Source organism: Mesorhizobium sp. BR1-1-4 (genome assembly GCF_020165375.1).
In the GTDB taxonomy this organism is placed as follows: domain Bacteria; phylum Pseudomonadota; class Alphaproteobacteria; order Rhizobiales; family Rhizobiaceae; genus Mesorhizobium; species Mesorhizobium australicum.
The window spans coordinates 566,211-621,671 of the sequence record NZ_JAIUIB010000002.1 but is presented as its reverse complement, the minus strand read 5'-3'; the positions used below and the strand labels follow the sequence as shown (position 1 = coordinate 621,671).

Below are 55,461 nucleotides of genomic sequence, written 5' to 3'. Positions count from 1 at the left end.
TCAGGCCGCGCGACTTCATCAAGATGCCCTTGGCGCGGTCGATCACCTTGCGGCTCTCGAGTTCGCTGCGCGCCTCTTCCAGTTCACGTGCCATGCGCGAGAAAGCGTTGAAGCGGCTCACCGCCATGTCGAGGATCGGCTTGACGCGCTCCTGCCTCAACCCGTCGACGACATAGGCCGAAACGCCGGCATCGACCGCGGCCTCGATCGAGGCCTGATCCGAGCGGTCGACGAACATGGCGATCGGGCGCTTTACGGCCCGCGACAGCTGGAACATGTTTTCCAGCATGTCGCGGTTGGGATTGCCAAGGTCGATGACGATGACGTCGGGTTCGATCTCGGCAATGCGGCGCGCAATGCCCGAGACGTCATGGATGACGGTGACCTGCTGATGACCCGCCTCGCGCAATCCGGCTTCGATTATCGAAGCGCGGATGCGGTTTTCGTCGATCACCAGGACGGCGAGGGAAGTTCGGACCATGCCCGCATTATGAGCAAGGCCGCAAATTTGTGCAATGCAGCATAGCCACCGACCCTGGAAGGTCGGTGGCTATGCCCAGAATGCCTGGTGGCGAAAAGTATCGGCTTGGCAGGAGACGTTGATCAGCCGCAGACGCGAACGTCTTCGACCACCCTGTGGTGGTGGCGCCAATGCACGACCGTCTCGATGTGGCAGCGGTGATGGCGGTGGTGACGCCAGCGGTAGCCGTCGTTGTCATACTGGACGCTCTGGTCGCCATCATACTCGTTGTCGTAGCGGCGCTCATGATGACGGCGCACGACGATTCCCGAATCTTCGTCCGAGGAATATTGGTTGCCGTCGTCGGACTGGATAGTCACGCTGGCAGCCTGCGTGGGCGCAATCGCCGCAGCTGTCGCGGCAAACGCCAGCACCGAAGCCAAAATCAACTTTTTCATTCCGTCCTCCTGCATGTTCAACACACATAAACTCGCGGAACAACCGGGTGTTCCGCTCAAATCCACACGCTTTGCGACGCTGGCGACACCAAGCCGTTATCGGCCGCATATTACAAGTGGACGAAGGCGGTCAGCGGCAGATGGTCGGAGGCCACGCGCGACAACGGTGTGTCATGCGCTTCGATGGTCCCGATCATGCCGTGCCGGTTGGCCATGATCCGGTCGAGCGCCAGCAGCGGCAGATTGGACGGGAAGGTGGGAACGGCAGGGGGCTGCGGGCCGAAGCTCGCGTGCAGCGTGTTCAGCGCGGAGCGGTTGCCGAGCCGCCATTCGTTCAGGTCGCCGAGCAGGAGCGTCGGCTTCTCGTCGGGACTGTTCATGATATCCAGCACGACCTGGGCCTGCTGCGAGCGGGAGCGGCGCAGCAGGCCCAGATGGGCCGCGATGATGCGCAAGGACTGATTTCCGTCGAGATCGATTTCCGCGACCACCGCGCCGCGCGGTTCGAGACCCGGGAGCCTGATCTGATGCACGTCGCGAACGACGCCCCTTTTGAACAGCAGGACATTGCCGTGCCAGCCATGGCCTTTGCCCGTTGCTGAAATGGGCACCGGCACGAGGCCGGTTTCGAGTTCTAGACGGTGCAGGTCGAGAAGCCCGTCACGGTCGCCGAAACGATTGTCGGCCTCCTGCAGGGCGATCACGTCGGGGGCGATCTCCCGGATGACGCGGCTGGTGCGGTCGGGATCGAACTTGCGGTCGACGCCGATGCATTTGTGGACGTTGTAGGAGGCGACCAGCGTCCCGGTGACGCCGTCCTTCTTCGCCGAGAAGGCGTTGGCCTTGCGCATCCGCCGGTCGCGAATGGACAGGAGCATATTGGCCGGCAGGCTGCGCCCGTTCATTCGCATCGCGCGCCGATCGTCCTTGCTGTTCTCACCATGCACCTAGAAATAGAGTCTTTCAGCCGATGTTCCATGGTTGGCGACACCCTATCCGGTAAACACGTCGTTTTCTTAACGACAGGTTTTTTCCCAGAGATAGTTTCCTAGAGATAGGGCGATCCCAGCCAGAGCATGCGATCGAACAGCCGGATGATGAACGGACGCGCCCGCAAGGACGCCAGCGTGACTGGGACGGCCGTTTCGATCGCCGATCCGATCCGGGTCTCGATCTCGGTGGCAAAACCCGCGTCGAGGACCTCAAGGTCGATCTCGAAGTTGAGCCGCAGCGAGCGGGCATCGAGGTTGGAGGACCCGACATAGGCCCACGCGCCGTCGATCGAAAGCAGCTTGGAATGGTCGAAGGGCCCTTCCGTGCGCCATATGCGGCAATAATTCTTCAGGATCTGGTCGAATTGCGCGGTCATGGCGCGATCGACAAGGAAGAGGTTGTTCACCGCCGGCACCACGACATCAATCTCGACGCCGCGCCTGGCCGCGGTGATCAAGGCACTGATCAATTCCCGGTCCGGCAGGAAATAGGGCGACATCAGCCGTATCGACTTGCGCGCGACCGAGAAGGCGCCGATCAGCAGTTTGTGGTTGGTTTCGTTGCTTGCATCCGGTCCGGATGCGACCGCACGCACCAGCATCGGCTGGCCGGCGGGTGGCGAAACCGGTGTGATCCGCCAGGCATCGCCCTTCAGCGCCTCCTTGGTGGCAAAGCGCCAGTCCTCGGCGGCGACGGAGAAGAGATCGGCGACAACGGGGCCGGTGACCTGGAAATGCGTATCCCTGGCGCTTTTCGACCCGGCGAACTCCGCCGAAAAACCCTTGCGGATGTTCATGCCGCCGGTAAAGGCAACCGTGCCGTCGACCACCAGGATCTTGCGGTGGGTCCGCAGGTTGGCATAGGGCAGGCGCAGGCCCATGACGATGTTGCCGTTGAAGACATCCGCCGTGATGTTGGCGCGGCGCAGATGCCCCAGGATGCTGGGCACGGAGTAGCGGGCGCCGACGGCATCGATCAGCACACGGACGGTGACGCCGCGCTGGACGGCGCCGGCCAGCGCTTCGACGAAAAGCAGGCCGACGGCGTCGTTGTCGAAAATATAGGTCTCGAGCAGGACGCTGCGCTCGGCCCCGTCGATCGCCGCGCACATGGCCGGGTAGGCCTCGTCGCCGCTTTCCAGCACCTCGATTGCATTTCCCGGGTTGAGCGTTCGCCGCGCCACCCTGTCGCCCAGCGTCCTGAGGCCAGTGAACCGCTGTCCATAGCGCTCGATGATCAACGCCTCTTCGAGGGCGACGTCGCGTTCATGCTTGGCCGACACCATGCCATCGGCGAGCGGGCGCTGGGCGCTGATCGTGGCGCGGCGGATGCGATTGATGCCGGCCACGGCATAGATCAGCACGCCGAGGATCGGCGACAGCACCATGATGCCGACCCAGCCGGTGGCGGCGCGGACGTCCTCCTTGGTCATGACAGCATGGGCAATGCCGATGGTCGCCATCACCACCGAGATGATCGCCAGTATTTGGGGCCAGTGAATCGCCAGGGTCTCGAACATTGCCGGGACTATCCAGCGAGTGCCCGCATAAGGCAATGCAGCCGGCCGTATCCACGTCTCTGCATGTGCGAGAACGGCGGCGCACGGTTATTTGAGCAGGCCAACCAGGACGCTGAAAGCGGCGTCGATATCGGCGCGGACCGCGGCCTTGACGGCCTCGCCGTCGCGAGCACGGCAGGCCGCCGCTGATCGCGAGAGCCTCGGCCGCCAAGCGTTGCTCTCCTGCTGGTGGGAACGTTCGTTTGAGGATTGAGCAGTTGGCTCGATCAACCTGCGATAAATTCCACCTGAGAGAGCCCAGCCTCACCGCGTGGGAAAGCATAGAGCCGGTGCGATCCGGCGTCGTCCCGCGCTGCTTTGGTCATCGAGGCTTCCTGTACTTTGGTACCGCATCCATTGTATATCAGAGGGAATGAAATTAGCGATGTAACACTTCGGTTGATGGCGAAGGGGGCGCCGAATGATGACGTTCAACTTCGAGGGGCCACCAGTGGGCGACGGCGATGCGCCGGCCGATTGCCAGGACCAGTTGCTGCCTCTCGTCAATGAGATCGTGCAGGCCGCGGTGGCGGCCGGCTGGAAGCGGGACGATGTTCTTCTGGCTTTCGTGGAACTCGCCTGGGATCTGTACGAGAACCGGCGCGGTGATCTGTAGCAGCGGACTGCCAATCACCGGCTCCGAACGGCGGCTCCCATGCTCGACCTCGCGGGCAAGCCATCAATCAGCGCAGGCTGCGCCAGGCACCTGCCGTCAGCGGTTGACGAGAACACAGAATCGCGCGACCGGGCGTGTCAGCACCGATTGGCGAACTCCTGGATGGCGAAGACCTCGCGCCGAGCGAAAATGAAACGCTCGGCAACTCCCATTCGCCGCCATTCTTTGTTTCTTTTCTCGAATAAAGATTTTTCTTTGCACGTGGGAGTTCTTCCCAAGCGAAGATGGCTGCGTTACGCTGTCTTCGGGGCCGGGAAGGGGATGTGAGGCGTCGTCGAAACGGCTGAGGCAGTGCCAATGAAAAATGCGGACGAGGCACGGGAAAGCGGCATTTCCCGAGGCATCGACCGGGAGCGAGCAGCTCGATACGTCCTGGACATCATTCCTGAAAGCGCAGGTCCCCACGGGGCCACAGCGCAAGGAAGCGTAATTTATTCCGTTCGCGGGCCCGGCTCGCAGACATTCCTGGCCAAGGAGTACTCCGCAGGGATCGTGCTTGCGCCCATGCAGCCTGCGCATCGTTCGCCGTCCGGACGGATCGCTCACATGAACGGGCCTCACGACGACGCCGGCCCGCGTCGAGCAATCACGAATTGTTTTTCGCGGGAACGGCCAGGGAGGCCTCGGGTTGAACTTTATCTGGAACTTATCAGGAGGCCGAAGAATGCCGGGCGATGATGGTTTCCCCGGGTCAGTTTCTCGAATCAATTCGGCGCGGCAGCCGGCGCTCACTGCAAAAGGCGGGCTTTCTCCCCGCGCCGCACGCAAGGTGCAAGACTTCCTGCACGAGAACTTCACCCGCAAGCTGGCGCTTGCCGAGATGGCTGCGGTGTGCGGGTTGTCGCCTTCTCATTTCGTGCGGGCGTTTGCCAGGACGTTCGGCGTGCCGCCGCATCAATATGTTCTCGACCTGCGGCTGGACCTCGCCGAAAGGCTGCTTGCCGACAGCCGCATGACGATCGCCGACATCGCTCATTCCAGTGGATTTTCAAGCCAGAGCCATTTTACCACCGTGATGAAGAAATACCGGCAGGTGACCCCATTGCAGGCGCGGGTAGGGAAGCTTAACGCCAAGATTAGATGAAGCGTCGCCCACACCGTTTCTTGGTTACTTGGTTTTAAAGCAGTTGCTAAGGTAACGAGCTGTTAACCTCCGCCTATATGCTCGGGTCTTTTCTCACAAGACAGCAATTTCGTGAAATACGGCAAGCAGGAATCATGTCTTCCTGCCGTGGACTGGAATTGTCAGACGATTCCATGCCGGCCAGCGGAGAGGGCACCATGACCGACAATCAGATTTCGAGCGGCTCGCCTGTTGTGCAGCGTCGCGCGGCGCATCTCGCCGGCAACTGGATCGCGAATGCCGATCCTCGCTCTCGCTCGGTTCGCCGTCGTTTGATGGCGGTCTTGCGCATGGCTCATCGCGCGCTGGGTATGGGGCGCAAGCGCCTGGGGCTGGGAACGCTGGGCGTCGGCGGGGCGCCGGCCGCGATGCTGGGCGCCTTCGCGATCGGCATGGCTGCAACGCCGGCCCTGGCGCAATATCAGGCGGGCGGCGGGTCCGCGACAGGCGGCAACGCCGTCGCCATCGGTAACGGCGCCACGGCGAATGGCAATAACAGCACGGCGTTGGGCACCTCAAACAGTGCAACGGGCGACGCTACCATCGCCATCGGCTATGCGATGAGTGTCAATGGCCTCAATTCCATAGGCATAGGCGTGTTCGCGGGCGCGACCGGCGTCAACGCCCTCGCTTTGGGCGGGAACGCCCATGCCAACGGGGACGGAGCAAGCTCGATTGGCGTCAACTCGGTTGCAGCCGCAGGCGCGGCCGCCTTTGGCCTGAACGCGCGTGCCGACGGATTGAACTCGACGGCGATCGGCTACGTTACCCGGGCGACCGGGCTGCGCGCCACCGCGCTCGGGTTTGGGGCAACAGCGTCCGGGCTGGATTCGCTTGCCCAAGGTAATAGCGCCGTCGCAAGCAATCAGAACGCCATCGCCATCGGCTTCCAGGCGACCGCGACCGCGATCAATGCCGTCAATCTTGGCAACCGAACTGTTGCGGGAGGGGGCGCCCTTCAGGAAAGCGCCATCGCCATTGGCACGGACGTACTGGCGTCTCAGGTTGACTCCACTGCGATCGGGCGCCAAAGCAAGGCAACGGGCACGTCCGCCATAGCGATGGGCGTCACAGCCGCGGCATCGGCAACTAACTCGGTCGCCGTCGGCGCCAGCACGGTTGCATCGGGAGCCTTCGGGGTCGCCATGGGTAACCAAGCGCAGGCGCTTGCAGCCGGTGGTGCTGTTGCGATAGGCTCGGGCGCAATCGTTGCCAGCACCGCGACCTCGGGCCTTGCGCTCGGCAACAATGCAAATTCCGGTGGTATTTTATCGGTTGCCGTAGGCGCCGGTACCAACGCCAGCGGCGACAATTCCACAGCCACCGGACGCCAGGCTGTTGCGAGTGGCACAAACGCCTCCTCGTACGGGACAGGATCCAAGGCTACGGGAGACAATTCCCTCGCTGCCGGCGTCAGCTCCAACGCCAGCGGGGTCGCCAGCACCGCGCTCGGCATCGGCGCCGCGGCGTCGGCCACAAGCGCCATCGCCATCGGCAACAATGCCGCGGCCAGTTCCACCAACGCGGTTGCCATGGGCACCAACGCCGTGGCGACCGGCGGCCAAGCCGTCTCGATCGGTGCGAACAACACCGCCTTTGGCGACGGCGCGGTCGCCATCGGCGATCCGAGCTTCGCCAGCGGCACCGGCGCCTTCACCGGCGGCGCCAACAACATCGCCAACAGCGACGGCACGGCGACCGCGACCGGAGCCAATATGGCCAATGGTGCCGTCGCCATCGGCAACAACAACAAGGCGATCGGGCAAGGCTCCGTCGCGCTGGGCAACGGCTCCACCGCGGGCGCCGCCGGTTTCGTCGGCAATGTCGCGCTGGGCAACGGCGCCTCGGCGGCGGCAAGCTCGGGCGACGTGGCGCTGGGCTCGGGCTCGGTGACCGCCGTGGCGGTCGGCACCGCCAGTGGGGTGGTCAACGGCACGACCTATGCCTTCCAGGGCACCAACCCGACCTCGACGGTCAGCATCGGCGCGCCGGGCGCGGAACGCACCATCACCAACCTGGCTGCGGGGCGGATCAGCGCGCTCTCGACTGACGCGATCAACGGCTCGCAGCTCGCCGCCACCAACCAGGCGGTCGACGCCATCGGCGCCGTCGTCAACAACATCAATGTCGGCGGCGGCATCAAGTATTTCCACGCCAACTCGACGCTGGCGGATTCGCAGGCGCTGGGAGCCGATTCCGTCGCTGTCGGCCCGAACGCGGTGGCCAACAATGCCGGCGACGTCGCGATCGGCCTGAATTCGACGTCGGGCGCCACGACCAATGTCGGCGGCACGACGATCGGCGGCGTCAACTACACCTTCGCCGGCGGCACGCCGGCGGGCGCCTTCTCGGTCGGCTCGGCCGGCGCAGAGCGCCAGATCCAGAACGTCGCCGCCGGACAGTTGAACGGCGGTTCGACCGATGCCGTCAACGGCTCGCAGCTCTTCGCCACCAACCAGCAGGTGACGCAGAACACGACCGACATCGCCAATATCGGCGGCAACATCACCAATCTCGGCAACACGATCAACAACATCGCCGGCGACACCTCGGCGATCTACACCAACGCCAATGGCGAGGGCATCCGCTATGCCCGCACCAACGAGACCGGCCTGGCGCAGACCGATTCCTTCGCGCAAGGCGTCGGTTCCACCGCAGTCGGCTACCAGGCGACCGCGACCGGCGTCAGCGCGCTTGCGCTCGGCCGCGACAGCGCGGCCAGCATCGACGGCAGCGTGGCGCTCGGTCAAGGTTCGGTCTCTGACCGCGCGATCGCTCCGGCTTCCGGGCAGATCGCGGCCGGCCCGTCCAACTTCATCCAGTACAACACGACCGACAAGACGCTGCTCGGCGCCGTGTCGGTCGGTACCGCCACGGCCTACCGGCAGATCACCAACGTGGCCGACGGCACGCAGGACCAGGACGCCGTGACTGTGCGCCAGCTGGCGGGAGCGATCGCTGCGGTCTCCGCCACCTCGACGAAATATTTCCATGCCAATTCGACAGCCGGCGACTCGCTGGCGGTCGGAGCGGAATCGGTCGCGGTTGGCCCGACCACGGTCGTCAATGGCGACAATGGCGTCGGCATCGGCAATGGAGCCGTCGTCGACCAGACGGCACCCGGCGGCACCGCCATCGGGCAGAACGCCCATGTCATGCTGGCCGACGGCATCGCGCTCGGCACCGACTCCACCGCCGCCGGCGTGCAATCCATCGCACTGGGCGCCGGCGCCCAAAGCACCTTCGCCAACAGCGTGGCGCTGGGCGCGTCATCCATCACCACGGTCGGCGCGCAGGCCGGCTACACAGCCTTTGCCCTCGGCGCCGCGCAGACATCGGTCGGCGAAGTGTCCTTCGGTGCCGCCGGGGCGGAGCGCAAGCTCACCAATGTCGCGGCGGGTTCGGCCGATACGGACGGCGTCAACGTCTCGCAGTTGCGCGGTGTCTCACAAAACGTTTCCAACCTGTTCGGCGGCGGCACCACGGTCAATCCCGACGGCTCGATCACGGGGCCGACCTACAACATCCAGGGCAACAACTACTCGACGGTCTATGACGGCTTCACCGCCGTGAACAATGCGCTCACCACCATCAACAATGGCGGCGGCATCAAATATTTCCATGCCAATTCGACGCTGGCCGACAGCCTTGCCGGCGGCACCGACGCGGTGGCGATCGGGCCGGAGAGCGTGGCGAGCGGCACCGACAGCCTGGCCGCGGGCCATGGTTCGACGGCCACCGGGCAGGGCGCCGTGGCGCTCGGCCAGGGCGCGCAGGCCAACAATGCCAGCGATGTGGCGCTCGGCTCCGGCTCGGTGTCGCAGACCGCCGTCGGCACGTCCAACACGGTCATCAACGGCAAGACCTACGCCTTTGCCGGCACGACCCCGGACGGCACCGTCAGCGTCGGCGATGCCGGCTCCGAGCGGACGATCACCAATGTCGCCGCCGGACGCGTTTCTTCCGACAGCACCGATGCGATCAACGGCTCGCAGCTCTACGCCACCAACACAGCGATCGAAGACCTGACCAAAACGATCGGCGGCATCGGCGGCACCGTCCAAAACACCGTGCAGTACGACACCGTAACCAATCCGGACGGATCGACGACCAAAATCAACAAGATCACGCTGCAGGGCGGCGATCCGAATGCGCCTGTCGTCATCTCCAATGTCGGCCCCGGCGTTGCCGGCACCGACGCGGTCAACGTCAACCAGCTGAACCTGAACCTGGCCCAGAGCAAGACCTATACCGACCAGGTGGCTGTCACGACGTTGCAACAGGCCAACACTTATACCGACCAGAAGTTCAGCCAGCTCAATTCCGACATCAGCGGCATCAGGGACGAAGCACGGCAGGCGGCGGCAATCGGTCTGGCGGCAGCCTCGCTCCGCTACGACGACCGTCCCGGCAAGCTGAGCGTGGCGGCGGGCGGTGGCTTCTGGCGGGACTCGAGCGCCTTTGCCTTCGGCGCGGGCTACACCAGCGAGGACGGCCGCATCCGTGGCAATGTGTCCGGCACGGCGGCGGGTGGAAATGTCGGTGTCGGCGCCGGGCTGAGCTTCACCTTGAACTGAGGCGGGGACCTGGGGCGGGAATGAACAGGCGAACCGGCCATGTCAGGCCAGGCTCGAATCCGGGAAACCCGTTTGGTTTTCCCGGACTAGCCATGGCATTCCTGACCTGCCTGGCGCTTGCCGGCGGGCTAGCGCCGGCTGCCGCGCAGACGGCTTCGCCATATAGGGTCAAGCCCTCCGACGTGGTCGTGCCGCCGGACGTGAAGCTCGGACAATACCAGCGCACCATCCGTCCCTTCGAGAACTGGACGCTGATCTGCGACGAGAACCTCAAGGCGCGCAAGAAGGTCTGCAACGTCTCGCAGGTGATCGAGGACGGGGCGGGCAAGATGGCGTTCAGCTGGTCGCTCGCCGCCACCCAGGACGGCAAACCCTACATGATCCTGCGCACCGCGCCGAACGCCAGGAGCGATGGGCTGGTATCGCTGAAGTTCGAGGGGCGCGCCGAATCCATCGACGTGCATTTGAACGGCTGCAACGAAATGGTCTGTGTCGGCATGCTGCCGGTGGGACCTCTGATGCGCCAGGAGATAGCGCAGAAGGCGACGCCGGCGATTTCCTACCCGACCGTCGATGGCCAGATCGTTACCGTCACCGCAACGCTCAAGGGGCTGTCCGAGGCCCTTGCGCCAGTCAAATAACCGAGGCAGCACCGTGAGCCAGCAAGACCCGTTCATCTCCGCGACGCGCAGCAACCCGACCGTCGAGCCGGACCGCAAGAGGACCGTCGAGCCGCCGCGGCGTTGGCCGCGCGTCATCGGCTTGTGTGCGCTGGGGCTGGTCATGATGGGCATCGGCTTCGCCGCAGCGAACTATGCCGCGATCGCCGGTCTCGTCGGCACGCCGACGGCCGCTCAGGCCGGCACGGCGACGGCCGCTCAGGCCGGCACGGCGCCGCCCGCGCTGCCGGACTCGCCCTTCCTCCAACACGTCAAGCAATCCGGCGTGCAGGCCTGTTCAACCGTCTATCCGGTGCTCGGACAGCTCTTGACGACCGGCTCGAAATATAGCGTCAAGTCGCTGTGGAGCGACCAGGCCGCCGACAAGCACGCCGTGCAGGCGCTTGTCGGCCTGGACTATGCGACCGAGCACTACAGCGGGCCGGCCGCCGGCATCGTTTTTGCTTCGCCCACCGCCACGGGTTGCGAAGGCACCATGGTGCGGGTGGCGCCGTTCGCCAGCCCCTGCGCCGATGTCACGTCCGCGCTTCCGCAAGGCAGCAAGATCACGGATCATCTCGGACAGGTCGAAGTGTACGAGCTTGGCGGCAACACGGGCGAAGCCCTTCTGCTGCCGACGGGCAACACATGCGTGGTGATTTCCATCGCATCGGCGGCCAAGTGAGAATGTCAGGCGAATGGGCGAGGCGCCCTGGAAAGGATTGCGGACCATGAAATCGCGACGTTTGACAGTCTTGTGCATGGCCTTGCTGTGGAGCGGGCAGGTCGTCTCGGCCGATCTGGTGGAGCCGTCCGAGCCACCGCAGGAGGAGAAAGGCATCTGGGCGGCAATCGCCTACTCCCAGACTGATACCAAATACGGCTTCTTCTGGGGCGCCGACAAGCGGCAGGAAGCGAAGGACATAGCGCAGAAATATTGCGAGAATGCCGGTGGAAAGGCCTGCAACGTCGTTACCGTGTTCCGCAATCACCGTCATTGGACGGACGACGATAAGACCGGATTTCCCTACAAGCATTGCGGCGCGCTCGCCGTGGCAGACAAAGTGGAGCACCGGTTCACCCCGTGGGGCGTGAACTCCGCCGAGACCCGCCGGGAAGCGGAGGATCTCGCCCTGCAAGCCTGCGAGGCAGGGGGGACCCAATGCAAGATCCGTGAATGGGTCTGTACGTGACGATAAACACGGGTCCTCGAGCCGCTACTTCGGGCATTTGCCCGGCACCCAAGAGAAGGCAGCATTCATTGGTTCGTAGACAGCTTTTCCCGAAGGCAGCCGTCATCTGCGCGGCTGCCTTCGCCGCTTCGGTGCCGGCCGTTTTCGCGCAACAGCAGCAGGCTTCGCTTCCCAATGGCGCATCGTCGCTCCAGGAAACCTATCAGGACTGGCAGCTGGCCTGCGGCATGCAGGACAATGCCCGGGTCTGCACGGTCACGCAGGACCAGACGCAGAAAAACGGCCAGAGGCTTCTGGCCGTGGAACTGCGCGTGGGGCAGAAGGGCGGGCTGATCGGAACCTTGCTGCTGCCCTTCGGCATCCTGTTCGAGCCCGGCGTGACGCCCCAGATCGACGACCAGCCGCCCGTCGGGGCGTTGAAGTTCAGGACCTGCCTGCCGAACGGCTGCGTGGCGCTGTTTCCGATCGACCGGGCGCTGATGCAGAAGCTCAAGGCGGGCACCGAGCTGAAACTCGACGTCACCACCGCGGCCGACACCAAGCTGAGTTTTCCGGTGTCGCTGAAAGGCCTTGGCGCCGCCCTCGATCGCATGGTCGCGCTGAGCGCACGTTGACGAGGGTGCCCTACGCGACTGCCGGCGGATGCCAAGGTCCTCGTCCCCTGCGGGCGCTCAGCGTCATACCGGAGCCTGACCCGGTCGGTCATTTCAAAAGGCCCATTGCAGCGCGAGGCCGATAACCGACAATCCCATCGCAGTCGTCGCGAGCCAGCCGAGAAAGCGCAGCCAGCCCTCGACGGGGAATTCGCCCATGATTTCGGAACGCCCGGTCATCAGCATCATGACGACCATTACGGGGACCGCGCATATGCCGTTGATGACGGCGCTCCAGTAAAGCGCCTTGATGGGATCGATCGGCGTCAGCATGATCCCCATTCCCAGCACCACGGCGGCGGCCAAGGTCGCATAGAACGCCATCGCTTGCTTCGGCTTGCGCTCCAGCCCCACTGGCCAGCGGCGCGCCTCGCCCACGGCGAAAGCGGCCGAGCCGGCGAGAACCGGCACGGCGAGAAGGCCAGTGCCGATAATCCCCATCGCAAAAATCACAAAGGCGAATTTGCCCGCGACCGGCTCCAGGGCCTTGGCTGCGTCGGTGGAGGTATTGATGTCGGTCACCCCGGCCTTGTGCAGGGTGGCGGCCGTCGTGACGATGATTGCAATGGCGATCAGGTTCGAAAAAGCCATACCCACCAGGGTGTCGGCGCGAATGCGCTGGAACGCTCGCGGCGCCTGCCAGGGTGCCCATTTCAAAGGCTTGGCCTTCGGGTCGATCTTCTCCTCTTCGACCTCTTGCGATGCTTGCCAGAAGAACAGGTAGGGAGAAATCGTGGTGCCGAGTATGGCCAGAAGCGTCGTGAAGAACGCCCGGCTCCATTCGACATGCGGAACGACGATTCCCTTGAGCGCCTCGCCCCATGGGATATCAGCCAGAAACGCGGCCACCACGTAGGCAAAGAGGCTCAGCGTTGTCCATTTCAGGACCGTGACGTAGCGGCTGTAGTCGAGGAAGACGATCGCCAAAACGCATGCCACGCCGAACGCAACGACGTAAAGCGAGCTTGGGCCGCCCACCAGCAACCACAATGCATCAGCCATCGCGCTCAGGTCCGCCCCGATGTTGATCACGTTGGCGGCGAACAAAAGCAAGGCTACAAAATACATCAGCGGAGACGGGTAGTGCCGTGCGAGGTTGCCGGAAATACCTCGACCTGTCGTCCGGCCTATTCGCGCTGCTATCTCCTGGATCGCGACCATGAGCGGAAAGGTGAAGACCATCGTCCAGCCGACATTGAACCCCAACTGGGCGCCCGCCTGGCTGTAGGTGCCGATGCCCGAAGGATCGTCGTCCGAAGCGCCTGTGATGAAACCAGGCCCGATTGTGCGCAGCAGCTGCTGGAATGGCCCTTTTGCCCGAAGATTGCTCTGTTTCTCAGTGACTTCGGCGCTTATGTTGCTCATGCAGGTGCTCCAAATAGCGGGTCCCTTCCGTAATCCGCCTGAAGCAAAATTCGGCGATCGCCATTCGGTTCCGTTAGCTATCGCTGAAACGCCGTTGGTGCCGTGTCGCCCGGTCGTGCTTGCTTTGCCGGCGATATGCTATTTCTCAGGCGCGAGATCGAGCGAAGGTCTCGGCGATCGCGAGAACCGCGGCGTGTATAGGTCCCGCGGTGAGACTGGGCATGATCGACGCGTCGACGACAAAAAGATTGTCGAGCGCCTTGAGCCGCAGATCCGCATCGACGACGGCGTCCGGGTCCTTGCCCATCCTGCAAGTGCCACAGGGATGATGGTGCGTGATGACCGACTGCGCGATGAAGTCGTCCATGTCAGCCGCGCTGTTCAGGCTGCCTGGCAGGAGTTCGCGCTCGCGCCAGCCGGCGAGTTCATCCCGATGTCCGATCGTCCGGGCTGCCTCGAGCGCCTGGCGAAACAGCGCACGGTCCCGGCCGCTTTGCAAATATGCGGGGTCGATGATCAACCGATCATCGAGCTCCGGCCCGCTTATGCGCACGCTGCCGCGGCTCATCGGATGGGTGATCCCGAACAGCAGCGAATATGCCGTGCCGGCGGCAGGCGCCTGAAAGCGTTCGGACACGATCGGCGCGATGCCGCAACCAACGACAATTTCGGGCTGACCGGTACCGGTGAACCCGTCGGCGCGCATATAGGCCATCGATTCCGAGTGCTGGAGGCGCGATGGAGGAACGGGCCTGCGAGCCGCATAAAGATTGCCGGCGCCAAGCAGGTGATCCTGAAGGTTTCGACCGACTTCCGGCATATCGATCAAGCAGCCAACGCCGGCGGTATCGAGCATGTCGTGCGGACCGATGCCCGAGCGCATCAGCAAAGCCGGACTTTCCAGCGCGCCGGCGCAAAGGACAATTTGATCCGCGAGGATTTCGACCGGACCCTGTCGCCCCACGATTTCGAGGCCGTGGACCCGATTGCTCGCCAGGTTAAGCCGCCGCACTCGCGATCCCGTGAGGATGGTCAGGTTCTCGCGGCCTCGAACAGCCGGCGTGAGCCAGGCGTCCGCCACCGTAACCCGCCGCCCATCGCGAATGTTCAAGGAGTTCGGGGTGACGCCGATCATCTCCCCGCTGTTGTGCCCTTCAAGACGCGGCAGGCCGAGCGAAGCGCCGGCTTCGATAAACGCGCGCGCGACCGGACTGACCTCGTCGGCCGGCAAATGGACGGGCATCGGCCCGCCCTTGCCGTAAAGGCCGTTGCCGCCGAGCGGGTGATCCTCGATAGCCCGAAACGCGGGCAGCAATTCATCCCAGCTCCATCTGTTATCGCCGGTCGCGTCGACCCATGCCTGGAAGTCCCGGGGATGACCACGCATGTAACCCATCGCGTGCAGGCAACTCGAGCCGCCGACCACCCGCCCGCGCGCCCAGCGATGCACCCGGCCAGCGGTCCCGGCTTGCGGCTCCGTGCGATAGTCCCAATCGTAGCCACGGCCCTGAAGTGCCGGCCATGCGGCGGGGTTCCAGATGTCGGGATCCACCGCTTCTTCGCCTGCCTCGATCAGCAGAACGCGGCTGTCCGGCTTTTCACTCAGTCGCGCCGCAAGCAATGCGCCAGCCGACCCGCCGCCGACGATGACGATATCGGCATCCCGTTCGCGCTCAAAATTCGCCCAGCTCATCATCACTCCATCTGACGCTTGCGTATTTGGATGGTCGGCAAGTTTGGCGCCGGCACGAGGTGGCCTACGCATCGACCGTTCGCGGACAGTCGATCCGCGACATCGTCAAAGGCTTCGGGTTTCAGGCGGAGCAACTGTCTTTCGAAAAACTCAAATCGCGCTGTCCATGGACATCTTCGCTGCCGCTTTGGCCTTCAACAGGTGATTTTTGGAGGCCTTGCGGGCGGCCTTCTCGTCGCCGGCGGCGATGGATTCGTATATCTCCTTCATCTCCGCCAGGCTGCTCTGTGCCCTGCCATCCAAGGACATCGATCGTCCGCGAAAGAAGCTGATCCTGGCCACAAGGCCACGATGGACCTCCTCAAGGATGGGGTTGCCGCAATTGGCCAGTATGATCGAATAGAAGTCCGCGGCGGTCATGACCTGTGCCAGGCTGTCATTGCTGGACGCCGCCGCTTCGAACGCGGAAAGAGATTTCTCGAGTTCAAGCAACTGCTCCGGGGAAATTCTCGACGCGCAGCGTCCCGCGGCCTCGACTTCCAGCAGCTCTCGAACCTCGTAGATGGCGGTTGCCACCTCCCACGTAAGCGACGGTATCGACGGCCCGCGGTTGGGGACGATCTCGATCAGGCGCTCGGCCTCGAGACTGCGCAAAGCCTCCCTTAGCGAAGGGCGACTGATGCCGAGCTGTGTGCACAGCTGACTTTCGATGAGGCGGCTTCCCGGCTGGAACAATCCGGAGAAGATGGCGAGCCGTAACTTGTCGACGGTCTCGCGTTGAACTGTTCGTGGGGAAATTCGCAAATTCAAATCTGGAGGCATCTCTAACGTCTCATCGGTTTGAGTCGCAATCTCCTAACCAGCATACGTCACGCCGTGGAAAATAGCCAGATTGTCAAATCTGAAGATTGCAAGAATGTCAGACAATCTGCTTGACGTCCTTCTGGCTGTATGATCCTTTTGACCGAGACGGGCAGTGACGGTGAGGATCATGAACATTGCGGCAGGGATAGCTTCCGACCAATTTGGCTCGCGACGCATCGACACCGGCCGCATCACCTTGAATGCGCGCGAGGCGGGCAACGGCCCGTTGATGCTGTTTTTCCATGGCATTACCTCCAATTCCGCGGTCTTCACGCCGTTGATGGCTCGGCTCTCGGATCGCTTCACGGCCGTGGCCGTCGACCAGAGAGGGCACGGCCACAGCGACAAGCCGGAAGGCGGTTACGATGCGCATGACTATGCCGACGACATTGCCGGCTTGATCCGCACCCTCGACCGGGGTCCTGCCATCCTCGTCGGACATTCGCTTGGCGCGAGAAACTCCGTCACGGCAGCCGTGCGACATCCGGAACTGGTGCGGTCGGTCATCGCAATCGACTTCACGCCCTATATCGAGACCGAAGCGTTGGATGCGCTGGAAGCCCGGGTAAACGCGGGAAGCCAGCTTTTCGAGGATATCAAGGCCGTCGAAGCCTATCTTGCTGGCCGCTATCCGAACATTCCCGCCGACGCCATCAGGATCCGAGCCGAGAGCGGCTATCAGCGGGTCGACGGCGGGCTGCGACCATTGGCGTCGCCCGCGGCCATGGCCCAGACGGCCAAGGGCCTGCGATCGGACCTGGTGCCCGCCTATCGGGATGTGGCGAAGCCCGTCCTTATCGTTCGGGGCGAGGCGAGCAAATTGGTTTCGGCGGCGGCGCTGGCAAAAACAAGCCGGCTGCGGCCCGATCTGCCCGTGGTCGTCGTTCCGGGCGCCGACCACTACGTCAACGAGGTATCTCCCGAGATCACGCTGAAAGCGATCACGAATTTCATCGACGCCTGACGGCCCAGCACGCCGTCTTCTTGTACGCAGCATCAGGATAGAAAATGGCCAATGTAAACAAAACCCAGGGTAAGGCGCGCCGTGCCGAGGTCGCTGGCGGCGGCTTTGCCGGTCTGACCGCCGCCATCGCTCTGAGGCAGAACGGTTGGGATGTCAGGCTGCACGAAAAGAGCTCGGAGCTGCGGGCATTCGGCGCGGGCATCTATCTCTGGCACAATGGCCTTCGCGTGCTCGAAGGACTGGGTGCCCTGGATGATGTTCTCCAAGGTTCGCATACGCCCCCGACCTACGAGACCTGGATGCATAACAAGTCGGTTTCCAAGGAGACCTTCAACGGCCTTCCGTGGCGCATCATGACCCGGAGCCACCTGCATGATGCCCTGGTCAACCGCGCCCGCGCGCTGGGTGTCGACGTATCGGTCAACTCCGAAGCGGTCGCCGCCGATCCGGAAGGCCGCCTGACGCTTCAGACGGGAGAGGTTCTCGAAGCCGACCTGATCGTCGGCGCCGACGGCGTTGGCTCCAAGGTCAGGGACTCCATTGGCTTCAAGCAGGACCGATGGGTCTCCAAGGACGGTCTCATCCGGCTGATCGTGCCTCGCAAGAAGAAGGAACTCGGTCACGGCGAGTGGGACAACACCATAGACATGTGGAACTTCTGGCCGCGCGTTCAGCGGATCCTCTACTCGCCCTGCAACGAGAATGAGCTTTATCTCGGCCTCATGGCTCCAGCCGCCGATCCGCGGGGGTCGCAGGTGCCGATCGACCTCGAGGTCTGGGTCGAGATGTTCCCTTTCCTGGAGCCGTGCCTGATCGAGGCGGCGAAGCTGAAAACAGCCAGGTACGACAAGTACGAAACGACCAAGCTTGACAGCTGGACAAGAGGCAAGGTCGCCCTGGTGGGAGATGCCGCGCATGCGATGTGTCCGGCTCTTGCCCAGGGCGCCGGTTGCGCGATGGTCAATGCCTTCAGCCTGTCGCAAGATTTGGAGACTGGCTCTTCGGTCGAGGACGCGCTCGTCGCGTGGGAAAAGCGCATTCGCCCGATCACCGATCGCTGCCAGGCACTGTCCGGCGACTATGCGGCGAACCGCTCGCTCTCGAAGGGAAACATGTTCACGCCGGCGGCATTGGAAGCAGCCCGCTACGACCCGCTGCGCGGCGTCTTCTCATGGCCGCAGTAGCATCGGACGAGCCGCTCAACGCATTAATCGGCGCGCGCGCAAGCTGCGCTCCCTTCAGGAGATAAAGATGAACTATTCCAGTGAAGTCGAACGGGACTACGATGTCAGGGGGTGGTACGCCTCGGTCCAGGAAAGCCGGCATGATGGGGGCCAGCCTGGCGAGACCCTCGTCAAAGTCGCGACTGGCGTGGTCATACGCAATCCGTTCGCCGGAAAGTTCGTCGCCGAACTGTCCGACCTGACCAATCCCAGTTCAGCCATCGGTCATGCGCTCGGCGAGCGGGCGGTGGCGCTGCTCGGCAACAGGCCGGTCGAAAGCTATGGCAAGGGCGGTATCGCGGGCACATCCGGCGAGCAGGAACATGTCGTCGCCTGCATCACCACGGTGTTCGGAGATCCGCTGCGCCAGCAAGTGGGCGGCGGCAAGGCCTGGATCTCGTCGGTCAGCAAGGTCGCCGCAGCCGGCACATCCATCGATATCCCGCTTGCCCACAAGGACGAGCTCTACATCCGTTCCCACTATGATGCCGTCACATTTTCGGTGCCGGATGGCCCGCGCCCCGATGAGCTTTTGATCTGCGTGGCCGTCGCATCGGGTCCGCGCGTTCATCAGCGCGTCGGGGGCAAATCCGTCGCCGACCTCAAGGCCGGTGTCTAGTTCGATCGAAATTGGCGAAGGACGAATTCCATGCCCCTGAACATCAAGGACCTCAAGATTACGTCAGCGGATTTCAAGCCGCTCGGGAAGTTGCGCGACGAGCATGCCGGCGACAAAGGCAATGTGTTGCCCAGGCTTACGGTCAGCGGCGTCCCCGCGGGCACGAAGGAACTCGCGGTCATCTGCCATGATCCCGACGCGCCCTTGCCCAACGGCTTCACCCATTGGGTCGTCTACGGCATCGATCCGTCGACCACCGATCTTTCGGACGCGCAGGAAAAGTTTCGCGTCGGGCCAAACGGCGCCGGCGGCAAGCAGTATTACGGGCCCCAGCCGCCTGCAGGCCATGGAGAACATCACTATTACTTCTGGGTCTATGCCCTGGACACCAAGGTCGAAGGGACGCCTACCAGGGAGGAGTTCCTGCAGAAATATGCCGGGAACATCATCGAGCAAAACCGGATCGTTGGCCTCTACGAAAACAAGTGAAATCCGCGACGCCGGCGACCGATAACTAAGAATAAAAATGGTCGCCAGCGCCGCGCAATGGGAGAATTTGGAAATGAAAGACAACAGCCCAGCACACCAGACCGTCTTCGAAGAGCTGGTCACGGCGACGAAGATCCTTCAGAACGAAGGCATCATGGATACGTTCGGGCACATCAGTGCCCGTGACCCCCAGGATCCCCAAAGCTTCTTCCTGGCACAGAAGCTTGCTCCGAGCCTGATAACCGTCGACGACATCCAGCGTTTCAATCTCGACGGCGAGACGTCGGACAATCGCCCGTCCTATCTTGAGCGCTACATCCACAGCGAGATCTACAAGGCGCGGCCCGACGTTCAGTGTGTGCTCCACACCCATTCTCCGGCTGTCCTGCCGTACTGCTTCGTCGACACGCCGCTTCGGCCGGTCACCCACATGGGAGCTTTCATCGGCGAGAAAGTCCCGGTCTACGAGATTCGTGACAAGAATGGCGACGAGACGGATCTCTTCGGCGGCAGCCCCGGGATCTGCGCTGATATCGCCGAAAGTCTCGGCAACCAGACAGTGGTGCTCATGGCGCGGCATGGCGTCGTCAATGTCGGCAACTCCGTGCGTGAGGTCGTCTTCCGCGCCTTCTATCTCGAACAGGAAGCGGCAGCGCTCACGGCCGGCCTGCGGATCGGCAACATCAAATATCTGTCGCCGGGCGAGATAAAGACGGCAGGAAAACTCGTCGGCGCCCAGATCGATCGAGGATGGAATCACTGGTCGCAGCGTCTGAGAGAGGCCGGCCTGGCCTAGTGCCGGCCGCCTAGAGGAATACCTAGTCCTAGCCGGGACGGTCCAGGCTCGGTTTCAATAGTTCCCTGGCGCAGGAGCGCCGGACCAAGGCAATGAAACGCACCATGCCGCACGCGGAAAGTTACGACTACATCATCGTTGGGGCCGGATCGGCCGGTTGCGTGCTCGCCAACCGGCTGAGCGCCGACCCCGGATGTTCGGTGCTGCTGCTCGAGGCCGGCGGCTGGGATCGCGACCCCATGATCCACATCCCGCTTGGCTGGGGCAAGATCCTGACCGAGCGACGTCACGACTGGATGTATTTCTGCGAACCGGAAGACAATGTCGGCGGACGCAGGGTCGAGTGCGCCCGCGGCAAGGTGATCGGCGGGTCGTCGTCGACCAACGCCATGGCCTATGTGCGGGGAAATCGCGGCGATTACGACCGTTGGGCGGCCAGCGGGCTCCATGACTGGTCGTACGACAAGGTGCTGCCCTATTTCCGCAAGCAGGAAAGCTGGGAAGGAGGCGCGAACCATTTTCGCGGCGGCAATGGCCCGGTCAGCACCCAGTTCTGCCGTTACAAGGACCCGCTGATCGACGCGTTTGCGCAGGCCAGCGTGCAGGCAGGATATCCACAGACGGACGATTACAATGGTGAGCGGCAGGAAGGTTTCGGCCGGCTCCAGATGACGATCTCGAACGGTCGGCGCAGTTCGACCGCGTCCGCCTATCTGCGGCCGGCCCTGAAGCGACCCAATTTGACCGTGCTGACCGGAGCGACGGCGACGAAGATCACGCTGGAGGGCACGCGCGCCACCGGCGTGGTTGTGAACCATGGCGGCGGCCAACGGTCGGTCGTCGCCCGCAGGGAAGTCCTGCTCTCGGGCGGCGTCATCAACACGCCGCAACTTCTGATGCTGTCCGGCATAGGGGCGCCAGAGGAGCTCGCGACGCACGGTATCCAGACGCGGGTCGACCTGCCGGCGGTCGGCAAGAACCTGCAGGATCACGTATCGGTCATTCTCATGTACCGGCGCCGGGGGCCGGGCGGCCCTTTCCTTCGCAACATGCGTGCCGACCGGATTGGGTTCGATTTCGCCAAGACCTACTTCACGGGACGTGGTTTCTCGGGAGATGTGCCCGGCGGGGTCGTCGCGTTCCTGAAAAGCGGCCCGGAGCGTCCGTTGCCGGATGTGCAACTGCTGTTCACGGCCGCCCCGCTCGCCGCGTGGCCGTATTTCGAGCCGTTCAAGGCGCCGTTTCCGGACGGGTTCGCCACACGGATCGTGGCGACGCAGCCTGAAAGCCGGGGCGCGGTGAAATTGGCCTCGGCCGATCCTCTCGCGGCGCCATTGATCCACCAGAATTTCCTCGCCTCGCCGAAGGACTGGGGCTCGCTTCGGGCCGGCTTCCGAGTGGCGAGGGACCTCGCGTCGCAGCCCTCCATGCAGCCCTTCATCGAGGCGGAGTTTTTCCCTGGCCCGAAATGCCAGAGCGACGACGAGATCGATGAGCATATCCGCAAGACCTCCATCACCGTGCATCACCCGGCGGGAACCTGCCGGATGGGCGCCGACGCGGCCTCGGTCGTCGACCCGCAATTGCGGCTTCGCGGCGTCGACGGCCTGAGGGTGGTGGACGCTTCCGTCATGCCCGACCTGGTCTGCGGAAACATCAACGCGGCGGTGATCATGATTGCCGAGAAAGCCGCCGATCTCCTCGCGGCATCAAAAGCGGCAACGCAAAGCAGGGCAGCATAATGATCCAGCGTATCGCCATCATCGGTCTGGGTACGATGGGGCCTGGCATGGCCGCCCGGCTCGCCAGAGGCGGCCTGCAGGTCGTCGCCTACGACGTTGCCCCGGCTGCGATCGAGCGCGCGGGGTCCATGCTGGGCGTGGCCGAGAGCGTTCTCGACGCCCTGGGTATCGCGGCGCCACCGGCCGGCGCCGGAACGGTCCGCTTCACGGATGACATCGCAGACGCGGTATCGGGCGCCGACCTCGTCATCGAGAACGTTCCTGAAAACATTTCGATCAAGGCCGATGTCTATCGCACGATCGACAGCCTGATCGCATCGGACACGATCGTCGCGTCCGACACGTCGGGCATCCCGATCACCAAGCTGCAGGCGCACATCTCCCATCCCGAGCGGATGGTGGGCATGCACTGGTCGAACCCGCCGCACATCATCCCGATGATCGAGGTGATCGCAGGCGAAAAGACCGCGCCGCATATCGTGACGACGATTCGCGAGCTGATCCGCTCGATCGGCCTCTTGCCGGTGGTGGTGAAGAAGGATGTTCCGGGCTTCGTCGAAAACCGCGTGCTCTATGCGTTGCTGCGCGAGGCGGTCGACCTTGTCGAGCGCGGTGTCATCGAGCCGGAAGATCTCGACACCTGCGTCTCGTGGGGCATCGGCTACAAGATCGCGGTCATCGGGCCGATGGCGCTGCTCGATATGGCGGGCCTCGATATCTACAAGTCCGTTTCGTCGTTCCTCAACGCCGATCTCTCCAATCGCGACGATGTCGCGCCGATGGTGCTGGAAAAGACGAACGCGTCGAAGCTCGGCATCAAGTCGGGGGAGGGCATGTTCTCCTACACGCCCGAGCAGACAAAGGCGCTGCAGGCCGAACGGGCGCGCAAGCTCGTCGCGGTGCGGCGCATCCTGGAGGGCCGGGAGTAGCCATGACACATCGTGCTCAGAAGGCCGGTCGGGTTGGGGCACCGCTTGGAGGGCCAAGCCATGCGTGTTGAAACCATTCGGGCAGCCGGCGGCCGGCCGGCCCATATACGTCACGACGACCTGATCTCCGCCAAGGGCGTTTCGGTGGTCATGGCCAGGCAATTGGTTCTGCAGAACATCGATCTTTCGGTACCGAAGGGCTCGTTTGTTTCTCTCATTGGTCCTTCCGGTTGCGGCAAGAGCACCTTGCTGAAGGTTCTGGCCGGACTTGTAAATCCGACAAGCGGCAGCGTTTCGATCGCCGGGCTTTCGCCGGTCGAGGCGGCGCGCAAGCGCATGATCGGCCTCGTCTTCCAGGACGCCAACCTTTTGCCGTGGAAGAACGCCGTCGACAACGCTTCCATGCTGCTCGGAATCGCCGACAAGTCGCTTTCGCGCGCGCAACTACGGACGCGCGGACAGGAGATGCTTGAGCTGGTGGGCCTGGGCGACAGCGCCCACAAGCGTCCGAACGAATTGTCAGGCGGCATGCGCCAGCGCGTCGCCATCGCGCGGGCGCTGGCGCTCGATCCGGCGGTGCTGCTGATGGACGAGCCGTTCGGCGCGCTCGACGCCATTACCCGCGACCAGATGGGTCAGTCGCTGCTGGAGATCTGGCAGCGCACCGGCAAGACCATCGTTCTTGTCACCCACTCCATCGACGAGGCCATTCATTTGTCTCGCCATGTTCATGTGCTGGGGATCAAGCCCGGCCGGATCACCGAGAGCCTCGATATTGGCCTGCCCTATCCGCGCGATCTGTCGGTGACGGAAGATCCGGAGTTCGTCAGGCTGGTGGTTCAACTGCGCACGATGCTGCGCGCCAGCCACCAACCGGGAGGCGTGTCATGAGCGATCAACCCATCACCAATCCCTCCGACTCGCGGCTTGCGTCCGGCTGGGTGGCCGCGACCGGGAGCTGGCTGCCGGCGGTCATACTTTTGCTGGCGACGATCGTCGTATGGGAAGCCGTGGTGCGGATTTTCGCTATCTCCGCCTTCATCATTCCTGCCCCGTCCGAGATCGCGCAATCGCTGGTCGCGCAATGGGCTACGCTGATGCAAGCGACACTGGTGACGGCAGGCGAGATCCTGTTCGGGTTCCTTGTCTCCGTCGTTGTCGGCGTCGCCATTGCGCTGGTCATCGTGCGCTTCGACTGGCTGGGGCGAGCGCTTTATCCGCTGGTGGTGTTGTTCCAGAACGTGCCGAAGGTGGCGCTGGCGCCGATCTTCATTCTCTGGTTCGGCTATGGGCTCGCGCCCAAGATCGGCTTGATCCTGGTCATCGCCTTCTTTCCGGTGACATTGTCGATGCTGGCCGGCATGCAGTCGGTCGACCGCTCGCTGCTGTCGCTGATGAATTCGGTCGGCGCCAGCCCGACGCAGATCCTGTTCAGGATCCGCGTTCCGCATTCGCTGCCGAACCTGATGGCGGGAACCAAGATCGCGGCCACGCTGAGCGTGATCGGCGCCATCGTCGGCGAATTCGCCGGCGCCTCGGACGGCTTGGGCTACGTCATCCAGTTCGCCTCGACCCAGCTCGACACCGCACTGGTCTTCGCGGCGCTGCTGCTCGTCTCCGTGCTCGGCATCGCCTTCTACTACGCCGCCGAAATCCTCGAACGCATCGTGGTGCCATGGGCACCGAAATTCAGCCGGACCTAGGCCTCTCGATCAACCACCGTCAATAAAAAAGGAACAAAAATGCTGAGACGCTCACTTATCAAGGTAGCCACGCTTGCGGCCTTTGCCGGCGCGCTTGGCTTCTCGAACGCGGCGCTGGCGGCTGACAAGGTCACCGTCCAGCTCGATTGGGTGGTGCGCGGCAACCACGCCATGTTCTTCGTCGGCAAGGAAAAAGGCTTCTTCGCCAAGAACGACATCGACGTCGCCGAAATCCGCAAGGGTTCGGGTTCGCCGGATGCCATGCGGCTGGTGGGCAACGGGAACGCGGATTTCGGTTTCGGCGATCTTCCCACGCTCGCCGTGGCCCGCTCGCAGAGCGTTCCGGTGGTGGCGGTGGCAGCCGTCAACCAGCACTCGCCGCTGGCAATCATGTCGCTCGCCAAGACGGTGAAGCTCACCAAGCCGGCCGATCTCAAGGGCCTGACCATCGGCATTCATCCAGCGGGCTCGACCTACATCTTTTTCAAGGGCTTCCTGGCGGCCAACGGCCTGACCGAAAAGGACATGACGCTGAACAGCGTCTCGCCGCCCTATGAAAGCTATCTGCTTCTCGGCCGGGTCCAGACGGTGGTCGGCTATGTCGACGCCGAGGTTCCCGAACTGGAGGCCAAGGCGGGCGGTCCCGGTTCGCTCAGCATCATGATGGGCGCCGACCATGGCTGGAAGGCTTATGGCTCCGGCCTGTTCACCTCGGAGACAATGATCAAGGACAAGCCGGACGTCGTCGCCCGTTTCGTCAAGGCCTACAGGGAAGCCTTCGACTATGTTGTCGCCCATCCGGAAGAAGCCGCCGAGATCACTGCCAAGGCTGCTCCAGGCTATGCCGACAAGAAGGATGTGCTGCTGGCGCAGATCAACGCCGACATCGCCTCCACCTTCACCAGCCCCGACACCAAGGATCACGGCCTCGGCTGGATGACGAAGACGCAGTGGGAGGAAACGCTGAAGACGCTCACCGACCAGGGCGTGCTCAAAGCCGCGCTATCGGCCGACGACGTCTTCACCGACAAGTTCCTGGCGAAGGAATAGGGCACGATGGCCCGGACGGACCGATCAATGAGCGCCTACCGGCATGCCAGGCTGTCCTGCTCCATGCCGCAGGACACCTCGCGCTCGCCTTTGGCGGCGTCGGTTCGGTCGAGCGCGATCTGCCCGCGCGTGGCATATGCGCGACCCGCGAGGCCACACCACAGGCGCTCGACCGGCAGGTTTTCGCGCTTGTCGTTGAGGATGGTGAAGGTGCCGGTCTTGGGATCGAACCAGAGTTCGACACGAGCGCTCATGCCCGGCTCTATCGTCGCTATCCCTTCTGAATACCAGTGGGCGAAGTCGGCGTTGCAGGACACACCTTCCTTGCCGGCATTCGAAATCGTCAACGGCACCATATCGAGCCCGTCGGTTCCCTTGCGGACGATCACATGGTGCAACTCAACCGCGTTGGCAAGCGATGTGAACGCCAACATCACGGGGAGGACATAACGGATTTTCACTTTGCCTGAGCTCCATGGGTAGCTTTCTCAGGCAGTCTATCTCGCTTGTGCGCAATAACAATAAAAATATTGATTGGAAATCAAACAGAGAGGGTAACATGTTAAAGATCCTGAAGGGTAGCGTAAGTGCATTAATACTGTCTGGTATCTTGACGGGCGGCGCGCTTGCCGGCGAAGTCAAGTCGATCGCCATCCTCACGCCTGAAGAAGGCACGGACTATGGCTGGAACCAGCAAGGCATCGACGCCGCCAAGGCAGCCGGCAAGGCAGCCGGCGTCGAGGTGGTCGTGGCGCAGGGCCTCGGCTATGGCGATGTCCGTCCGACGCTGCGCGAGCTCGCGTCCGACGGCGCCAGCCTGCTGATCGCGCATGCCAGCGGCTACAACACCTCGGCACCCGAGATCGCCAAGGAACTGAAGGTTCCGGTAGCGATCGTCGATACGCCGAACGGGCTGGAGAAAGGCCTCGTCGCCGACTACACGCTGAGCGGCCACCAGGGCGCCTATCTGGCCGGCCGTCTCGCCGCCAAGATGTCGCGCTCGAAGTCGGTCGGCATCGTCGTCTCCGGTGAACCGCCATCGTGGAACTCGCAATCGGCGGCGTTCGCGCAAGGGGTGAAGGCGGAGAACCCGGACGTCAAGATCACCTATGCGGTGATCGGGCCGGCCGCCTACAGTGACGCTGCCGGCGGCAAGCGCGTCACCGAAAGCGTTATCGCCTCGGGCGCCGACATCATTTTCGGCCAGGGCAACGGCTCCAGCTTCGGTATGCTGCAGGCAGTCGAGACGACAAAGGCCGCCGATGGCGGCAAGGTCTATTTCATCGACGTCATCGGCGACAAGTCGCCAATCGACAAGGGCTTCCTGCTGTCGTCGGTGGTGTGGAACATCGAACCGGTCTACGCGGCGATGATCGCCGACCTGAAAGCCGACACGTTCGGTACCAAGCATTATTCGATCGGCCTCAAGGACGATTCCGTGCAGTTGCTGAAGACCGCCGCCATCCCCGACAACATCTGGAGCGAAATCCAGGCGCTGCGCGAGGACGTCATTTCCGGCAAGATCAAGGTCGAGCCAGTCTATGACGCGGCCGCCGTCAGGGCACTGATGACAAGCGTCGCCCAGTAAGGCGATCAGAAGTCGGCTGCCGGAGGGGCGATCGGTTCGCCCCTCCGGATATTTCCCGTTTTTCAGTGCTGGGCTTTCATGAGCAGTCTTTCTTCATCGCCCGTCGACAGCCGCGACATCGTCGCGCTCGAAGCCGTGACCAAACGCTTTCCCGGCATCGTCGCCAATGACAGCGTCGACCTGTCGATCCGCCCTGGCGAGGTGCATGTGCTGCTTGGTGAGAACGGCGCGGGAAAATCCACCTTGATCGGCATGCTGTCGGGCCTGCAGCAGCCGGACGAGGGGCGCATACTTGTCGACGGCAAGCCGACGCCGATCACGTCGCCGCGCCATGCGCTGGCGCTTGGCATCGGAACGGTGTTCCAACACATGATGCTGGTGCCCACCCTGACGGTCGCCGAGAACCTGCTTCTTGGCGGGCCCTGGTGGCAGCGTCCGAGGACCGAAGAGCTTGCGGCCCGCGTGGCCGAGATCACTGGCAGCCTCGGCATCACGGTAAAACTGCATGCCAAGGTTTCGGAACTCTCGCTCGGTGAGCAGCAGCAAGTCGAAATCCTACGCGCCATGGTGCGCAACAGCCGGCTGCTGATCCTCGACGAATCCACCTCGATGCTCACGCCGAAGGGCATCGAGGAACTTGGCGCGCTGATGCGGCGCCTCGTCGAACAGGGATTGGCGATCGTCTTCATCACCCACAAGCTCAAGGAGGCGGCCGCCTTCGGCGACCGCATCTCGGTTCTCAAGCTCGGCCGCAAGGTGGGCGAGATCCCGCCCGAGCGGTTTCGCGCACTCGGCGAGCAGGAGATTATTTCCGAGATCGTGGAGTTGATGTTCGGCAAGCAGAAGGACGATCCCGAAGCGGTCGAACGTCCGGCCCGCGCTGTCGATGCCAGTGCCGCGCCTCTGCTTCAGGTCGCGGATCTGACGGTCGCGCCGACCGACAATGCACCCGGCCTGTCGTCGATCTCCTTCGACATCCGCCCGGGCGAGATACTCGGCATCGCTGGTATCGATGGCAACGGCCAGAAACAACTGGCGGAGGCCTTGGCCGGTCAACGGGCGGCGACCAGCGGCTCGGTCCGGCTGGAGGACACCGCCATCGAGGCGCTGAGCGTCGGCGAACGCCGCCACCGCGGTCTTCGCTACCTGACCGACGACCGGCTGGGCGAGGGCACCGTCGGCACGTTCCCTGTCTCCATCAACTTCTTCCTCAAGCAGGTCGGGGCGGCGCCCTTCTGGCGCAGCGGCGTCGAGCAGCGCGCCGAGATCGACAGGCGTGCCGCCGAGCTCGTGCGCGAATACGATGTGCGCACGCCAAGCCTGAAGACACCGGTGGCGCGGCTTTCCGGCGGCAACATCCAGAAGGTGCTGCTGGCGCGGGAACTGGCCGAAGGCGCCAAGGTGGTGATCTTCAACAAGCCGACCTATGGGCTCGATCTCGCCAACACGCTGGCCTCGCGCCAGCGCATCCGCGACACGGCGGCACGCGGCCTTGCCGTGCTCCTGATCTCCACCGACCTCGAGGAACTGCTCAGCATGTGCGACCGTATCGCCGTCATTGCCAATGGTGCGCTGGTCGGCACCGTCGCCAATGCCGACGATGCCCGGACCAGGGTCGGTCGCCTGATGATCGGACTTGCCGCATGAGCATCGACACCGCACCCGCCGCCGGCGCCACCGCACTCGATGCCACGAGCGCAGCCGCCACGCGGCGCGACATAGTGCACCGGCTGCTGATGACGCTTGGGCCGATCCTTGCCGCCCTCGTCATCGCCGGCTGCATCCTGCTTGCCGTCGGCGTCGACCCCCTCGCTTATTATGGCTATGTGCTGGAGAAGGGCCTCTTCTCGCCGCTCGGCATCCAGCAGACGCTGACGCGCATGGCTCCACTGCTGTTTCTCGCCGCCGGCCTGATCGTTGCCTTTCGCGCCGGCATGTGGAATCTGGGCGGCGACGGTCAGTTCCTGCTCGGCGCCGTCACGGCGGCGGCCAGCGCTCCCGTGCTGGTGCAGGTCATGCCAGCCTGGCTGGCGTTGTTCTGCGCGTTCCTGATTGCCATGCTGGTGGCCATGATCTGGTCGCTGGTGCCGGCGCTGCTGCGCGCCTATCAGGGTGTCAACGAGATCATCACCACGCTGATGATGACGTTCCTCGGCACGTCGCTCGCCAACGTGCTGGTCAAGCTGGTGTTTCGCGATCCCGGCACGACCGTGCCGCAGACCCGCACGCTGCCGGTGGAAGACCGGCTGCCGCGCCTGTTCGAAACCACCATCACCAGTGGCCTGCTGCTCGGCCTGGCGGTAATCATCATCGTGCATCTGGTGATGACGCGTACGGCATTCGGGCTGAAACTGAGGATCGTCGGCGCCAATCCGCGCGCCGCGGTTCATGCGGGGCTGGGCGTGCCCGGCCTGACGATTGCCGTCTTCGCCATTTCCGCCGGGCTCGCCGGCCTTGCCGGCGCTGTCGACATCATCGGCGTGCAAGGCAATGTTCGCGCCGACTGGAATCCAGCCTATGGGCTGGCGGTCATTCCGGCCGTGTTTCTCGCCCGCATGAACGGCTTTGCCGCGATCGGCTTCGTGTTCCTGCTCTCCGTATTGTCAATCGGCGGCGAGAGCGCGGCGCGGCGGCTTGGCGTGCCCAATCACTTCACGCTGGTGCTGGTCTCCATCGTGCTGATCGTGCTCGCCTTGGCCGAATATGTCGACCACCGTTATCATCAGTCGAGAAAGGCGTAGGGCATGACCGGGCTCTTCAGCGAAGTCTTTCTCAGCGCATTGCTGTTTGGCGCCGTCACCGCCGCCATTCCGCTGCTGCTTGCCGGGCTCGGCGAGCAGATGTCGGAAAAGGCCGGCGTGCTCAACATCGGCATCGAGGGCATGATGCTGGCCGGCGCTTATCTCGGCTTCGTCGGCGCGTTCTATTCGGGATCGCTGTGGCTAGGCTTTCTCACCGGCGCTGCGGGCGGCGTCGCGGTGGCGCTGATCATGGCGCTGCTTTGCGTGCGCATCGGGCTGAACCAGATCGTCATCGGCATCGCGCTGACGCTTGGTCTCGAAGGCCTGACGGCGCTGCTCCATCATTTCCAGTTTTCGCGCAGCTATCCCCGCCTGCCGGCGGCGGACGCAACCGTCATTCCGCTGCTGTCGGACATTCCGGTGCTCGGCCCGGCCTTCTTCAGGCATCACTTGATCGTCTATCTGGCGGTCGCCCTGGTGTTCGCCATGAGCCACCTCTACCGCCGCACGCAGCTCGGCCTCAACCTGCAGGCAGCGGGCGACAAGCCGGCCGCGCTCGATGTCGCCGGCATCGACGTCATCAGGACCCGCACCATCGCGGTGCTGACGACCGGCGCGCTGGCGGGGCTTGGCGGCGCCTACCTCGCCAATGTCGGAGCGGGCCTGTTCATTCCGTTCATCACCAATGGCGCCGGCTTTCTCGGCATCGTGCTGGCCATGCTGGCGCGGGGACGGCCGATCTGGGTGCTGTTTGGCGCTCTTCTGTTCGGCGTGTGCCTGTCGCTGACGACGGCCATGCAGGTGGCGGGCATCAACATACCGACCGATGTCATCCAGATGCTGCCGTTCCTGGCGGTGATGATCATGCTGGTGCTGTTCGGGCGGCGGGCCAGCCTGCCGGCGGCACTGGGCATTCCATACGAGCGCGGCGCGCGCTGAGAAAAACCAGACGCGCGGATGGAACCCGCGCCGGAAAAGGAGGCAACAATGTCGGATACCAAGGTCTACCTGCTCGACGGCGGCTCACTTGTCCTCGACGGCTATCATGTGTTCTGGAACCGCGGCCCAGGCGGCGAAGTGCGCTTCCCCGTCTATTCGATCCTGATCGAGCATGCCGAGGGCCGCTTCCTCATAGATACCGGCTATGACTACGACCACGTCATGAAGGTGCTGCCCTTCGAGAAGCCGATCCAGGAAAAGCACCAGACCATTCCCGGCGCGCTGGCGCTGCTCGGGCTGGAGCCGAAGGACATCGACGTGGTCGTCAACTCGCACTTCCATTTCGACCATTGCGGCGGCAACAAGTATTTCCCGCACGCCAAGAAGATCTGTCACCGTTCGGAGGTGCCGCAGGCGTGCAATCCGCAGCCTTTCGAACATCTCGGTTATTCCGATCTGAGCTTCTCGGCGGAAGCGGCGGAGGCACGTGGCGCGACCGCGCAATTGCTGGCAGGCACGACACGGGCCAACTCGACTTTCGAGGGCATCGACGGCGACATCGAGCTGGCCAAGGGCGTCAAGCTGATCTCCACCCCCGGCCACTCGATCGGCCATTACAGCCTTCTGGTCGAGTTTCCCAAGCGCAAGCCGATCATGTTCACGATCGACGCCGCCTACACGCAGAAGAGCCTGGAAACGCTTTGCCAGGCGGCCTTCCATATCGACCCGGTCGCGGGCGTCAATTCAATGCGCAGGGTGAAGAAACTTGCCGAGGATCACGGCGCCGAGCTGATGTACTCGCACGATATGGACAACTTCAAGACCTACAAAACCGGCACACAGTTCTACGGCTGATCGCCGCCAATCCGGAGACCAAGACCATGCGCTATCCAGATCACGCGGATCCGGTCCTCACGCTGACGGCGGGGCCAGTCAATGCCTATGCCGAGGTGCTGCGGGGCCTCGGCCGCACCGTGCTCTACGACTATGACCCGGCCTTCCAGCTCTTCTACGAGAAGGTCGTCGACAAGGCTCAAAAAGCGATGCGGCTTTCCAACAAGCCAGTCATCCTGCACGGAGAGCCGGTGCTGGGTCTCGAGGCGGCGGCGGCGTCGTTGATCACATCGGACGACGTCGTGCTCAACCTTGCCTCGGGCGTCTACGGCAAGGGGTTCGGCTATTGGGCGAAGCGCTATACACCGCATCTCCTCGAAATCGAAGTGCCCTACAATGAGGCGATCGACCCGCAGGCGGTTGCCGCCATGCTGAAGGCGCATCCGGAAATCACTGTCGTCTCCGTCTGCCATCACGACACGCCGTCGGGCACGATCAACCCGATCGATGCCATCGGCGCGCTGGTGTCGGCGCATGGCGGTTACCTGATCGTCGATGCCGTCTCGTCTTTCGGTGGCATGAAGACGCATCCGGACGACTGCAAGGCCGACATCTATGTGACCGGCCCGGGCAAATGTCTTGGCGCGCCGCCAGCGCTGACGATCATGGGGGTCAGCGACCGCGCCTGGGCCAAGATGAAGGCCAACAAGGCGGCGCCCCGGGCCTCGATGCTGAGCATCGTCGACTGGGAGAACGCCTGGTCGCGCGACAAGCCATTCCCCTTCACGCCCTCGGTGGCCGAAGTGAACGGCCTCGATGTGGCGCTCGATCTCTATCTCAACGAGGGACCGGAAGCGGTTTGGGCGCGCCATGCACTGACGGCCAAGGCCATGCGGGCCGGCGTCGTCGCCATGGGCCTGTCGATCTGGGCCGCCAGCGATGCAATCGCCTCGCCGAGCACCACGGCTGTTCGCACACCCGACGGTGTCGACGAGAAAGCACTTCGCCAGGCAGCACGCGCCCGCTACGGCGTGGTGTTTTCGTCGGGTCGCGGCGAAACTTTGGGGAAGCTTACACGCATCGGCCATATGGGCCCGACGGCACAGCCGATCTATGCGATCGCGGCGCTGACGGCGCTTGGCGGCGCCATGAACGCGGCTGGCCAGAAGCTTGCGGTCGGCAAGGGCATCGACGCGGCGCTGGCGGTGATCGACGCCGACGCCTGAACAGACATCAACAGACCACGCATCGAGGAGAAATTTCATGACTGAACGGCTTGGGGGGAAGACGGCGCTGGTGACGGGGGCGGCACAGGGCATCGGCAAGGCGATCGCGGCGCGGCTGGCGGCCGACGGCGCGACCGTCATCGTCAGCGACATCAATGCCGAGGGCGCCAAGGCCGCGGCCGCCGAAATCGGCGGCAAGGCGAAGGCGATCGCAGCCGATATCGCCGATCCGGCTTCGGTGAAAGCGCTGTTTGGCGAGATACAGGCACTCACCGGCGGCGTCGACATCCTGGTCAACAATGCCAGCATCGTGCCGTTCATCGCCTGGGACAATGTCGACCTCGACCATTGGCGCAAGATCATCGACGTCAACCTGACGGGGACCTTCATCGTCACCCGCGCGGCGACCGACCAGATGCGGGCGGCGGGCAAGGCCGGACGCGTGATCAGCATCGCCTCCAACACCTTCTTTGCCGGCACGCCGAACATGGCGGCCTATGTCGCGGCCAAGGGCGGCGTCATTGGCTTCACCCGGGCGCTGGCCACCGAGCTTGGCAAGTACAACATCACGGCCAATGCGGTGACGCCCGGCCTGATCGAGAGCGATGGCGTCAAGGCGAGCCCGCACAACGAGGCGTTCGGCTTCGTCGAGATGCTGCAGGCGATGAAGGGCAAGGGCCAGCCCGAACATATCGCCGATGTCGTGTCGTTCCTGGCCAGCGACGACGCCCGCTGGATCACCGGCCAGACGCTGAATGTCGACGCCGGAATGATCAGGCACTAAGGGCAATCGTCAAGTCCGGCGCCCTGCCGGCCCGATCGAAACGTCTGGCTTTTTGCTGGCCTCCAGCCTCCCGGCTAGGTCAGCGTGTTCGCAAAGCCTGGCGTCTACCGGCGGCATTATCGGGGTGCACCTCGATAACGCGGCCGGGACTTATTAGCGGCTCGCGGTTGCGAGCGATGCATCCGGCCGCTATGCCGGGCCGGGATTTCTTGACGAGAAGGCAGAGCTGATGAAAGTCGTTTCCACGTCCAAGTCGCATGGCGGCGTGCAAGGTGTTTATTCACACGCTTCCGAAGCCTGCGCCTGCGACATGACCTTTGCCGTCTTCGTGCCGCCGCAGGCCAAGGATGGGCCACTGCCGGTGCTCTGGTATCTGTCGGGCCTCACCTGCACTCATGCCAATGTCATGGACAAGGGCGAATACCGGCGTCTGGCGGCCGAGCTCGGCCTGATCGTGGTCTGCCCCGACACAAGCCCACGCGGCGAGGGTGTGGCCGACGAAAAGGATAATTGGCAGTTCGGCTCGGGCGCCGGCTTCTATCTCGACGCGACGCAGCAGCCCTTCGCCAGGAACTACCGGATGCACTCCTATATCGTCGACGAGCTGCCGGCCCTGATCGCCAGCCAGTTCCCCGCCGATATGGAGCGCCAGTCGATTTTTGGCCACTCCATGGGCGGGCATGGCGCGCTGACCATCGCGCTGAAGAACTCCGAGCACTTCAGAAGTTGCTCGGCGTTCGCACCGATCGTTCAGCCGATGACGGCAGACTGGTCGCGGCCGGCTCTGGAAAAATATCTCGGCAAGGACGAGAAATCCTGGCGCGCCTACGACGCAACAGCGCTGATCGAAGACGGGCACCGCTTCGGCGAATTCCTGGTCGATCAGGGCACCGCCGATGGCTTCCTCAAGGACGGCCTGCGGCCATGGCTTCTCGAAGACGCCTGCAAGAAGTCCGGCATCGCGCTCACCTTGCGCATGCAGGAAGGCTACGATCACTCCTATAATTTCATCTCGACCTTCATGGACGACCATTTGAAGTGGCACGCCGCGCGCCTGGCCAAGTAGGAGCACGCCAGGGGCCACTCACTCCGTCAGGATCGAGTTCGAGTTCGGCAAGGCCATCCCATAGGCGGTGTCGGCCGCGCCTTCGGCTATGTCGCTGGCCAGCCTGTAGCCTTTGTTAGCGCGCACGCCGCGTGGCGACATGCCGAACTGTTCGGATATCTGCCGCTGGGCGGCGAGGTGATGCGGTCGCTGGCGCAGGATCCGCAGGGCAAGAGCCTGAGCACACTGATGCTGACGCGGCGGCGCGGAAATCGGCCGCGAACTCGATCGTTACGCGCTCAAACGGGTATGGCTGCGTGGATAGCAAACCGAGCCAAGGTTCTCGGGCGCCGGAGCCCATTAGTATCTGAAATTATTCTAGAAATTGGTAGCGGGAGAGGGACTTGAACCCCCGACCCCAGGATTATGATTCCCGTGCTCTAACCAACTGAGCTACCCCGCCAGGGCGGCGACAGGCCCGAAATCCGCCTTAAATCGAAAGGCATTTCGAGGCGTTCGCCAAGGTCGCGCGGATATAAGGTTGGGAGGGCGAGCCTGTCAAGCTTCGATGCATTCGATATCAGGGCTATTCTCGATGGGGAAAAGCTTTGCCGCACGAACAGCTGGTTGGTGCCGCCGGGGTTGAGTTCGACGGGGCACGTCGCTATGTCTCGGCCACGAGTTTTTAGAGTTTGAAACAGATGAAGCCGCGCATTGCAGTCCTCGGTTGCGGATACTGGGGCTCCAACCACATCCGCACCCTCAAGGCGCTCGGCGCATTGCACGCGGTTTCCGACACCAATCGGGCTCGCGCCGAAGGTTTCGCCAGCGAACAGGACTGCCTGGCGATCGAGCCGGACCAACTGTTCGTCCGCGATGACATCGACGCCATCATCATGGCCTTGCCGCCGCAGTTCCATGCCGATCTTGCCGTGCGCGCCGTCGAGAACGGCAAGGACGTGCTGGTGGAAAAGCCGATCGCGCTGACGGTGGCCGATGCCGAGCGCTCGGTGCAGGCGGCCAAGGACAATAGCCGCGTGTTCATGGTCGGCCATGTCCTGCGTTTCCATCCCGCCTTCGAGACGTTGAAAGGGCTGATCGACAAGGGCGAGCTCGGCGAGGTCCGCTACATCCATTCGCACCGGCTGGGGCTCGGCAAGTTCCATACCGAGAACGATGCGCTATGGGACCTGGCGCCGCACGATCTGTCGATGATCCTGGCCATCACCGGCACCGAGCCGATCGAGGTGCGCGGCGAGGGAGCGGCACTCCTCGACAATCTCAGCGATTTCGCGCATCTGCACATGCGCTTTCCCAACGGACTGCGCAGCCATCTTTTCACATCGCGGCTCAACCCCTATCGCGAGCGGCGGCTGACCGTGGTCGGAACCAAGGCGATGGCGGTGTTCGACGATGTCGAGCCATGGGAGCGCAAGCTTGCGGTCTACCGCCACGCCGTGTGGCAGGACAGCGGCCAGTGGGCATTCACCACCAATGAGCCGTCCTATGTCGCGGTTGCCCAGGGCATGCCGCTGACGCGCGAACTGGAGCACTTCATCCACTGCATCGAAACGCGCGCCGAACCACGCACCAGCGGCGAGGAAGCGATCAGGGTGCTGCGCATCCTGACGGCCGGCACCGTCACCCACACCAAATCCACGGCCTGAGGGAAGGCTACGCCGCACTCCTGGTACGATTGGCAGGGGAGAGCTACTCGGCGGGAACTTGCGCCGGCTTCGCGGCCAGCCGGCTCAGCATCGCTTCGGCTTCGGCGCCGCGCTCGGAGCGCACGATGAAGCCGCCGCCGAAGACACGGGCCTCGTTGCCGTCGTCGGAATAGAGCACGCAGGCCTGTCCAGGCGCGATGCCGGATTCACCGTCGGCCAGTTCGACCGAGGCCACACCTGCCTCGTGACGCAGCACGGCCGGCCGTGGCGGCCTGGTCGAGCGCACCTTGGCGAACAGCTCGATGCCGCCGGCGGGCACATCGGCGAGGCCTCCGTCTCCCAGCCAGTTCATGTTGCGCAGATAGATCTTGTGCGTCTCCAACGCCTCGCGCGGGCCGACCACGACACGGGCGCGCTCGGCGTCGAGATGGACGACATAGAGCGGCTCGCCGGACGCGATGCCGATGCCACGGCGCTGGCCGATCGTGTAGCGCAGAATGCCCTCGTGGCGACCGAGCACGCGGCCGTCGATATGAACGATGTCGCCTGGGTTGGCGGCAGTCGGCTTCAGCTTGGCGATGATGTCGGAATATTTGCCCTGCGGCACGAAGCAGATGTCCTGGCTGTCCTGCTTGGCCGCCACCGTCAGCCCCATCTCCTCGGCGATGGCGCGAACCTGGGGCTTCGACAGGCCGCCGAGCGGAAAGCGCAGATAGTCGATCTGCGCCTGCGTGGTGGCGAACAGGAAGTAGCTCTGGTCGCGGTCGGCATCGACCGGCCGGTAAAGCGCCCGGTGGGCGCCATTGGCGCCGGAGCGGATGTAGTGGCCGGTGGCCAGCGCGTCGGCGCCGAGATCCTTGGCCGTGGCCAGGAGATCGGCGAACTTGACCGTCTGGTTGCAGGAAACGCAAGGAATGGGGGTTTCGCCGACGACGTAGCTCTCGGCGAACGGATCGATGACCGCCTTGCGGAACCGCTCCTCGTAATCGAGCACATAATGGGGAATACCCAGCGTCTCGGAAACGCGGCGGGCATCGTCGATGTCCTGGCCGGCGCAGCATGAGCCGGCCCGATGCGTTGCCGCACCATGATCATAGAGCTGCAAGGTGACGCCGACGACATCGTAGCCCTCGCGCTTCAACAAGCCGGCGACCACTGATGAATCGACGCCGCCCGACATGGCGACGACGACGCGGGTCTCTTCGGGACGTCTGGGAAGGTCGAGACTGTTCATGGTGCTTTCATTTCGCGGCAGCTCAAATGCCAATGTCGAGAATATAGGTCAAGCTTTCATGCGGCGCCAGCTTGCAGGACGACCCCGGCGTGGCGGACGCTGCGAACGGGCACATTTCTCCCGGCTAAAACGGGGCTTCCGGCCGCATATTTCAAATGCCCGCTAAAAGACTAACGCGGCGTTCACGATCCTTACCTAGTCATTAGGGTCTGCTTAGGCAATTTTTAAAGCTGTGGCGGTAACGTGGCGGGGATTGGGTCTTTGAGTTTTTTGTAGAGAGTACGATGACCGATCTGGTTAGACCTAGAGTCAAATATGTTATCGGGCCTGACGGCAGCCCTCTCACGATTGCCGATCTACCGCCGACGAACACGCGTCGCTGGGTTATCCGGCGCAAGGCGGAGGTGGTTGCAGCAGTGCGCGGCGGGCTTTTGAGCCTTGAAGAGGCATGCCAGCGCTACAAGCTGACCACGGAGGAATTCCTGTCCTGGCAAGCGTCGATCGACGAATATGGCCTTGCCGGGCTGCGCACCACGCGTATCCAGCAATACCGGCACTAGGCCGGTCTCACCACAAGCAAAGGGCGCGGCATGCCGCGCCCTTTGCTTTCAGTGTCGCCGCTCAGACCGTCAGCGCTACCTTGCCGATCGGCTTGGTTGCGAGAAAGGCGTCGGCGGCTCCCGCCTGGTCGAGCGGAAAAGTCCTGGCCACATGGACGGCAGGCTTTTGCGCGTCGATCAAGCCGGCGAGCGCGAGCAGGCCCTCGCGGTCGGGCACCACCGACATGCGCTCGACCCTGATATTGCGCGAACTGGCGTAGGCGCGCTGCGCAAAGGCTGGCTGCGCAATGGCGCGCTTGCCACGCGTCGAACATGAACTGACCGAACTCGGCCATAACCTGGCCGGACTGCTTGCCCAGATCAGATCACGGGCGGAGCAGCTGCGCCTGATATTAGGGATGCCCGGGCGAGGGCCAGCGCCAAAAAGGAGGATTGGGCGGCGTAGGTCATGCGTGCCAGCAGCGCTTCCGCGGCGGCTTGCTGTTGCCGGTTCGAGCTGTCGCCTGACAGGGCGCGCGCTTGTGCGCCAAATAGCGCCGATGTCGGCCGGCTCAGCCGATCATGGCGCTGCGGCCGCCAGTCTCGGTCTCGCGAACCTTGGTATCGCGCGATTCCAGCATCTCAGCCTTGGAAAGCTCCGCTTCAGCTTCGCCGAGTAATGATTCGGCGGCGCTTCGCTGCTGGGCGAGGTCGCCTTGTGAGTTCCTGAGATTGTCGCGGCGCAGGCGCGCCGCCTTGGCGAAGGTCGGATAGGCGAAATGATTGATATCTGTGATGCCGGCTTTCTTTTCCTCGGCGGTGATCTGAAGCTCCAATTCGACGGCCATGCGCTCGAACTCGGCGATCATCATGTCGAGCTGCAGCAGCTGGCGCCGCTTCTCATTCACCTGAAATTGCTTCAGCCGAACGAGGTTTTCACGTGACTTCATGATTCGGTACTCCCGGAAACGCACACCCGCACATATCGTCCAAACCACCTGGAAAGGTCCAAGCGCTGCCCGTATCCACCGGCTTTCCCCGCACTATGGGAAACAAAACCCTAAAGTTTTTTGCCGACGGTAACCATTCGTTTACGGGCATTGTTAATCATACGGGTCAGGGCTTAAGGCCGGGTAAAAATTCCGGCCGCCGAAGCGAAGCCGCGTCGATGAGTCCCTGGAGTCACTTAGTCCGGGTTATTAATGTGTTGCATTAGGAATTTTGGTCTGTGATTCGTTATTAGATTCAAGAGGGTGTAGAAAGGGGTTAAAAAATCTGATACCGTATTGGACGGGAAATTAGGTTTTGTTAACCATTCGATGGCAGCCTCTGCACAAGGCAACCACTGCTCCGGGACAGGACGGGTCGTGAAATGGTCCGGCGGCAGAAAAGGGGAATGAAATGCGTGTTCTGCTGATAGAAGATGACAGTGCAACCGCACAAAGCATCGAGCTGATGCTGAAATCGGAAAGTTTCAACGTCTATACGACAGACCTCGGCGAAGAGGGTGTCGATCTGGGCAAGCTCTACGACTACGACATCATCCTTCTCGATCTCAACCTGCCGGACATGTCCGGCTACGAGGTCTTGAGAACGCTTCGCCTCTCCAAGGTAAAGACGCCCATCCTCATCCTCTCCGGCATGGCCGGCATCGAGGACAAGGTACGCGGCCTCGGCTTCGGTGCCGACGACTACATGACCAAGCCGTTCCACAAGGACGAGCTGGTGGCGCGCATCCACGCCATCGTTCGCCGCTCGAAGGGACACGCCCAGTCGGTCATCACCACCGGTGACCTGGTGGTCAACCTCGACGCCAAGACCGTCGAAGTCGGCGGCCAGCGCGTGCACCTCACCGGCAAGGAATACCAGATGCTGGAGCTGCTCTCGCTGCGCAAGGGCACCACGCTCACCAAGGAAATGTTCCTCAACCACCTCTATGGCGGCATGGACGAGCCGGAATTGAAGATCATCGACGTCTTCATCTGCAAGCTGCGCAAGAAGCTCGACGCCGCGTCCGGGGGCCAGAACTACATCGAGACTGTCTGGGGCCGCGGCTATGTGCTGCGCGAACCGGAAGATATCCGCGTCAGCGCCTGAGCGCAGTCGGCAACGCACTTCTAAAAAACCCGGCTTGGCCGGGTTTTTTTGCATTGTGGAGCAATTATTTGTTTTTGTGCGACACGACAGACCACCGCGCGGTTTGCCTGGAACAGCTTCCGTTCAGGCAGCGATTTTCAAGGCGCGAAAACGTTCGAGCAGTTGCGGGCGATTGAAGGGCTTCAACAGATAGCCCTGGGCGCCGGCGCGCTTGGCTCGCATGATCGACGCGATATCGAGTTCGACCAGCGAGATCAGGATCTGCGGCCGGATCGGGCTTTCCATGGCGCGCACGCGCCGGATGAGGTCGACCGCCTGCATATCCGGCAAGGCGCCGTCGATGACGATGATGTCGGGCATGTCGGCGGCGCACATCTCCAGTGCGTCAAGCCCGCTGGCCGCCTCGATGACCATCATGTCGGAACCGCCCAGGATGCGTTTTGCAACCTTCCTGATGACGCTTGAATCGTCGACGAACATGCAGCGTTTCATTTCCGCGTCCTCTTTGCCCTTGGGCGATCCGGTCGTGCGGGGCATCTACGGCGCAGCCTAGACCGATCTGGTAAAGAAGCCGAAAAGCCGTTAGGTAAAATTTTTGCAAAGAAACCGTTCGGCGGGTTTTTCCTTGCGGATGCTTCGGTGTCGACGAGCGGGCAAAGATCATCGCGCCGCGATTGTGGCGTCAATGAAATATTTCAGACTGAAATACTTCGTTTGGTCGCGCTGCCGGCGCCGACTTTCAGGCCACTGAGAGGACGATTTCTTCAGGCGTCGCGTGAATCGAAATCGTCATGTTGGCCTCGCGGGCCAACAGCAGTGTGTAATAAGGTTGCACCGAATGCGCGTCGATCGGCTCTTCCGGCTTGTGGCCGGAGTGCAGTTCGAGGAATTTCGGCGGCACACGCAGCATCGGCCCGCTTGCCGAAAGCGAAAAACGCGGCTCGGTTTCGAGATTCTCGAGCGTCACGACCAGCTTGCCGCCGCGCGGAATGGCGGCGTTGGCGACCAGCAGCAGGTTGAGCAGCAGCTTGACCTTGTTCTTGGGCAGCAGCGCACGGGTTCCATTCCAGACCAATTCCGGCTTTTCGTTCTTGAGGAAGGCGATGGCGACGGCCTCGGCATCTCCGGTGTCGATCATCATGCCCGCCGAGCCGGCCGCGCCAAAGGCGATGCGGGCGAACTGCAAACGCGCCGAAGCGTTTTTTGCACTCTGACGGATGAGCCGCATGGCGTCTTCGTCGGCGCCGCCCTCGTCGAGCAGTTCAAGCCCGTTGTTGATCGCGCCGACCGGCGAGATGATGTCGTGGCAGACGCGGCTGCATAAAAGTGCCGCCAGGTCGGGAGCGGTAAGGGTGAACAGATCGGCCATCGGCGAAATCCCTGCAAAATCTTCCATTTGACGGCCGAGCGATCGATCTTCGCGCCTGCCCACACGAATCACGCTTCAACCCAAGGCTTTCTGAATACACAGCGCCCGTGCGTGCAGCAACAAATCCAAAATTGCCGTCATGGCATATGGCGCGTTCACGCAGGCTGCGTGTCCGCTCGAGCGGCCAAGAGCCTTCGAACCGCCATCTTCATGTGGGAGTTTAATGGTTGAAAAAGGATTACGGCATAGTTTGCCCCTAACAGTCATCCTTAACGGCCGCCTAAAGAGCCGTACGGATGCGAGGCGTCGGCGAAAGTGCTTCATGACGGAGATTGGAAGCATGTTTTCCCGAATCTATGACCGGAGTTTTCTCCGTGTCCTCTCAATGGCGATCGCGCTCATGGGCGTTCTCGTCTTCTCGACATCGCCCCTGCGGGCGCAGGAGTACACCGCTCAGGAGATTGTCGATTCCGGCCACAAGTTCTTCGGCGCGACGTCGGGCGGGTTGGCCACCGTCGTGGAGAAGATTTTCGCCTCCTACGGTCTGCCCAATGGCTACCTGCTTGGGGAGGAGGGATCCGGTGCGCTGATCGGCGGCCTGACCTATGGCGAAGGCACGCTCTACACCAAGAATGCCGGCGATCACAAAGTGTTCTGGCAAGGCCCGTCGCTGGGCTGGGATTTCGGCGGCGAGGGGTCACGCGTGATGATGCTGGTCTACAATCTCGACGATGTCGGCAACCTCTACAATCGCTATGGCGGCGTCGCCGGTTCGGCCTATGTGGTGGCGGGTGTCGGCTTCAACGTGCTGAAGAACAACAATGTGCTGCTGGTGCCGATCCGTACCGGCGTCGGCGCCCGGCTCGGCGTCAATCTGGGCTACCTGAAACTGACCGAGCGGGCGACCTGGAATCCGTTCTGATCCGGCCGATATGAGCGAATCACGGACGGTTCGACCGGATTCCTCAACCGACGACCCGAATGGGCTGCGGCAAGCCCTTGCCGCGGTGCCGGATTTCCGCCATGCCAAGATGGCACGGTCCAGCCTTCCAAGTTGTCGTCGATAACGGGTAGTCCTTTGGTTCAGTCGGTCCTGTTCTTTGCCCTCGGCTTTCTCTGTGCCGGCTTTCTGGCGCTGATGGTGGCTCCCGCCGTCTGGCGACGTGCCGTCGCACTGACCCGCAGGCGCATCGAGGCCTCCATTCCGCTGACGCAAGCCGAGATCCAGGCCGACAAGGACCGGATCCGGGCCGAATACGCCATGACGACGCGGCGCCTCGAAATCAACGTCAAGACGCTGCGCGAGAAGGCGGCCGAACAACTCGTCGAGATCAATCGCGGCCGCGAGGCGCTGAAGGCGCTGGCGGTCGAGCGCACGGACAAGGACCACGCGCTCGCCGAACTCGGCGCCAAGAACGAAGCGCTTCGACAGCGCGAAGAGGAACTGCATCAGCTTTCGGAGCGGCTCAAGGAAACCGAACGAAAGCTGGAAAGGCGGGCGCTCGATCTCGAGAAGCTGGAGCACATGTATGACGACGCCAGTTTTGCCTCCAGCAGCCGCCAGATCGAACTCGTGGCCCGCGAATCCGAATTGCAGAAGCTTGCCAGCGATATCGTGCTGCTGCGCGGCCAGCGCAAGGAAGCGGATCGGCGCAGCCAGGAGATCGTGGCCGAAAGCAAGGCCGCGCGCGATGCCCTGAAGGCCGAGAAGAAAAGGGCCGCTGAACTCGACAAGAAGGTCCAGCGGCTGCTCGCAACGCTCGCCGACCGTGAGGACAAGCTTGATCGGCGGGAAAAGGAATTGGCGCGGTTGCGGGAAAAATCGAAAACCGAGGACGGCGCACCGGCCCTGCGGCTGGTCGGCAAGCCAGATGAGCCGGCCCGGCACGAGGAGGCCGGCAAGCGCGACGATTTGGACCGGGCGATTGCCAAGCTTGACGGCGACCGCGAACGGCTGGAGGCCAGGCTGACGGCGCTGGCGCGCGAGAACAAGCGCCTCAAGGCGGATCTTGGCGCCGCGGCATCGTCGGGTTTGACGAACGGCAATGGTGCCGCGCTGCGCGAGCAGATGAATGAGCTGGCGGCGGAGGTGGTCCACCTGACGGCCAAGCTCGAAGGCCCCGATTCACCAATCGCCAAGGCGCTCGCCGCGCCGCAGGACAATCGCTCTGCCGGCAACGACCGCAGCCTCGCCGATCGCGTGCGCGCCTTGCAGAAAGCAGAAGCCAACTGACGCCGTGCAGGCTGACGCTTTCGCCGTGTCCTGGCTCACATGATCGTCAGCGCGAGAAATGATGCAGGGCAATGGCCGAGGCGGCAGCGACGTTCAAGCTGTCGAAGCCCTTCGACATGGTGATCCGCACGGTTTGCAGGCGGGCAAGCAGGCTTTCGGGCAGGCCTTCGCCCTCGGTGCCGAGATAGAGTGCCAGCCGCTCGCCGCGCCGTGCATCGCGTATGTCGATCCGGCCGCGCGGTGACAATGCGAACTGGTCATAGCCCCGGCGGTCGAGCTCCGCGGTGAAGCCCGCGGTGTCGGTGAAGGACGCAAAAGGGATCTTGAGCGCGGCGCCGACCGAAACCCGGATCGCCTTGCGGTACAGCGGATCACAGCATGTCCCGTCCATCAGCACCGCATTGGCGCCGAAAGCGGCGGCGTTGCGGAAGATCGAACCCATATTGTCGTGGTTGGCGATGCCGACTGGCACGACGATCAGGGCTTGAGCGGGCAAGGCATCCAGCAATGACCCGGCCGGATGCGGCGTCTCCTTGCGGCCGATGGCCAGGATGCCGCGGTGCATGTGGAATCCGGCAATCGCGTCCATCACCCCGCTGGCGACGACGTAGACCGGCAGGTCCGCCTGCGCCTTGCGCAGCACCTCCTCCAGGCCGCCAAGCCGGTTTTCCAGGATCAGGATGGATTCGGCGGTGAAGCGGCTCGACGACAAAAGCAGGTCGAGCACCACTTTGCCCTCGGCGACGAAGCGGCCTTGCCGGCCCGCCAGATCGCGCTCGCGAATATCGAGATAGGCTGCGACGCGCGGATCGCGTGGATCGTCGATGCGAATTGGGTCCATGTCCCGCTCAACAATCGAAAGCGCGGTCCGTGCGCCGGGAAAGACACACCAACCACGCTCCGGAAATCGTCAGCGAGGTAAACGACCGCGGCAGCGTCCGGTCAAGTCCCGGCGCGGCGCAACCTCTGCGCCATTTGGGACAGATCCTCCTTGCCGCCGCCGAAAATGCCTTCCAGCATGGCGAGCAGTTCGCGCACGGCATCGGATTTGCAGGAATAGTAGATCATCTGGCGATCGCGGCGGGTGTCCACGAGGTCCAGCGCCCGCAACTTGGCCAAATGCTGCGAGAGGGCGGATTGGCTAAGCATCACCTTTTCGGCGATGGCGCCGACCGACATTTCGCCGTCGATCAGATAGCTCATGATCAACAGCCGTTTTTCGTTGCCCATCAGCATCAGAAATTCGGCAGCTGATTCGGCGTTGGCGATTAGCTTTGTCGAGACCATTGATGCCCCATGCTGTTTGCTCATCGAGGCGCCATGGGGGCAATGGCGCCTGAATCCATAAATTCACGTGTGAAGGTGCCGACGAGTCAGCACCACACCTAAAGCCTAGAACATTTCTTTCAAATCTCAAGCGTTGCTTTTGATCAAATGCAATTTAATCTCGCTTTGCGCCTAGGATGCCGCCTTGGCGGCCCTCGCCATTTCAACCAGAACGGGACGCAATTCCTGCGCAGTCGCCAGTGGTTGTGGGAAGAATACCCGGCAAACATCGTCCCCGGACACCAGATCCATGCCATCGGCGTCCAGCCCGGCGATGCTCCAGCCAGCACCTGGCGCCTTGGCAAAATGATGGGCGTAGTTGGCGATCGCGTCGAGATGGTCCGCATTCATGTGCTCGACGGCTGACTGTTCGCTCGCCGCGAGCTCTTCGACAATCGGCCCGGCGGTGACCAGATCGGCCCGGTCGAGCAGATAGGCCTTGCCGAAGCCGCCGTTGAGACTGGCGCGCTGCGGCTCGAGGCGAAAGATTGAGAAGTCGCCGAGCCCGGCATAGAGGCTCGCCTTGGGATTGCGGTTGAGATAGCGGCGCGCGGCGCGAGCTTGGGCCTGCGAGCCGCGCTCCAGCCGCGAGGCCTGGCAGGCCAGCGTCAGCCGCGGATGCGCCAGCGGATCGCCTTTGCCGGGCTCCCCGAGCAGAAGGGAACAGCGCGGATCGGCAAGCAGGGCCGACGTGTGCGCCGCGAGCATCGACACCAGGATGAGCGGTGCGCCGTCAATGTCGGTGGCGACGCCGACCCGGCTCGCCAGCGGCGCCCCGGTCCCCGGTTCCAGCACCGCCAGGGCGCCGAAACGGGCACTGCGCAGAAGCGTTTTCGCCAGGCGGATCGCCTCGGCGTCGGTCTCGCGGATGACACCCTTCTTTCGATCGTCCAAGGTTTCTCGCCCTGCCAAGTTGATTTCCTATTCCACTTGTCAGCCGATGATGCCGGACTTGGCAAGGGGAGGTGCCCGCGCAAACCGCTTCGCAGCTTGGGGCGACACGCCTTACTTCGGCGCCATGCGGATGGCGCCGTCGAGGCGGATGGTCTCGCCGTTCAGCATCTGGTTTTCGACGATGTGCAGGGCAAGCGCGGCATATTCGGATGGTTCGCCGAGGCGCGACGGGAAAGGCACGGCGGCGCCCAGCGAATCCTGCACCTCCTGCGGCATGCCGGCCATCATCGGCGTCTTGAAGATGCCGGGCGCGATGGTGCAGACCCGAATGCCGGAACGGGCGAGATCGCGCGCCACCGGCAGCGTCATGCCGACGACCCCGCCCTTCGAAGCCGAATAGGCCGCCTGGCCGATCTGGCCGTCATAGGCGGCGACCGAAGCGGTGTTGACGATGACGCCGCGCTCGCCGCCCCGCAGTGGCTCGAGTTTCGCGGCGCGGTCGGCGACCAGGCGGATCATGTTGAACGTGCCGATCAGATTGACCTCGATCACCCTGCGGTACTGGTCGAGCGGATGCGGTCCATCCTTGCCGATCGTCTTCACGCCGATGGCGATGCCGGCGCAATTGACCAGGATGCGCGGCTCGCCCAGCTTGGCGGCAGCCTCGGCCAGGGCGGCGACGCCACTGTCGGCACTCGCGACGTCGCACTGGACGGCGATGCCGCCGATCTCGGCCGCGACCTTGGCCGCGCGCTCGATGCCGACATCGAAGATGGCAACGTTGGCTCCCTTGGCGGCAAGCGCACGAGCGGTTGCCTCGCCAAGGCCGGAGCCGCCGCCGGTCACGATTGCTATCTGGCCGCTGGGATTCATGGCGTCATCCTTCCCGTGAGAATGGGCTTGCTATTAAACAGGGACGGATCAGGCCCGGATTGAAGGGCCGGGTCAAGCCATCGCCTAGACGTGCTCGGCGGCCCTGGCCTGGCTGGCGTGACCGACCTCGCCGGAAAGCCTGGCAACCGCGCCGGGCGTGATCTCGTGCGACAAAAGGCGGTCGAGGTCGACAGGCCTAGGCATCGAAATCTGACCACGGGGGATGCGCTTGAAGCCGAGCGGCCCGTAGTAAGGTTCGTCGCCAACCAGGATGACGGCCGGCGCGCCAGCCTTGGCGGCCGCCTCCAGCGCGATCGCTACCAGCCGGCGGCCGATGCCGAGGTTCTTGAAGGCCGGCCGCACCGCGAGTGGCCCAAGCATCAGCGCCCGGCCGGCCCCCGCCGCTATGCGGGTCATGCGCACAGAGGCGACGACGAGGTCGCCGTCGACCGCGACAAAGGACAGGGCGCGCTCGTGGCCGCCGGCCTCGCGGATCTTGTAGGCGGCCAGCACGAAACGGCCGGGGCCGAAGGCCTCGTCGTTAATGGCTTCGATTTGAGGATCATGCGCCGGAGTTTCCGGCAGGTATTTCACGTCGGCAAGGCTCATGGTCTTTGCGTTCCGGTAGAGGAGGAAAGGTTGCTGCAAACGGCAGCATTCGCCAGTCAGCGCTTCATCAAGCGCGGGCGCCCTTTCGTCGTCGGTCAAACCGGATCAAAGCAAAGTCGAACATGCGGAGTGTCCGCTAGCATCAATTTTGCGCCGCCGCAATCGACCCGTTCGCTCGCACTACCGATTGACGATCTGTTCAGCCCAGGATGATTTCCGCTTTACCGCATCGCGCCCTACATGACGGGAAACGCGAAAGGACAATTCATGGGATTGCTCGTCGACGGCAAATGGCAGGACCGCTGGTACGACACGAAGAACAGTGGCGGCAAGTTCGTGCGGGCGCAGTCGCAATGGCGCGACTGGATCACGCACGACGGCAAACCCGCCGAAGGCCGCAGCCGCGGCTTCAAGGCGGAGCCCGGCCGCTATCACCTTTACATCTCACTCGCCTGTCCCTGGGCGCACCGGACGCTGATTTTTCGCACGCTGAAGAGGCTGGAAGGCATCATCTCCGTCTCGGTGGTTCACCATTTCATGGGCGCGGACGGTTGGACGTTTCTCGCCGAGGACGGCGCCACCGGCGACACGCTCTATGGTCTCGACTTCCTGCACCAGATCTACACCAAGGCCGATCCTGCCTATTCAGGCCGGGTGACGGTGCCGGTGCTGTGGGACAAGAAGGAACAGACGATCGTCTCCAACGAATCCTCCGAGATCATCCGGATGCTCAATTCGGCCTTCGACGAATGGGGCGACGCCAGCTTCGACTTCTACCCCGAGGCCTTGCGCGGCGAGATCGACGCGATCAACGGGCTGGTCTATCCCGCCGTCAACAATGGCGTCTATCGAGCCGGTTTCGCCACCACGCAAGCGGCCTATGAGGAGGCGTTCGGCGCGCTGTTTTCGGCGCTCGATACTCTGGAACATCGCCTTTCCAGGCAGCGCTACCTAGTGGGTGATCGCATCACCGAGGCCGACTGGCGGCTGTTCACCACCCTGGTGCGCTTTGACCCGGTCTATGTCGGACACTTCAAGTGCAACCTGCGCCGCATCGCCGACTATCCGAACCTGTCGAACTATCTGCGCGACCTCTATAGCGTGCCTGGCGTCGCCGGGACCGTGAACCTGCGCCACATCAAGGCGCATTATTACGGCAGCCACGAGACCATTAACCCGACCCGGATCGTGCCGGTCGGGCCGGCGCTCGACTATGGCGCGCCGCATGATCGGGCGCGGTTTGGAAGGGCTGCTGCCTGACTACCAATAGGGCGATGCTGGCACGTTGGCGAAAATTTCGGCGATCCGCCGCAGCGTTGCCGGCGTCGTGCCCTCCGGCAGGCGATCGAGCGGGAAAAAGCCGGTCTCGGCGATTTCATGGTCTGGCAGTTTCGGTGCGGTGCGGCTGAAATGCTCGACGAGGTAGAAGCCGACATGGTCGCGTCGGCTGGCACGGCGGTTGAAATGCATCGATTTGAGAATCGGCGCGTCCGTGATCTGGATGTTGCCTTCCTCGTAAAGTTCGCGCGCCAGCGCTTCGGCCATCGTCTCGCCGACCTCGACGCCGCCGCCGGGAAGCTGCCAACCGGGCACATAGGTATGGCGGATGAGGAAGACGGAATTGGTGGCGGCATCGTGGATCAGGCCGCGCACACCGAGCGTCATCGGCCGCCGCAGCACGAAATAGAGATGGAACAGCCGGGCCCTCAAACCCGCCCAGCCGGTCTGGCGGAACGGAGCCTCCTCGTCGCTCGCCATCAGTAGCGAAACCGTGGGTGGAAAGGGGCGCGCACGTCGCCTATGAAGGAGGGATGTTCAGGCTCGCGCATATTTCCGATGTCCATCTGGGGCCGCTGCCCGATGTATCCTATCGCGATCTCGCCTCCAAGCGCGTGCTCGGTTACGTCAACTGGCAGCGCAACCGCCGCCGCCACATGCACGACGCCGTCATCGACGCCATCGTCGCCGATATCAAGGCGCAAAATCCGGACCATCTCGCCGTCACCGGCGACCTCGTCAACCTGGCCCTCGACGGTGAGATCGAGATGGCCAAACACTGGCTGGAGACGTTGGGGCCACCGCATGACGTTTCGGTGGTGCCGGGAAACCATGATGCCTATGTGCCCGGCGCCTTCGACAAGGTCTGCCGGTCGTGGGCGGCGTGGATGAGCGGAGACGGTGTCAACACGCCGGTCGACCGCAATGCCTTCCCCTATCTGCGCGTGCGCGGCAATGTCGCGCTGATCGGGGTTTCGACGGCGCGCGCCACGGCGCCCTTCATGGCCAATGGTTTTTTCATGGAGGGGCAGGCGGCTCGGCTCGGCAAGATACTCGAGAGCACGGCGAAGCAAGGGCTGTTCCGCGCGATCATGATCCATCATCCGCCCCTGCGGGGCGCTGTCTCCCAGCACAAGCGGCTGTTCGGCATCGCCCGCTTCCACAAAATCGTCCGCCGCCATGGCGCGGAGCTTGTGCTGCACGGCCATTCGCATCTGCCGTCGCTGTTCCAGATTGGGCTTCGCGGTGCAAAGATCCCGGTCGTCGGGGTCGCCGCCGCCGGCCAGGCGCCGGGCGGCAATCACCCGGCAGCACAGTACAATCTGTTCGACATCGACGGCGAAAAGGGTAACTGGCGTATCCACCTGACGCGGCGCGGTCTGACCGGACCGTCAATACCGCCTTCCGATCTGCAGAGCCTGGAACTCGGGGTCGAGCCCGGCGAGGCTATGGCCGCCAGTTGAGAACCATGGCCGAGATGCGGTCCCACAGCAGCGCGGCCGACACCGCCAGACCAACCAGCGCGCCGGCGGCGACCAGCCCAAGCCCGGACAGGAAGGCCGACCAGCCCTTGCCTTGCGTCGATGCTCGCAGCGGTGGCTCGGCTTCCGCGACCTCGGCGCGTTTCATGCCGGCGACAGCCGGCTCGACGCCACCTTCCATCATCCTCTGGCGCTCGACGATGCGCTCGGCCACATAACGCGTCACGGAATCGGCGACCAGCTTCATCTCGGTCGACTCGGCAAGCACGACCCGGCCAATGCGTGTATCCTTGAGGAAGCGGTAGGTGCGACGGTCGCGTCCCATCGCGACATGGCTGACGGCGTCGATCCACAGGCGCGGCTGCAGCCCCGAGGAGACGACAAAGTCGAAATTGTCCATGTCGGCTGGAACGTCGGCGAAGATGGGCGCGAGGTCCGCGGCCAACAGGTCCAGGCGCATGCGGTGCGCCTCACGCATGTCGACGACGACATCGTCGCGGTCAGCGAAGGCATTCTTCACATCACGGATGGCATCGGACAGTTTCTTTGACGGATCGATCTTCTCGCCTGCGTCCTTCATCGGCGTGGCCTCGCGGGTTTGGTTAACAGGCAGTTAACACAGCCGAAGGCAAAATGCACTCGCGAGATCAAGACGGCAAGGCGCCCGCTCGGTGCCGCGCGGGACGTCTCAGCCGGTCGCAGCGAGTTTCGGGCGCAAGGGCCTGGCGCGGCGGTTCGTGTTGCGCTGGATGATCGCGGCGACCAGATCGGGCGCCTCCTCGATCAGCATATGGCCAGCCTCCAGCACGTGGTGCACGTGAAATCGCGCGGGCAGACCATCCATTTGGGTAACGGGTAGCATCGGGTCATTGCTCCCCCATACCACCATCACCGGCATGGTCAGTGTGTCCAACCGGTCGTGCGGGATGACGCGCTGGCGGTCGTCGCTGGTCATGGCGGCAGCAATCTCGATGAGTTTCTCCACCTGGCCGGGTCGCTCGCGCATGTCGCGAAGGGTATCCACGGTGCGGTCGACGGCGCGCGTCAGCGGTCCCGACATCGCGCTTAGGCACGCCCGGATGTCGGAGGGATCCCATGAGGCGGCAAAGCGGCGCAACAGCGGGCCGTTGATCTCGGGGCCGAAGCCGCCCGGCGCCAGAAGTGTCAGCGAGGCCACCCTCTCGGGTTCGGCCAGTGCCATCAGCGTCGCCACCGCGCCGCCCATCGAGTGGCCCACCAGATGAACGCGCTTCACCGATCGCGCGGCGAGATCGGTCAGGACGGCCCTTGCCGCCACCTTGGCCGGGCCGGCGCCGGGGAAATCGAGCGACAGCCCGTGCCCCGGCAAGTCATAAGCGAGTGTGCGCACCGCAGGCGACAGCGACGGGATCACTTCGTGCCAGACACCGTGGCAGCCGCCAAAACCATGCAGCAGGGCGATGGCCTTCGAGCCAGCACCCTGTTCGGTGGCGTGAAGCGATGCGATCATTGAAATGTGAAAGCTTATTACGGGACGGGAAGATTACGGGACGGGAAGATGGGAATGCGGCTGGATTGCTCCTTGTCCAGCACGATGGCCAGTAAAATTTTCGCGACGACTGGCGGTTGCGCTCTCTCGACCTTGCGAAGTCGCCTGACAAAGCCGACAAATCCGTCGTATCGGGGGTTTGCCACCTACTTTCGGCGGCCAACAATTCGGTTGGTCCAAACAACCCGTTGGTGGGACGTCAGCTCGCGTTGCCGAGGCCCGCCGCGCGCAGGGCCCCAACCAGCCGCTCGGTCAGATCGGGCGGATATTTCCGGTCGATGAAGGTCGCGCGCGGATCGGCGGTGAATTTCGGAAATTTGGCGGTTAGCTCGTCGAGCAGCTTGCGCGCCAGATTGTCCTGGCCGGCGATCTTGGCACCGATCAGCCGGGCTGCAAGATAGTGCGATTTGGTTGCGGTTGTTCTCAAAGAGGAACTGGCGATGGCGGCCTTGTTCGTGTCGCCAAGCATGAGTTCGCCGGCGAAAAGTCCGAAATCCCACCATGTCGGATGACCGCTGGAGGCGTCCACCGCCTGGGCCAGGATCGGCGTCCCCTCGGCATACCTGCCAGCGAAAATCAACCCATAGCCGTAAGCTGCGGCCATGGCGAGATCGTAGGGATTGAGGTCATAGGCCTTGCGCATCCAGCGCAGCGCCTCGTCAGCGTTGCCAAGACGCGAATTGATGTAGCCGTAGGAGCGATGCGCATAAGGACTGGTCGGTCCCATCTGCACGGCGCGATGGGCAAATGTCATCGCCTTCTCGATCGTGGCATCCGGCGGATAGGCGTAGTGGTCGTTCACGGCCTCCAGGTGCAGCGAAGCGAGTTCCGAGTAGACCAGCGGTGACTTGGCGCCGCGTTCGGCGAGGGTTTCGAGGCAGCGATAGGCGGCCTCGTGGGTCCGGGCGTTCTGGTCGAGATAATATTTGTCGTTGAGCGTCAGGCATTGCGTGAGGACGGTCTGAATGCCGCTCTGTTCGATATAGCTGTAGATCGTGCCGGAAGCGGGAAGAGCGGACGTCAAAATGCCGGCTATACGGTTCTCGACGGCGGTCGGTGCGCTGTCGGCGGCGGTCAGGTTGCGCGACAAAAGCACCCGTCCGGTCGCCACGCTCTGCAGTTCAATCGTGATTTCGCCCGTATCCGGCCCAGGCAGAATATCGAAGATGAAGCTTGTGGCATTGGTGGCCGGATCGGTCGTGGCGACCGCGTCGCGACCGATGAAGTCGATCGTATCGAAACCGCTCAGGCCGGCGCGCAGCGATGCGGCGACACGGCTGGCATCCGTGCCACTGGCCTTGACGGCGATGTAGACGAGCGGCAAGGCCTCGCTGGCGGGAGACGGCTCGATGCTGCCGGTGAGGCCTGCGGTCTCGAGCGTGGCCGCAAGGTCGCCGCCTGCCAGCAGCGCACCGCTGCCCTGACGCAGGATCAGAACACCAAGCATGGCGATGACGACGGCGATCGCCATCCAGAAGAATCTGAGGTGACGTGCCACCGACGGTGCCGGCGCGACCGTCGGTGCCAGTAAGGCAGGGGCCGCAATGGCACTCTCGGCAGTGCCGCGTTGCGCCGATGGAGCCGCCGCCGCTCCCGTCTGGATGGCGAGTTCGGCCGTCTCAGGCAAGCGGATCGCATTGAGCTCGTAGGCCGGGACATAGCCGCCGCGCGGAATGGCTATGCGGACAGGCTCGGCAACACCTTCATTGGCGAAATATTGCTGCAGCAAGTCGCGCAGCCGGCCGGCCTGAACCCGCACCACCGCATCGGTCGAAGGATCGAAATCGCCGTCCTTGCCGAAGACATCCATGGCGATGGAAAAGCCCTTGAGCCTGTCGGCTTCGCCTGCCTGTTCGCGCTCGACAAGATAACGCAGCAGCTTGCGTGCCCGTTCGGATCTTCCGAACGTTTCGCTGGCAAGCAGTCGCTCCAATGTTTCGCGCACTGCGGGGGCGGCAGGCGTGGCATGCTGCAAGTGTCGATCCTCTCGAAGTCGGCACAGGTTAAGGCACGGATCATATAATGCCCGCACCGCCATACAAGTATACACCCATTATGCGATCGCGTACCCCACCGGATATTTACTCGGTGGTTAATGAGCCGCGCGCGACAGGATGGCCAGGATGCCGGAGCAATCCTTATTGAATCCCATGGATGCCAAGACCTTGTTCAGGCCCGAAGGATGGCGGCGCGAGAGCCAATCCCGGCTCTCGCCCCGACGGTAAACTATCGCGCGTTGCGGCCGACGATACGATTGGCCGCTGACGTTACCGCTTCCAGTGAGGCAGCGACGATGTTGGTGTTGATGCCGGCGCCGAACAGCTTGCCGCCGGGATATTCCATCTCGACATAGGAGATAGCCGACGCATTCGAGCCGCGCTGCATCGAATGCTCGGAATAATCGAGCACCGACATCTCGACGCCGACATGGCGTGACAGCGCATCGACGAAGCCGTCGATCGGGCCGGTGCCGGTGCCTGATATCGTCACTTCCTTGCCGTTGTCGAGGATGACCGCCTCGACCACGCGCCGGCCCTTCACCTCGGTGGCCGGGTAAGTGTGATGATCGAGGAATTTCAGGCGGGCGCCAGGCTGGTCGACATAGGTTTCGAGGAAGCGGTCATGAATACGCTTGGCCGGCACTTCCTTGCCTTCGGCGTCGGTGATCGCCTGGATAGCCTGACTGAATTCGATCTGCAGGTTGCGCGGCAAATTGAGGCCGTAATCGGCCTGCAGCACATAGGCAATGCCGCCCTTGCCCGACTGCGAGTTGATGCGGATGATGGCCTCATAGCTGCGGCCGACATCGGCCGGATCGATTGGCAGGTATGGCACTTCCCAGCGCGGTGTGTTGGCCTTCTTCAAGGCCTTCATGCCCTTGTTGATGGCGTCCTGGTGCGAGCCGGAAAAAGCAGTGTAGACGAGTTCGCCGACATAGGGGTGGCGCTCGGGAATCTTCAGCTGGTTCGAATATTCGTAGACATCCTTCATCCGGTTGATGTCGGAGCAGTCGATGCCCGGATCGACGCCTTGCGTGTACATGTTGAGCGCCAAGGTGACGATGTCGACATTGCCGGTGCGCTCGCCATTGCCGAACAGCGTGCCCTCGACGCGGTCGGCGCCAGCCATCAAGCCGAGTTCGGTGGTGGCGATGCCGGTGCCACGATCATTGTGCGGATGCAGCGAGATGATCAGGTTTTCGCGGTTGTCGAGATTGCGGCACATCCACTCGATGCGGTCGGCATAGATGTTGGGCGTCGACATCTCGACCGTCGACGGCAGGTTGATGATCAGCTTGTTGTCGGGTGTTGGCCTGACGATCTCGGTGACGGCGTTGCAGATCTCCAGAGCGACCTCGAGTTCGGTGCCGGTGAAGCTCTCCGGCGAAT

56 protein-coding genes and 1 tRNA gene (2 of these 57 running past the window's edge) are annotated in these 55,461 nt (G+C 63.3%); 32 read left to right on the top strand and 25 right to left on the bottom strand.

From position 1 onward, the window contains the following. The 4 genes from LB571_RS06280 to LB571_RS06265 form a co-directional block, all read right to left on the bottom strand. On the bottom strand, positions 1–481 hold the 5' portion of the coding sequence (locus LB571_RS06280; protein WP_140661846.1) for an ANTAR domain-containing response regulator. The gene continues 122 nt to the left of window position 1, outside the view; the window shows 481 of its 603 coding nt (coding positions 1–481); it begins with the start codon at positions 479–481; its stop codon lies off the left edge, out of view. 122 nt (positions 482–603) lie between these two features. After that, the gene (locus tag LB571_RS06275; protein WP_140661847.1) at positions 604–918 is read right to left on the bottom strand and encodes a hypothetical protein; all 315 of its coding nucleotides are present in this window, start codon (positions 916–918) and stop codon (positions 604–606) included. A gap of 110 nt (positions 919–1,028) precedes the next feature. Then, positions 1,029–1,829 carry an endonuclease/exonuclease/phosphatase family protein gene (locus tag LB571_RS06270; protein ID WP_140619516.1) on the bottom strand — a complete coding sequence of 267 codons (801 nt, stop codon included), beginning with the start codon at positions 1,827–1,829 and terminating at the stop codon, positions 1,029–1,031. Between the two features lie 137 nt (positions 1,830–1,966). Beyond that, positions 1,967–3,430, bottom strand: a complete 1,464-nt coding sequence (locus tag LB571_RS06265; RefSeq protein WP_140661848.1) for a phospholipase D-like domain-containing protein — start codon at positions 3,428–3,430, stop codon at positions 1,967–1,969. Positions 3,431–3,890: 460 nt separating this feature from the next. Here LB571_RS06265 and LB571_RS06260 point away from each other — a divergent pair, with 460 nt between their 5' ends. The 7 genes from LB571_RS06260 (at position 3,891) to LB571_RS06230 (ending at position 12,311) form a co-directional block, all read left to right on the top strand. Continuing rightward, positions 3,891–4,085, top strand: a complete 195-nt coding sequence (locus tag LB571_RS06260; RefSeq protein ID WP_015315963.1) for a hypothetical protein — start codon at positions 3,891–3,893, stop codon at positions 4,083–4,085. 724 nt (positions 4,086–4,809) lie between these two features. Then, positions 4,810–5,229, top strand: coding sequence for an AraC family transcriptional regulator (locus LB571_RS06255; protein ID WP_015315964.1), 420 nt, complete (start codon positions 4,810–4,812; stop codon positions 5,227–5,229). A 197-nt stretch (positions 5,230–5,426) separates the two neighbouring features. Then, entirely contained in the window at positions 5,427–9,845 is a 4,419-nt protein-coding gene (locus LB571_RS06250; RefSeq protein ID WP_224592968.1) for a YadA-like family protein, read from the top strand. Between the two features lie 92 nt (positions 9,846–9,937). Beyond that, entirely contained in the window at positions 9,938–10,486 is a 549-nt protein-coding gene (locus LB571_RS06245) for an invasion associated locus B family protein (protein WP_224592965.1), read from the top strand. A gap of 13 nt (positions 10,487–10,499) precedes the next feature. Next, the gene (locus LB571_RS06240) at positions 10,500–11,189 is read left to right on the top strand and encodes a hypothetical protein (protein ID WP_224592962.1); all 690 of its coding nucleotides are present in this window, start codon (positions 10,500–10,502) and stop codon (positions 11,187–11,189) included. A gap of 46 nt (positions 11,190–11,235) precedes the next feature. Continuing rightward, positions 11,236–11,697: a DUF4189 domain-containing protein gene (locus LB571_RS06235; RefSeq protein ID WP_015315968.1), complete on the top strand. Its 462-nt coding sequence runs from the start codon at positions 11,236–11,238 to the stop codon at positions 11,695–11,697. A gap of 68 nt (positions 11,698–11,765) precedes the next feature. Beyond that, positions 11,766–12,311: an invasion associated locus B family protein gene (locus LB571_RS06230; RefSeq protein ID WP_015315969.1), complete on the top strand. Its 546-nt coding sequence runs from the start codon at positions 11,766–11,768 to the stop codon at positions 12,309–12,311. A gap of 93 nt (positions 12,312–12,404) precedes the next feature. On the opposite strand, the gene LB571_RS06225 is transcribed toward LB571_RS06230, so the two are convergent. From LB571_RS06225 to LB571_RS06215, 3 genes are all read right to left on the bottom strand, one after another. Further along, on the bottom strand, positions 12,405–13,715 hold the full coding sequence (locus LB571_RS06225) for an NRAMP family divalent metal transporter (RefSeq protein WP_224592959.1): 1,311 nt from the start codon (positions 13,713–13,715) through the stop codon (positions 12,405–12,407). Between the two features lie 145 nt (positions 13,716–13,860). Further along, positions 13,861–15,408, bottom strand: coding sequence for a GMC family oxidoreductase (locus LB571_RS06220; protein ID WP_224592957.1), 1,548 nt, complete (start codon positions 15,406–15,408; stop codon positions 13,861–13,863). A 150-nt stretch (positions 15,409–15,558) separates the two neighbouring features. Next, a complete protein-coding gene (locus tag LB571_RS06215) occupies positions 15,559–16,230 on the bottom strand; it encodes a GntR family transcriptional regulator (protein WP_140617621.1) in 672 nt (223 codons plus the stop codon). Positions 16,231–16,399: 169 nt separating this feature from the next. Between LB571_RS06215 and LB571_RS06210 the strand changes: the two genes are divergently transcribed. The 10 genes from LB571_RS06210 to LB571_RS06165 all read left to right on the top strand — a co-directional run bounded on the left by LB571_RS06210 (position 16,400) and on the right by LB571_RS06165 (position 25,787). Next, positions 16,400–17,236 carry an alpha/beta fold hydrolase gene (locus tag LB571_RS06210; RefSeq protein ID WP_140617622.1) on the top strand — a complete coding sequence of 279 codons (837 nt, stop codon included), beginning with the start codon at positions 16,400–16,402 and terminating at the stop codon, positions 17,234–17,236. Between the two features lie 44 nt (positions 17,237–17,280). Beyond that, positions 17,281–18,420, top strand: a complete 1,140-nt coding sequence (locus LB571_RS06205; protein WP_140721548.1) for an FAD-dependent oxidoreductase — start codon at positions 17,281–17,283, stop codon at positions 18,418–18,420. A gap of 67 nt (positions 18,421–18,487) precedes the next feature. Continuing rightward, positions 18,488–19,078, top strand: coding sequence for an amino acid synthesis family protein (locus LB571_RS06200; protein ID WP_041163678.1), 591 nt, complete (start codon positions 18,488–18,490; stop codon positions 19,076–19,078). Between the two features lie 30 nt (positions 19,079–19,108). Continuing rightward, entirely contained in the window at positions 19,109–19,567 is a 459-nt protein-coding gene (locus LB571_RS06195; protein WP_015315976.1) for a YbhB/YbcL family Raf kinase inhibitor-like protein, read from the top strand. 73 nt (positions 19,568–19,640) lie between these two features. Then, entirely contained in the window at positions 19,641–20,363 is a 723-nt protein-coding gene (locus LB571_RS06190) for a class II aldolase/adducin family protein (protein WP_224592940.1), read from the top strand. A 104-nt stretch (positions 20,364–20,467) separates the two neighbouring features. Further along, positions 20,468–22,105: a GMC family oxidoreductase gene (locus tag LB571_RS06185; protein WP_224593039.1), complete on the top strand. Its 1,638-nt coding sequence runs from the start codon at positions 20,468–20,470 to the stop codon at positions 22,103–22,105. Then, positions 22,105–23,034 (top strand): 5-formyl-3-hydroxy-2-methylpyridine 4-carboxylate 5-dehydrogenase, encoded by a 930-nt coding sequence (fhmpcd1, locus tag LB571_RS06180; protein WP_224592937.1) that lies wholly within the window; start codon positions 22,105–22,107, stop codon positions 23,032–23,034. The genes LB571_RS06185 and fhmpcd1 overlap by 1 nt, the downstream gene beginning before the upstream one ends. Before the next feature lie 60 nt (positions 23,035–23,094). After that, positions 23,095–23,925: an ABC transporter ATP-binding protein gene (locus tag LB571_RS06175; protein ID WP_015315980.1), complete on the top strand. Its 831-nt coding sequence runs from the start codon at positions 23,095–23,097 to the stop codon at positions 23,923–23,925. Continuing rightward, on the top strand, positions 23,922–24,737 hold the full coding sequence (locus tag LB571_RS06170) for an ABC transporter permease (protein ID WP_140617625.1): 816 nt from the start codon (positions 23,922–23,924) through the stop codon (positions 24,735–24,737). Before LB571_RS06175 ends, LB571_RS06170 begins: the two co-directional genes overlap by 4 nt. A gap of 39 nt (positions 24,738–24,776) precedes the next feature. Continuing rightward, positions 24,777–25,787, top strand: a complete 1,011-nt coding sequence (locus LB571_RS06165; protein ID WP_140617626.1) for an ABC transporter substrate-binding protein — start codon at positions 24,777–24,779, stop codon at positions 25,785–25,787. Between the two features lie 35 nt (positions 25,788–25,822). On the opposite strand, the gene LB571_RS06160 is transcribed toward LB571_RS06165, so the two are convergent. Further along, positions 25,823–26,248 (bottom strand): hypothetical protein, encoded by a 426-nt coding sequence (locus tag LB571_RS06160; protein WP_140617627.1) that lies wholly within the window; start codon positions 26,246–26,248, stop codon positions 25,823–25,825. Positions 26,249–26,346: 98 nt separating this feature from the next. On the opposite strand from LB571_RS06160, the gene LB571_RS06155 reads away from it, so the two are divergent. The 8 genes from LB571_RS06155 (at position 26,347) to fghA (ending at position 34,965) form a co-directional block, all read left to right on the top strand. Beyond that, positions 26,347–27,375, top strand: coding sequence for a putative B6 ABC transporter substrate-binding protein (locus LB571_RS06155; RefSeq protein WP_224592935.1), 1,029 nt, complete (start codon positions 26,347–26,349; stop codon positions 27,373–27,375). A 78-nt stretch (positions 27,376–27,453) separates the two neighbouring features. Next, positions 27,454–29,022, top strand: coding sequence for a putative B6 ABC transporter ATP-binding protein (locus LB571_RS06150; protein ID WP_224592933.1), 1,569 nt, complete (start codon positions 27,454–27,456; stop codon positions 29,020–29,022). Next, positions 29,019–30,116 carry a putative B6 ABC transporter permease subunit 2 gene (locus LB571_RS06145; RefSeq protein ID WP_015315986.1) on the top strand — a complete coding sequence of 366 codons (1,098 nt, stop codon included), beginning with the start codon at positions 29,019–29,021 and terminating at the stop codon, positions 30,114–30,116. The genes LB571_RS06150 and LB571_RS06145 overlap by 4 nt, the downstream gene beginning before the upstream one ends. A 3-nt stretch (positions 30,117–30,119) precedes the next feature. Beyond that, positions 30,120–31,055, top strand: a complete 936-nt coding sequence (locus tag LB571_RS06140; protein WP_224592931.1) for a putative B6 ABC transporter permease subunit 1 — start codon at positions 30,120–30,122, stop codon at positions 31,053–31,055. Between the two features lie 48 nt (positions 31,056–31,103). Further along, on the top strand, positions 31,104–31,910 hold the full coding sequence (gene pldA, locus LB571_RS06135) for a 4-pyridoxolactonase (RefSeq protein WP_224583408.1): 807 nt from the start codon (positions 31,104–31,106) through the stop codon (positions 31,908–31,910). Between the two features lie 26 nt (positions 31,911–31,936). Continuing rightward, complete coding sequence (gene ppaT / locus LB571_RS06130) at positions 31,937–33,115, top strand: pyridoxamine--pyruvate transaminase (RefSeq protein ID WP_224592929.1); 1,179 nt, start codon at positions 31,937–31,939, stop codon at positions 33,113–33,115. A 37-nt stretch (positions 33,116–33,152) separates the two neighbouring features. After that, positions 33,153–33,899, top strand: coding sequence for a pyridoxal 4-dehydrogenase, SDR-type (pldH, locus tag LB571_RS06125; RefSeq protein WP_224592928.1), 747 nt, complete (start codon positions 33,153–33,155; stop codon positions 33,897–33,899). 229 nt (positions 33,900–34,128) lie between these two features. After that, positions 34,129–34,965 carry an S-formylglutathione hydrolase gene (fghA, locus tag LB571_RS06120; protein WP_015315991.1) on the top strand — a complete coding sequence of 279 codons (837 nt, stop codon included), beginning with the start codon at positions 34,129–34,131 and terminating at the stop codon, positions 34,963–34,965. An 18-nt stretch (positions 34,966–34,983) separates the two neighbouring features. Here the strand turns inward: fghA and LB571_RS28760 are convergent, their stop codons facing one another. Beyond that, positions 34,984–35,106 carry a hypothetical protein gene (locus LB571_RS28760; RefSeq protein WP_263484464.1) on the bottom strand — a complete coding sequence of 41 codons (123 nt, stop codon included), beginning with the start codon at positions 35,104–35,106 and terminating at the stop codon, positions 34,984–34,986. 224 nt (positions 35,107–35,330) lie between these two features. Continuing rightward, positions 35,331–35,407: transfer RNA gene (locus tag LB571_RS06115), tRNA-Met, on the bottom strand. Positions 35,408–35,645: 238 nt separating this feature from the next. Between LB571_RS06115 and LB571_RS06110 the strand changes: the two genes are divergently transcribed. Continuing rightward, positions 35,646–36,611 (top strand): Gfo/Idh/MocA family protein, encoded by a 966-nt coding sequence (locus LB571_RS06110; RefSeq protein WP_015315992.1) that lies wholly within the window; start codon positions 35,646–35,648, stop codon positions 36,609–36,611. 43 nt (positions 36,612–36,654) lie between these two features. Here LB571_RS06110 and mnmA read toward each other — a convergent pair whose 3' ends face one another. Then, complete coding sequence (gene mnmA / locus LB571_RS06105) at positions 36,655–37,845, bottom strand: tRNA 2-thiouridine(34) synthase MnmA (RefSeq protein WP_224592926.1); 1,191 nt, start codon at positions 37,843–37,845, stop codon at positions 36,655–36,657. Positions 37,846–38,129: 284 nt separating this feature from the next. Between mnmA and LB571_RS06100 the strand changes: the two genes are divergently transcribed. Then, positions 38,130–38,405: a DUF1153 domain-containing protein gene (locus tag LB571_RS06100; protein WP_006203587.1), complete on the top strand. Its 276-nt coding sequence runs from the start codon at positions 38,130–38,132 to the stop codon at positions 38,403–38,405. 61 nt (positions 38,406–38,466) lie between these two features. Here the strand turns inward: LB571_RS06100 and LB571_RS06095 are convergent, their stop codons facing one another. After that, positions 38,467–38,631 carry a hypothetical protein gene (locus tag LB571_RS06095; RefSeq protein WP_224530100.1) on the bottom strand — a complete coding sequence of 55 codons (165 nt, stop codon included), beginning with the start codon at positions 38,629–38,631 and terminating at the stop codon, positions 38,467–38,469. 325 nt (positions 38,632–38,956) lie between these two features. Beyond that, entirely contained in the window at positions 38,957–39,334 is a 378-nt protein-coding gene (locus LB571_RS06090; RefSeq protein ID WP_140617636.1) for a flagellar export protein FliJ, read from the bottom strand. A gap of 451 nt (positions 39,335–39,785) precedes the next feature. Between LB571_RS06090 and ctrA the strand changes: the two genes are divergently transcribed. After that, positions 39,786–40,481, top strand: a complete 696-nt coding sequence (gene ctrA / locus LB571_RS06085) for a response regulator transcription factor CtrA (protein WP_006203583.1) — start codon at positions 39,786–39,788, stop codon at positions 40,479–40,481. Positions 40,482–40,604: 123 nt separating this feature from the next. Here ctrA and LB571_RS06080 read toward each other — a convergent pair whose 3' ends face one another. Next, positions 40,605–40,973: a PleD family two-component system response regulator gene (locus LB571_RS06080; protein ID WP_015315995.1), complete on the bottom strand. Its 369-nt coding sequence runs from the start codon at positions 40,971–40,973 to the stop codon at positions 40,605–40,607. Between the two features lie 247 nt (positions 40,974–41,220). Beyond that, entirely contained in the window at positions 41,221–41,850 is a 630-nt protein-coding gene (gene chpT, locus LB571_RS06075; protein WP_015315996.1) for a histidine phosphotransferase ChpT, read from the bottom strand. 385 nt (positions 41,851–42,235) lie between these two features. Here chpT and LB571_RS06070 point away from each other — a divergent pair, with 385 nt between their 5' ends. Continuing rightward, positions 42,236–42,772: a DUF1134 domain-containing protein gene (locus tag LB571_RS06070; RefSeq protein ID WP_224530344.1), complete on the top strand. Its 537-nt coding sequence runs from the start codon at positions 42,236–42,238 to the stop codon at positions 42,770–42,772. Positions 42,773–42,928: 156 nt separating this feature from the next. Further along, positions 42,929–44,083 carry a hypothetical protein gene (locus tag LB571_RS06065; RefSeq protein ID WP_141906214.1) on the top strand — a complete coding sequence of 385 codons (1,155 nt, stop codon included), beginning with the start codon at positions 42,929–42,931 and terminating at the stop codon, positions 44,081–44,083. A 46-nt stretch (positions 44,084–44,129) separates the two neighbouring features. Here LB571_RS06065 and LB571_RS06060 read toward each other — a convergent pair whose 3' ends face one another. The 5 genes from LB571_RS06060 to LB571_RS06040 all read right to left on the bottom strand — a co-directional run bounded on the left by LB571_RS06060 (position 44,130) and on the right by LB571_RS06040 (position 47,785). Then, the gene (locus tag LB571_RS06060) at positions 44,130–44,924 is read right to left on the bottom strand and encodes a TrmH family RNA methyltransferase (protein WP_140665203.1); all 795 of its coding nucleotides are present in this window, start codon (positions 44,922–44,924) and stop codon (positions 44,130–44,132) included. Positions 44,925–45,025: 101 nt separating this feature from the next. After that, entirely contained in the window at positions 45,026–45,370 is a 345-nt protein-coding gene (locus tag LB571_RS06055) for an ArsR/SmtB family transcription factor (RefSeq protein ID WP_015316000.1), read from the bottom strand. 171 nt (positions 45,371–45,541) lie between these two features. Then, positions 45,542–46,303 (bottom strand): HugZ family protein, encoded by a 762-nt coding sequence (locus tag LB571_RS06050; RefSeq protein ID WP_224592924.1) that lies wholly within the window; start codon positions 46,301–46,303, stop codon positions 45,542–45,544. A 111-nt stretch (positions 46,304–46,414) separates the two neighbouring features. Further along, the gene (locus LB571_RS06045) at positions 46,415–47,176 is read right to left on the bottom strand and encodes a 3-hydroxyacyl-CoA dehydrogenase (RefSeq protein WP_224592922.1); all 762 of its coding nucleotides are present in this window, start codon (positions 47,174–47,176) and stop codon (positions 46,415–46,417) included. An 84-nt stretch (positions 47,177–47,260) separates the two neighbouring features. Beyond that, positions 47,261–47,785, bottom strand: coding sequence for a GNAT family N-acetyltransferase (locus LB571_RS06040; RefSeq protein WP_015316003.1), 525 nt, complete (start codon positions 47,783–47,785; stop codon positions 47,261–47,263). Positions 47,786–48,052: 267 nt separating this feature from the next. Between LB571_RS06040 and LB571_RS06035 the strand changes: the two genes are divergently transcribed. Beyond that, positions 48,053–49,045, top strand: a complete 993-nt coding sequence (locus tag LB571_RS06035; RefSeq protein WP_140713560.1) for a glutathione S-transferase family protein — start codon at positions 48,053–48,055, stop codon at positions 49,043–49,045. Here the strand turns inward: LB571_RS06035 and LB571_RS06030 are convergent, their stop codons facing one another. Further along, positions 49,046–49,543 (bottom strand): NUDIX domain-containing protein, encoded by a 498-nt coding sequence (locus LB571_RS06030; RefSeq protein WP_224592919.1) that lies wholly within the window; start codon positions 49,541–49,543, stop codon positions 49,046–49,048. It lies immediately after the preceding gene. Between the two features lie 53 nt (positions 49,544–49,596). Here LB571_RS06030 and LB571_RS06025 point away from each other — a divergent pair, with 53 nt between their 5' ends. Next, positions 49,597–50,526, top strand: coding sequence for a metallophosphoesterase family protein (locus LB571_RS06025; RefSeq protein ID WP_140713562.1), 930 nt, complete (start codon positions 49,597–49,599; stop codon positions 50,524–50,526). On the opposite strand, the gene LB571_RS06020 is transcribed toward LB571_RS06025, so the two are convergent. The 4 genes from LB571_RS06020 to leuA all read right to left on the bottom strand — a co-directional run. Beyond that, the gene (locus LB571_RS06020; protein ID WP_015316007.1) at positions 50,510–51,124 is read right to left on the bottom strand and encodes a hypothetical protein; all 615 of its coding nucleotides are present in this window, start codon (positions 51,122–51,124) and stop codon (positions 50,510–50,512) included. The two genes, LB571_RS06025 and LB571_RS06020, sit on opposite strands and share 17 nt — an antisense overlap. Before the next feature lie 108 nt (positions 51,125–51,232). Further along, complete coding sequence (locus LB571_RS06015) at positions 51,233–52,033, bottom strand: alpha/beta fold hydrolase (protein WP_224592917.1); 801 nt, start codon at positions 52,031–52,033, stop codon at positions 51,233–51,235. A gap of 238 nt (positions 52,034–52,271) precedes the next feature. Next, positions 52,272–54,047, bottom strand: a complete 1,776-nt coding sequence (locus tag LB571_RS06010) for a hypothetical protein (RefSeq protein ID WP_224592915.1) — start codon at positions 54,045–54,047, stop codon at positions 52,272–52,274. Between the two features lie 251 nt (positions 54,048–54,298). Next, positions 54,299–55,461 carry the 3' portion of a 2-isopropylmalate synthase gene (gene leuA, locus LB571_RS06005; protein ID WP_224592912.1) on the bottom strand. The gene runs 577 nt beyond the window's last position, so 1,163 of the gene's 1,740 nt are visible here — the last part of the coding sequence; its start codon lies beyond the right edge, outside the window — the gene reads right to left on this strand; its stop codon occupies positions 54,299–54,301.

What these genes read in the sequence shown, in the direction of transcription:
- LB571_RS06040 (WP_015316003.1), bottom strand. Translation starts at nt 47,785, where the DNA reads ATGAGCCTTGCCGACGTGAAATACCTGCCGGAAACTCCGGCGCATGAT.
- LB571_RS06055 (WP_015316000.1), bottom strand. Translation starts at nt 45,370, where the DNA reads ATGGTCTCGACAAAGCTAATCGCCAACGCCGAATCAGCTGCCGAATTT.
- LB571_RS06235 (WP_015315968.1), top strand. Translation starts at nt 11,236, where the DNA reads ATGAAATCGCGACGTTTGACAGTCTTGTGCATGGCCTTGCTGTGGAGC.
- LB571_RS06245 (WP_224592965.1), top strand. Translation starts at nt 9,938, where the DNA reads ATGGCATTCCTGACCTGCCTGGCGCTTGCCGGCGGGCTAGCGCCGGCT.
- LB571_RS06255 (WP_015315964.1), top strand. Translation starts at nt 4,810, where the DNA reads ATGCCGGGCGATGATGGTTTCCCCGGGTCAGTTTCTCGAATCAATTCG.
- LB571_RS06195 (WP_015315976.1), top strand. Translation starts at nt 19,109, where the DNA reads ATGCCCCTGAACATCAAGGACCTCAAGATTACGTCAGCGGATTTCAAG.
- LB571_RS06200 (WP_041163678.1), top strand. Translation starts at nt 18,488, where the DNA reads ATGAACTATTCCAGTGAAGTCGAACGGGACTACGATGTCAGGGGGTGG.
- LB571_RS06100 (WP_006203587.1), top strand. Translation starts at nt 38,130, where the DNA reads ATGACCGATCTGGTTAGACCTAGAGTCAAATATGTTATCGGGCCTGAC.
- LB571_RS06185 (WP_224593039.1), top strand. Translation starts at nt 20,468, where the DNA reads ATGCCGCACGCGGAAAGTTACGACTACATCATCGTTGGGGCCGGATCG.
- LB571_RS06030 (WP_224592919.1), bottom strand. Translation starts at nt 49,543, where the DNA reads ATGGCGAGCGACGAGGAGGCTCCGTTCCGCCAGACCGGCTGGGCGGGT.
- LB571_RS06215 (WP_140617621.1), bottom strand. Translation starts at nt 16,230, where the DNA reads ATGCCTCCAGATTTGAATTTGCGAATTTCCCCACGAACAGTTCAACGC.
- LB571_RS06060 (WP_140665203.1), bottom strand. Translation starts at nt 44,924, where the DNA reads ATGGACCCAATTCGCATCGACGATCCACGCGATCCGCGCGTCGCAGCC.
- LB571_RS06140 (WP_224592931.1), top strand. Translation starts at nt 30,120, where the DNA reads ATGACCGGGCTCTTCAGCGAAGTCTTTCTCAGCGCATTGCTGTTTGGC.
- LB571_RS06035 (WP_140713560.1), top strand. Translation starts at nt 48,053, where the DNA reads ATGGGATTGCTCGTCGACGGCAAATGGCAGGACCGCTGGTACGACACG.
- mnmA (WP_224592926.1), bottom strand. Translation starts at nt 37,845, where the DNA reads ATGAACAGTCTCGACCTTCCCAGACGTCCCGAAGAGACCCGCGTCGTC.
- LB571_RS06150 (WP_224592933.1), top strand. Translation starts at nt 27,454, where the DNA reads ATGAGCAGTCTTTCTTCATCGCCCGTCGACAGCCGCGACATCGTCGCG.
- LB571_RS28760 (WP_263484464.1), bottom strand. Translation starts at nt 35,106, where the DNA reads ATGTCGCCACGCGGCGTGCGCGCTAACAAAGGCTACAGGCTGGCCAGC.
- LB571_RS06095 (WP_224530100.1), bottom strand. Translation starts at nt 38,631, where the DNA reads ATGTCGGTGGTGCCCGACCGCGAGGGCCTGCTCGCGCTCGCCGGCTTG.
- fghA (WP_015315991.1), top strand. Translation starts at nt 34,129, where the DNA reads ATGAAAGTCGTTTCCACGTCCAAGTCGCATGGCGGCGTGCAAGGTGTT.
- LB571_RS06210 (WP_140617622.1), top strand. Translation starts at nt 16,400, where the DNA reads ATGAACATTGCGGCAGGGATAGCTTCCGACCAATTTGGCTCGCGACGC.
- ppaT (WP_224592929.1), top strand. Translation starts at nt 31,937, where the DNA reads ATGCGCTATCCAGATCACGCGGATCCGGTCCTCACGCTGACGGCGGGG.
- LB571_RS06265 (WP_140661848.1), bottom strand. Translation starts at nt 3,430, where the DNA reads ATGTTCGAGACCCTGGCGATTCACTGGCCCCAAATACTGGCGATCATC.
- LB571_RS06170 (WP_140617625.1), top strand. Translation starts at nt 23,922, where the DNA reads ATGAGCGATCAACCCATCACCAATCCCTCCGACTCGCGGCTTGCGTCC.
- pldH (WP_224592928.1), top strand. Translation starts at nt 33,153, where the DNA reads ATGACTGAACGGCTTGGGGGGAAGACGGCGCTGGTGACGGGGGCGGCA.
- fhmpcd1 (WP_224592937.1), top strand. Translation starts at nt 22,105, where the DNA reads ATGATCCAGCGTATCGCCATCATCGGTCTGGGTACGATGGGGCCTGGC.
- LB571_RS06220 (WP_224592957.1), bottom strand. Translation starts at nt 15,408, where the DNA reads ATGAGCTGGGCGAATTTTGAGCGCGAACGGGATGCCGATATCGTCATC.
- LB571_RS06025 (WP_140713562.1), top strand. Translation starts at nt 49,597, where the DNA reads ATGTTCAGGCTCGCGCATATTTCCGATGTCCATCTGGGGCCGCTGCCC.
- LB571_RS06190 (WP_224592940.1), top strand. Translation starts at nt 19,641, where the DNA reads ATGAAAGACAACAGCCCAGCACACCAGACCGTCTTCGAAGAGCTGGTC.
- LB571_RS06225 (WP_224592959.1), bottom strand. Translation starts at nt 13,715, where the DNA reads ATGAGCAACATAAGCGCCGAAGTCACTGAGAAACAGAGCAATCTTCGG.
- LB571_RS06155 (WP_224592935.1), top strand. Translation starts at nt 26,347, where the DNA reads ATGTTAAAGATCCTGAAGGGTAGCGTAAGTGCATTAATACTGTCTGGT.
- LB571_RS06250 (WP_224592968.1), top strand. Translation starts at nt 5,427, where the DNA reads ATGACCGACAATCAGATTTCGAGCGGCTCGCCTGTTGTGCAGCGTCGC.
- chpT (WP_015315996.1), bottom strand. Translation starts at nt 41,850, where the DNA reads ATGGCCGATCTGTTCACCCTTACCGCTCCCGACCTGGCGGCACTTTTA.
- pldA (WP_224583408.1), top strand. Translation starts at nt 31,104, where the DNA reads ATGTCGGATACCAAGGTCTACCTGCTCGACGGCGGCTCACTTGTCCTC.
- LB571_RS06260 (WP_015315963.1), top strand. Translation starts at nt 3,891, where the DNA reads ATGATGACGTTCAACTTCGAGGGGCCACCAGTGGGCGACGGCGATGCG.
- LB571_RS06080 (WP_015315995.1), bottom strand. Translation starts at nt 40,973, where the DNA reads ATGAAACGCTGCATGTTCGTCGACGATTCAAGCGTCATCAGGAAGGTT.
- LB571_RS06045 (WP_224592922.1), bottom strand. Translation starts at nt 47,176, where the DNA reads ATGAATCCCAGCGGCCAGATAGCAATCGTGACCGGCGGCGGCTCCGGC.
- LB571_RS06015 (WP_224592917.1), bottom strand. Translation starts at nt 52,033, where the DNA reads ATGATCGCATCGCTTCACGCCACCGAACAGGGTGCTGGCTCGAAGGCC.
- LB571_RS06205 (WP_140721548.1), top strand. Translation starts at nt 17,281, where the DNA reads ATGGCCAATGTAAACAAAACCCAGGGTAAGGCGCGCCGTGCCGAGGTC.
- LB571_RS06175 (WP_015315980.1), top strand. Translation starts at nt 23,095, where the DNA reads ATGCGTGTTGAAACCATTCGGGCAGCCGGCGGCCGGCCGGCCCATATA.
- LB571_RS06165 (WP_140617626.1), top strand. Translation starts at nt 24,777, where the DNA reads ATGCTGAGACGCTCACTTATCAAGGTAGCCACGCTTGCGGCCTTTGCC.
- LB571_RS06270 (WP_140619516.1), bottom strand. Translation starts at nt 1,829, where the DNA reads ATGCGAATGAACGGGCGCAGCCTGCCGGCCAATATGCTCCTGTCCATT.
- LB571_RS06090 (WP_140617636.1), bottom strand. Translation starts at nt 39,334, where the DNA reads ATGAAGTCACGTGAAAACCTCGTTCGGCTGAAGCAATTTCAGGTGAAT.
- LB571_RS06070 (WP_224530344.1), top strand. Translation starts at nt 42,236, where the DNA reads ATGGCGATCGCGCTCATGGGCGTTCTCGTCTTCTCGACATCGCCCCTG.
- LB571_RS06110 (WP_015315992.1), top strand. Translation starts at nt 35,646, where the DNA reads ATGAAGCCGCGCATTGCAGTCCTCGGTTGCGGATACTGGGGCTCCAAC.
- LB571_RS06020 (WP_015316007.1), bottom strand. Translation starts at nt 51,124, where the DNA reads ATGAAGGACGCAGGCGAGAAGATCGATCCGTCAAAGAAACTGTCCGAT.
- LB571_RS06145 (WP_015315986.1), top strand. Translation starts at nt 29,019, where the DNA reads ATGAGCATCGACACCGCACCCGCCGCCGGCGCCACCGCACTCGATGCC.
- ctrA (WP_006203583.1), top strand. Translation starts at nt 39,786, where the DNA reads ATGCGTGTTCTGCTGATAGAAGATGACAGTGCAACCGCACAAAGCATC.
- LB571_RS06275 (WP_140661847.1), bottom strand. Translation starts at nt 918, where the DNA reads ATGAAAAAGTTGATTTTGGCTTCGGTGCTGGCGTTTGCCGCGACAGCT.